The organism is Streptomyces sp. WMMC500 (assembly GCF_027497195.1).
Taxonomy (GTDB): Bacteria; Actinomycetota; Actinomycetes; order Streptomycetales; family Streptomycetaceae; genus Streptomyces.
Window position 1 is genome coordinate 2187038 of record NZ_CP114905.1, and the last position, 57671, is coordinate 2244708.

The following is a 57671-nucleotide window of genomic DNA, read 5'->3' on the forward strand; positions in this document are numbered from 1 at the left end:
TCATGGCGACCATGCGCACGGGTGCGTTGGCGGAGTGGTCGGGGATGGTGTAGCCGTCCAGCCGCAGCGCGTCGAGCAGCGGAAGCTCCTCCTCGCCCGCGCTGTTGGTGCGCTGCAGCAGGGTGACGTAGGTGTTGCCCCAGCTCCAGTTGAGGTCGCGCAGCCAGTACGTGATGACGATGCTGGCCGCGACGTACCAGGCCGCGGCCGACAGCCAGGAGAAGAACAGCAGCCATCGCACGTGCATGCCGCGGTGCGGGTCGCTGTAGAGCGACTGGCTGCGCCGGATCCGCCACATCTGGAGCTGCTGCCTCGGCGCCCCGGCGAGCGGCGTGTACAGGCGGACGAAGCGGGTGCCGGCGCTCTGCGCACGGGTCGCCTCGACGGCCGCCAGCTCCTCTTCGTAGAAGTGCAGCAACTGCGGGTAGAGCCGCTCCCCCGGCGTGGGCCGGAACAGCAGCAGCCGGTTCTCGGGGACGCGGTCGGTGAGGTCCTCGATGAAGCGGGCCAGCAGCGGCGTCTCGGCGTAGAAGGCGTCGGGTACGGTCACGGCGCGGGCGCCGGCCGCGGCCGTCTCGCGGTGCCCGCCGCCGATGGCGATGAGGAGTTGCCCGACGGAGTACAGGTCGGCCTGCCGGGGGTCGACCACCATGGTCTCGCTGCGCACCTCGGGCGCGACGAACGCCGCGTCCGGGCCGCCGGAGCCGGGGACCGCGTGGGAGTACAGGTAGTTGACGCCGAGGTCGATGAGGACGAAGCGGCGGTCTCCGGCACCCGTACCGCTGCCCGGTCCGGAACCGGAGCCGCTGAGGATGACGTTGGACGGGGAGAGGTCACCGTGCCGCAGGCCGCACCGGTCGAGCTCGTCCAGCACGCCCAGCAGCCGGGGCCCGAGGTCGCGCAGCAGATCGAGCCGGATGCGCGGGCTGTCCGGCTGGTGGCTCAGGTACTCCGCCAGCGTCTCGCCCGGCACGAAGTCCATCAGGATCCACCGCCCGCTGCTCGCCCAGGCGCGCGCCAGCGGCAGCGCCTCGGTCGCCGCCTCCTCTCCGGCACGGACGTCGCCGTAGGCGGAGCGGTAGTCGCGGGTGGCCCGGACGATGGTCGGCACCCGCAGGTACGGGAAGACGATGCACTTGAGCGCGAACGGGATGCGCCGGCCGTGCGCCTGGCGCAGCGGGAGGCCGGTCAGGATGAACGACGTCGTGCCGTGGCGGTGGAAGCGCAGCGTGTCGAAGTCGACCTCGCTCCAGGCGTCGAGGGTCGCGGCGTCCTCGTCCGCGCTGCCCTCCACGTCGGGTAGGGGGGTCCCGGGCGCGTACAGCGTGCGTATCGCCTCCCGTACGGCCGGGTCCGCCACCGCCGGCGCGCACAGGGCCTCGCAGTCGTGCGGCGTCCGCTCACCCTGGTCGTAGCGGCGCTGGTAGGAGTGGGACAGCGACACCAGCGTGAGGAGGAGCAGGCCGAGATATCCGCCGACCGAACGGAACTCGCTGCGAAACTGCTCCGGTCGGGAGGCGAATTCCGTACGCCAGCGCGTCACCTGTTCGATGACGGTTTCCCACGACAGCTCGAACTCACCGCTAAAGCTGTGCGCCTCGAACGGCAGGCCGAAAAGGACCCTGGCCCAGTCCTCCCGGCCCCACGCACTTAACTCGTTCTCTTCCCGGGTCGCCGCCCCGGCGCCGCCCTGTGCGGGCGAAGGCGGGGATAAGGCGCGGATGATCGCGCGGAGATTACGCGCGCTGCCGGTTGTTGGCATCGTCCTTCGTCACGATGGTCAGTTGGGGTACGGCACGAATACGGCCGTTCTTTATCAGCTCGGGGTCTTTGCCCTCGACGGCGCAGAACATCACCTCGTACCCGCCGCGGGCGCCGCTGAGGATCCGGCCGGGATCCAGCTCGTGCCGCTTGACCTGCGGCATCCACGACATGGGCGCGAGGTCGAGCACGTACGGGGCGTCGCCCGGCTCCGTCATCCGCCGCTGCAGCGTGACGCGCTCGTCCCGGTAGCGGACGATCGCCTCGCCGTAGCCCCGGCCGAGGCCGTCGCGGATGCGGTCGAGATGGCGGATCGCCCAGCGCTGCGAGACCGAGAGCTTCTGCGAGGGCGGCTGGATGGGGCGGGTGCTCAGGGAGAGCACGTGCGTGCAGCCGTCCTCCAGCGCCAGCTTGTACGGGTGCGGGGTGAGGACGCCGCCGTCGACCGCCCGGTCACCGCGGAAGTCGGCCGTGCCGCGCAGCGCGACCGGGAGCCAGGCGCTGGCGACCAGGGCGGCGCGCAGGTCCGCGCGCGAGGTGAAGTCGTTGACGGCGGCGGTGCGGATCTCGTCGACGAGGGTGACGGCGACGTGGAGCCTGGTCGGGGAGGCGATGACCTTCTCGTACCCCAGGGGCTTGACGTTGTCGACGACCTCGAACGCGTAGTCCAGGTCCATGATGCGGCCGCGCAGCACGCGCCGGAAGTCGACGAACGTCCGGGTGGCGAGGTCGTCGTAGTAGATCGAAAGCGGATACCAGGTCTCGCCGTTGAGGAAGTACGCGCTGTTGATGGCACCGGAAGATGCGGAGTATATGGTGTCGAACGCCTGATTGAGCCCGCAGTCCTCCAGGGCGCAGAGCATCGCGGCCGAGACCACGCCCCGGATGCCGCCCCCCTCGACGGCCAGCCCGATCTTGAGGTCGTCCACGGGCTTGTCGTGCGTGTGTCCCTTTTCCCGGCGATGCCGTAAGGCGGTCAGCACAGGATGGTCCGCGTGCCACGGCATGGCACTACTCATGAGTCATGTCCTCCCTGGGGATCCGAGATTGTCATGCCCGGCAAGTGGCGTCAATTCCCGGAGAGTTCACGGAGACGTACCGTCTTATGCCGTCTCTCCGGGGCGGCCGGGGGCGGCGCGCGGCGCCGAAGAAAACGCCCCCGACCCGCGGCATGGCAGGTCGGGGGCGTCGAAGTCCGCCCGGCTCAGTCGAGGTAGTCGCGCAGCACCTGCGAGCGCGACGGGTGCCGCAGCTTCGACATGGTCTTCGACTCGATCTGGCGGATGCGCTCGCGTGTGACGCCGTACACCTTGCCGATCTCGTCCAGGGTCTTGGGCTGCCCGTCGGTGAGCCCGAAGCGCATGGAGACCACGCCCGCCTCGCGCTCGGAGAGCGTGTCGAGGACGGAGTGCAACTGCTCCTGCAGCAGGGTGAAGCTGACCGCGTCGGCCGGGACGACCGCCTCGGAGTCCTCGATGAGGTCGCCGAACTCGCTGTCGCCGTCCTCGCCCAGCGGGGTGTGCAGGGAGATGGGCTCGCGGCCGTACTTCTGGACCTCGATGACCTTCTCCGGGGTCATGTCCAGCTCCTTGGCCAGCTCCTCCGGGGTGGGCTCGCGGCCCAGGTCCTGGAGCATCTGGCGCTGCACCCGGGCCAGCTTGTTGATGACCTCGACCATGTGCACCGGGATGCGGATGGTGCGGGCCTGGTCGGCCATCGCGCGGGTGATCGCCTGCCGGATCCACCAGGTGGCGTACGTGGAGAACTTGTAGCCCTTGGTGTAGTCGAACTTCTCGACGGCGCGGATCAGACCGAGGTTGCCCTCCTGGATGAGGTCCAGGAAGAGCATGCCGCGGCCCGTGTAGCGCTTGGCGAGGGAGACCACGAGGCGGAGGTTGGCCTCCAGCAGGTGGTTCTTGGCGCGGCGGCCGTCCTCGGCGATGATCTCCAGCTCGCGGCGGAGCTTGGGTGCCAGCTTGTCGGCGGCGGCGAGCTTGTCCTCGGCGAAGAGACCGGCCTCGATGCGCTTGGCGAGCTCCACCTCCTGCTCGGCGTTGAGCAGGGGGACCTTGCCGATCTGCTTCAGGTAGTCCTTGACCGGGTCGGCGGTGGCGCCGGCCGCGGCGACCTGCTGGGCGGGGGCGTCGTCCTCGTCCTCGTCGGAGAGCACGAAGCCCTCCGCCTCGGCCTCGGCGGGCGGCTGCTCGTCCTTCTCCGGCGGGCCGTCGTCCGGGCCGGCGGGGCCGGACTCGCCGTCCTTCGCCGCGGTCTTCTTGGCGGCCGCCTTCTTGGCGGGGGCCTTCTTGGCCGCGGTCTTCTTGGCGGCCGTCTTCTTGGCGGTGGTCTTCTTGGCGGCGGCCTTCTTCTCCGGCTCGTCCGCCGGGTCGCCCAGGCCCGCGGGCACCGGATCGTCCATGGGGGCCTCCTGGACCGCGTGCGCCGTGGCCGTGGCCGTCGGCTTCTTCGTCGCGGTCTTGGCGGGGACGGCTTGCTTGGCGACCGCCTTGGTGGCGGTCCGTTTCGCCGGGGTCTTCGCCGGCACGCTCTTGCGGGTGCGCTTGGGCGCCTCTGCGGCACTGACCATCAGTGTCACACCCTCCTCTTCGAGGATCTGATTGAGGCTGCGCAGGACGCTCTTCCACTGGGTGGGCGGAATCTGGTCAACCTCGAAGGCACGACGCACGTCATCACCGGCGATCTGCCCTTCGGCCTTCCCCCGCTCGATGAGTGCCATCACGGACTCAGCTTCGGCGATCTCCGGCGGGAGCGTACGGGATGTGCTGGCCGACACGAACAACCTCTCGAAACGATGGGAACGACCGGTGGCGGGGATGGACCACCGGCGTAGAGGCGGTACCGCGACACGTGCGCCACCACCTCTTAGGTCATCGCGCCTTCCCGCACAGCGTTACGCCCAATCCACGTGGCCCAGGTCACAATCTACCGCCACCTGCCCGGCGGCACGAAGGCCGCCCGGCAGGTACCCGCCCCTCCGGACGCCCGGAGGGCGCATGGGCGCCAGGGCGGAGCACGCCGTACGCCTGCTGTCCGGCGGTCGTGCGCCGGGGTGCGCGGGGCGCACGGGGCCGGTGGGGCAGGGTGCCGCCGGCGGGGCGCCCAGGCGGGTGAATCGAGGGGGCCGGGGTCTCCGGGAGGGCGTCCGGGTGGTGTCCGGGGGATTTCCGAGGGACCTCCGAGGACCTTCGACGGGTGGTCCGTCCGTGCAGGGCCGGAGCGTCACGGTACGTGCCGGGGCGGCTGCCCGGCGCGTACGCCCGGGTCGTCCCGGCCCGTCCCGGGCCCGCCCGGCGGTCGGCCGGGCCGGCCCGGGGCCGGCGGAGCACGGCGCCGCCGTCCCCGGGCGGGGCCGGCGGCGGTGTCGGTGCCGTACCGGCGGGACGCGCGGGGCCGGGCCTCGTGCCCGTGCCCCGCGTCAGTGCTCGCGGGGCGCCGGCACGACGCGGTCGCTCGCGCCGATCTCGGTGTGCACGCCGAGCAACTGCCGCATGGCCGCCTCGGCGGCCGCGCCGTCGCCGCTGCCCAGCGCCTCCACGATGTGCACGTGGTGGGTGACGGAGGTCTCGCTCGGGCGGTCGCAGCCGCCGGCGGGGCCGCCGGAGACCTGCAGCGCGGCCGTGACCACGCCGGCCAGGTGCTCCAGCATCCGGTTTCCCGCGACCTGCAGCACCAGCGCGTGGAACTCGGCGTCGGCGCGGGCGAACGTGACCGTGTCGCCCTGCACCAGCGCGTGGCTCATGATCTCGGCCATGTCGGTCAGCCGCTGCTGGACGGCGCCGCGGCCGTGTCCGGCCGCGAGCCTGGCGGCCAGCGGCTCGATCGTCCAGCGCAGCTCGCACAGCTCCCGGCGCTGGTCCTCGCGCTGCGGGCCGAAGGCCCGCCACTCGATGATGTCCGGGTCGAGGAGGTTCCAGTCGCTGACCGGGCGGACCCGGGTGCCGACGTTGGGGCGGGCGCTGACGAGGCCCTTGGCCTCCAGCACGCGCAGGGACTCGCGCACCACGGTGCGGGAGACCTCGAAGCGCTGCCCGATCTCCTCGGGCACGAGCGGACGGTCGGCGCCCAGATCGCCGGAGACGATCATCTGGCCGAGCTGTTGGACGAGTTGGCCGTGGAGGCCACGGCCCCGGCTGGTGGCCGCGCGGCGGCCGACGCGGCCGATCTCCGGCTCCCCGGCCTCCCACGCGGGCGGCGCCGGGGCGGGCGGCGGGGTGGCGGGGCCGGGGGCGGCCGGGGGGACGGGAGCGGCGGGGGCGGCGGCCGCGGGGCCGTCCGCGTACGGGTAGCGGTCCAGATCCCCGTGGCCGGCGAAGCCGGAGTCGGAGGAACGGGCCGTCATCATGGTCTGCGCAAGGGTACTCACGAAACCTTTGTCGGCGGACGTCCCGGCCGCCTTGAGGGCTTTGGTGAAAAGCACACGAAAGGGTGATCGCCCAGCGTCCCTTCATTGACGCCCGGCCGCCATCAAAACGGTGGGAAACCGGCTAATCACCAGGCAAGTTGAAAACCCTCCGTACGAAACTCGGACACCCGCTCCGCTCCAGCACGCGCCCCCGGGAACGGGCACGGCCCGCGGTCAGGACGTACGCGCCGAGGAGGGCGCCGAGCGACAACACGAGTGCGTGCCCGAAGGGTTGGGCGGGCACGGCGAACACGCCGCCGAGGTCCGGTCCGCCGCCCGGCCGCGGGATGTGCAGCACGCGCATGAGCTGCAGCGGGAGTTCTCCGAGGCGGCGCACGGCGCCGGTGCCGGCGAGCGCGTGGATGCCCGGGGCGACGGCGACGGGCACGGTGAGGACGGCGGCCAGCCCCAGCGACGCCGACGTGAACAGCCCGGCGGCCAGCACCCCGGTCCACGCGCAGCCCACCGTCACGCCGGCCCAGCTCAGCAGTTGCGGGCCGCCGTCCGCGGGCATGTCCACGACGTCGCCGAAGAGCACGAGCAGCGCGGTGGCGTCGGCGAGCAGCACCGCGACGAAGAGCAGCAGCGCCACGCCCGTACTCACGGCGAGCTTGGCGAAGAGCAGGCCGAGGCGGCGCGGCGCGGCGCCGACGGCCGGGGTGAGCGAGGGGAAGCTGAACTCCTGGCCGAAGGCGTGCGCGCCGAGCAGCCCGGCGCCGATCGCGGCGGGCGGCAGCGGGAGGACCGGCGCCCAGCCGGTGAGCATGCGGACGGCGGAGGCGTCGGAGACGGCGGAGCCGCCCGCGGAGTGCGCGAGGAGGGCGGCGCCGGCGACGGAGGCGGCGAGGGTACCGGCGGCGGCGACGCGGGGCAGGCGGGAGCCGGAGGCGGCGCGGCGCAGCTCGTAGCGCAGGGGGTGGGCGGGGCCGGACAGCCAGCGGTGGCGGAGCGGGCCGGCGAGGGGAGCGTCGTCGGGTGCGCTGTCGGGTGCGTCGTCCGGGCCGGCGAGGGGGGCGGGGATGAGGGTCCCGGCGGGCGGGGTGTCGCCGGCGTTCGCGGGCTCGGCGCCGGGGCCGGCTCCGGAGCCGGTGCCGGTGCCGGGTTCCAGGGTTGCCGTGGCGGTACGGGCGTTCGCGGGGGCGGTGCGGACGGCGGCACCGGTGGTGGCGGCGGCTGGGGCGGCGGTGGCGGGGGTGGCCGTGAGGACGGACTCGTTTGAGGAGTCGGTGAGTTGGTGGAGCAGGATGCCGTTGCGGTAGGCGAGCTCGCCGACGGCCGCGCTGTCGGTCCCGTAGACGGCCAGGGCGCCGCCGTCGCGGCGTACCACCTCGATGCGCCGTTCCGGCGTGCTCGCCTGCCGTGTCAGATAGCTGGCGAACCGCTCGGACTGCGGCGTCCTGATGATGACGCAGGGGCGCAGCCGCAGCCGGGCGAACTCGTCGGCCTCCTCGTCGGCGACGAGCCGGCCGGCGCGCAGCGTCAGCACCCGGTCGGCGAAGCGGGCGGCGACGCGCGGCTGGGCGGTGGCGAGCACGACGCAGACGCCGGCGGCGGCCAGTTCGCGCAGCAGCGCGTAGTAGAACGCGGCCTCGCGGCGCGGCAGATCGCGGACGGGGTCGTCGAGCAGGAGGGAGTGCGGCTGGCCGAGGAGCGCGGTGGCGAGTCCGAGCCGGCGGTCCATGCTGAGGGACAGGGCGTCGAGCCGGTCGTCGGCGAGCGCGTCGAGGCCGACGTGCGTGAGCAGGGCGTCGGCGCGGGCCGCGGGAACGCCCACGGCCGCGGCGAGCATGCGCAGGTGGGCGAGCACGGTGCGGGCGGGGTGGCCGGAGACATCGCCGAGCACGGCGCCGACCTCGCGGGCGGGGGCGGGCAGCCGGCTCAGCGGGCGGCCGTCGTAGAGCGCGATGCCGCGCCCGCCGTCCAACTGGAGCATGAGGCGCAGCGCGGCGGTCTTGCCCGCACCGGGCTCGCCGAGCAGCGCGGTGACGGTGCCCGCGTCGGCCTCGAACGTGAGGTCGCGCACGGCCGGCGGACGGCCGCCGCGGGGCCTGCTCGTGAGTCCGATGGCCTGGATCACCGCGCCTCCCAAAATCGGTTGATATCCGACATATAGGGATGATTGCGCAGAGGGCGCGCCGGGAGGGGGATTTCACGCCGGGGCGCGGTGCGGCGTCACGGATGTGTGCTCGTACGACTCGTATGCCCGGAAGGCACAACCCGGAGGCGGGAAGGCCCGGAGGTCAGACCTCGGGGCGCAGCATCGGCGGATTGAGGATCGTGGCGCCGCCGGCCTGGAAGAGCTGCGCGGGACGGCCGCCCTGGCGGGTGGTGGTGCCGCCGGTGGGCAGCAGGAAGCCGGGGGTGCCGGTGACCTTGCGGTGGAAGTTGCGCGGGTCCAGGGCGACGCCCCACACCGCCTCGTACACCCGGCGCAGCTCCCCGACCGTGAACTCCTGCGGACAGAACGCCGTGGCCAGCGACGAGTACTCGATCTTCGACCGGGCCCGCTCCACGCCGTCGGCCAGGATCCGGCGGTGGTCGAAGGCCAGCGGCGGGTGCTCCTCGTCGTCGGACGGACCGACGAGGCTCCCGACCGGAGCCCAGCGCGCGCCGCCGACGTCACCGCCGGGGCGCGGCGCGGGCAGGTCCGGGGCCAGCACGAGGTGGGCGACGCTCACCACGCGCATCCGCGGGTCGCGCTTGGGATCGCCGTAGGTGGCGAGCTGTTCGAGGTGGGCGGCGTGCGCGGGAGTGTCCTCCTCCACCGGGCCGTGGGCGTGCAGGCCGGTCTCCTCCGCGAGTTCGCGGGCCGCCGCCTCGGCCAGGTCCTCTTCCTCGCGTACGAAGCCGCCGGGCAGCGCCCACCGGCCCTGAAAGGGGGCCTCGCCGCGGCGGACGATCAGGGCGCTCAGGGCGTGCCGGCGCACGGTGAGCACGACCAGGTCGACGGTGACGGCGAACGGCGGGTACGCCGACGGCTCGTAGGGGGGCATGGCGGGGATCTTAGTCGTCTGCCTGACGATAATCAGGACTTCGTGCGGAGAGGGGCCGGAGGGCCCGGGGACGGGGTTTCAGGAGCCGAGTCGAGGGCCGGGGTGGCCTCTTCGACGACGGCGAGACCGGGCCGGCCGACCCCTGCGGCGAGGGACTCGCCGGCCGGCCGCCGCCGTCGGAACGCCCACCGGCCCCTCCGGCTCGCGCCGCCGGCGGGCCGGCCGACCCACACCGCCCCTCTCACGCCGTTCTCATGCCGTTGCCGTCATCGCTCCTCCTTGCTCCGCACGTCGCGGCGCCGGGCGGTGCGACGCGACGTGCGGCGGCCGGGCGGGCGGCGGGAGCCGCGGGTCGACGGCCGGGCGGGCGGCAGGCACAGCGGTCGCGCCCGTGCCCCGGACTCCGCCGCCGGGGACGGCAGGGACCGCGGCTCCGCCGACGCCGGCGAGGCGGCATCCTGGGCGCGGCGCTGACGGCGCAGGGACCGCCGCAGCGGCTCCGGGTCCAGCCCCTCGTTGACCGCCTGGTGGAGGAGCCGCGCGAACAGGTACTCCGGGTCGGACTCCAGGGCGCGGCCGAACGCGACCCGGGCCGCCGCCTCGTCGCCGCTCGACCAGGCCACCCAGCCGGCGAGCGTCAGCGGCGCCGCGGCGTGCTCCACATACGCTCCGACGCAGCGGCGGGCCAGCGCCCGCCACAGCCGCAGCGCGCCCGTCGCCTCCGTGTCCTCCATCCGCTCGGCGGCGCGGTCGCGGGTGAGCCGGTCCTGCAGCCCGACGATGAGGGCCGCGCACTCGTCGTCGGTGAGCAGCGCGTCGTCTCGCGCGTCGGTGTCCGCCGCCGCCTCCCCCGCGGGCGGCGGAGCCCCGGTGAGCCGGGCGATGAGCCGGTCGGTCAGCGCCAGGGTCGCCTCGCGCACGGTGTCGCGGCCGGCGTGCTCCAGGATGCGCGGCACGAGCGAGCCGCCGGCCGCGTCGAGCGCCCGCGTCTGCCGGTCCACGTCCGGGTGCCGGGGCGCGAGCCTGCTCTCCAGCGCACGCAGGGACCCGGGCCGCTGCACCCCCGCGTATGCCGCCGCGGCGGCCATGGCGGAGCTGCCGGGTGCGACCAGCTCCGTGCCCTCCGGGGGGCAGCAGCGCTCGTCCGGGCAGAGGTAGGACCAGAAGCGCCCGGCGGAGATGCACAACGCCTCCACGACCGGCACCTCGAGCCGTCCGCAGGCCACGCGGAGTCCCTGGGCGAGCGACCGCAGCCGCTCCATCACCTCCCGCGGCTGCTCACCCGCGCCGGGGTCCTGGCAGAGGAAGACGACGATGCCGTCCGGCTTGTCGCCCCGCTTCGCGCTGCCCTCCACGAGGCACTCCGCGAGCTGCGCGGCCACGTCCGGCCAGCCGTCGCGGTCCGGCGGGATGCCGAGCCGAAGGCGCCCGCCGAAGCGCCCCCGCTCGCCGTGCAGCGCGGCGAGGACGACGCTGTCGTCCGGGTGGAAGCCCATCAGGTACGGCAGCGCGTCCGCCAGCTCCGCCGGGCTGCGCAGCACGACCTGCGTTTCGTTGTGCGATGTCATGGCAGGAGGGTTTCGTGTCTCCGCGGGATCCGCGACCCCTGTGGATAACCCCTGACCGGGCCATGCCATAAACCCCGAACCCGGGAAATCCAGCCAATCCGGGAGTTGACCGGATCGGTCCGGGCGTGTCGCCGCGGCCGGCTTCTACGGTGACGCGAGGCAGGCGACGTCCGCCGACACGAAGGGGCAACGCGCATGGCACCGGACGCGCACGACAGCGACAGCGGTCTCACTCCCCCGTCACCCGAAGAGGTCGGTTCGGCCTACGACCGGTTCGGCCCGTTGTACGACCTGACTCAGGGCACCTCCGCGATCCACGTGGGCCGCTGGTCGGCCGACGGCACGGGCCTTCCCGCGACGACGCTCGGCGAGCTGGCCGACCGGGCCATGGACCGGCAGACGGACTACTACATCGCCGCCCTGGCGCCGGGCTCGACCGACCACGTGCTCGACGTCGGCAGCGGCACCGGCGGTCCCGCCGTGCGGCTGGCCGAGCGCACCGGCGCGCGGGTCACGGGCATCACCGTCAGCGAGACGCAGGTCGCCCGCTCCCGGGAGCGGGCCGCCGCGGCGTCGCTCACCGACCGCGTGTCGTTCACGCTCGCCGACGCGCTGGAACTCCCCTACGAGGACGAGTCGTTCGACGCGGCCTGGGCCATCGACTCCTTCGCCCACATCGCCGACCGGCTGCGCGGACTGCGTCAGGTGTGGCGCGTGCTGCCGCGCGGCGGGCGGTTTCTGATGACGGAGTTCACCCGCCGCGGCGACCCGCCGCGCGCGCAGTTGGAGACGTTCCGGGAGGTGTGGACGTCGCCGCCGCCGCTGCCGCTGGCGGAGGGGCTGCGGCTCGCGTACGAGGCGGGCTTCGAGCTCGTACGGCTGGAGAACCAGACGCACGATGTCATCATGAACGGCGAGGTCATGACCGTTCTCTACCGGGACCATCACGACGAGATCCTGGAGCGCTACGGGCCCGAGACGACCGCGGCGATGGACGCGTCGATCCCGCTGTTCCGCGCGTTCGTCCGCGACCACCTCGGCTACTTCGTCTACCTGCTGCGCAAGCCGTAGGGCGCCGCGCGGCCCGGACGGCCGCTCGCACCCCCTCAGCCGCCGGCCGCGAGGACCAGCGGCAGCACTCCCTCGGCGCCCGCCCGGCGCAGCAGGCGGGCGGCGACGGCGAGGGTCCAGCCCGAGTCGGTGTAGTCGTCGACCAGCAGCACCGGGCCCGGGGTGCCCGCCAGGGCGGCGGCGAGGTCGTCGGAGACGACGAGGGCGCCGGTCAGCGTGGCGAGCCGCTGCGCGGAGTTGCTGCGGCGCACCGGAGGGCCGCCGTCCGGGCCCGCGTACGACAACGCGCCGAGGTACGGCAGGCGGCCGACGGTCGCGATGCCCCGGGCGAGCGAGCCGACCAGCAGCGGCCGGGCCGCGGACGGCACGGCGACGACGCCCGCCGGCCGCGCCGTGGCCTCCGCCCCGCCCGACGCCCAGCCGCCCGGGGAGCGCGCCCAGTCGGCGAGGACGCCGACCGCGGCCCCCAGCACGTCGTCCGGCACGGGCGCGTCGGGCGTGTGCAGCGCGAGCAGCGGCCGCAGCCTGTTGCCCCACCCGATGTCGGAGAGGCGTCCCAGGGCGCGGCCGGTGGCGCACTGCTCGCCGGCCGGGATACGGCCCTTGAGGTCGATGCCCAGCGCGGCCATGCCGGTCGGCCACATGCGGCGCGGCTCGACCTCGGTCCCGGGCCGGTCCAGCTCCTTCTCCGCCCCCGTCAGCGCTTCCGCCGAGACGCCCGCGTCGATCCACGCGCCGGCGCAGTTGTCGCAGCGCCCGCACGGGGCCGCCCCCTCGTCGTCCAACTGCCCGCGCAGGAACTCCATGCGGCAGCCCGCCGTGCTCACGTAGTCGCGCATGGCCTGCTGTTCCGCGGCACGCTGGCGCGCCACCCACGCGTACCGCTCGGTGTCGTACTCCCAGTCGCGGCCGGTGGCCGTCCAGCCGCCCTTGACCCGCCGGACCGCCCCGTCGACGTCGAGCACCTTCAGCATCGTCTCCAGCCGCGTGCGCCTGAGGTCGACGGCCGCCTCCAGGGCCGGGACGGACAGCGGGCGCCCGGCGTCCGCGAGCGCGGCGAGGGTCTGGCGGACCTGCGCTTCCGGCGGGAAGGCGGTGTCGGCGAAGTAGCGCCAGATGGCCTCGTCCTCCCGGCCCGGGAGCAGCAGTACGTCGGCGTGGTCGACGCCGCGGCCGGCGCGGCCCACCTGCTGGTAGTACGCGATCGGCGAGGACGGCGAGCCGAGGTGGACGACGAAACCCAGGTCCGGCTTGTCGAAGCCCATGCCCAGCGCGGACGTCGCGACCAGCGCCTTGACCCGGTTCGCCAGCAGGTCCTCCTCCGCCTGCAGCCGGTCGGCGTTCTCCGTACGGCCCGTGTACGAGGCCACGGGGAAGCCGCGCTGCCGCAGGAAGGCGGCGGCCTCCTCGGCGGCGGCGACGGTCAGGGCGTAGACGATCCCGGAGCCCGGCAGCTCGCCCAGGTGCTCGGCGAGCCAGGCCAGGCGGTGCGCCGCGTCGGGCAGCCGGACCACGCCGAGCCGCAGGCTCTCGCGGTCCAGCGGGCCGCGCAGCACCAGGGCCTCGCCGCCGCCGGTGCCGAGCTGCTCGGCGACGTCGGCGGTCACGCGCGCGTTCGCGGTCGCGGTGGTCGCCAGCACCGGCACGCCTTCGGGCAGGTCGGCGAGCATGGCGCGCAGCCGCCGGTAGTCGGGGCGGAAGTCGTGGCCCCAGTCGGAGATGCAGTGCGCCTCGTCGACGACGAGCAGGCCGGTCGTGGCGGCCAGCTCGGGCAGCAGCCGGTCGCGGAAGTCCACGGAGTTCAGCCGCTCGGGGCTGACGAGGAGCACGTCGGTCTCCCCGCGCTCGACCTCCTCGTGGATGGCGCCCCACTCCTCGGGGTTGGCCGAGTTGATCGTACGGGCCCGGATGCCGGCCCGCGCCGCGGCCTCGACCTGGTTGCGCATGAGCGCCAGCAGCGGCGACACGATCACCGTCGGTCCCGCGCCGCGGCGCCGCAGCAGCGCCGTGGCCACGAAGTACACCGCCGACTTGCCCCAGCCGGTGCGCTGCACCACCAGCGCGCGGCGGCGCTCGCGCACCAGGGCCGCCACGGCCTGCCACTGGTCCTCCCGCAGCCGGGCCGGGCCGCCGGGGTCGCCGACGAGCCCGGCGAGAACGGCGTCGGCTTCGGCGCGCAGCTCCTGATCGTCCATGCCCCCATGCAACCCGATGGCACTGACAGTCAGCCACCTCACGCACGGTGACCGCTGCCGGCGCATGGCCGGACGCGGCGGACAGCGGCGGGACACGGGCCCCGCGGCGGCCGGAACGCGGCCCGAAGGCCCCGTACCGCGGCGGCCTGCGGCCGAGAACAGCGATCTGTCGACAATGCCGCATTGCCGCAGGCCAGTTCGGCGGGGAGAATTGAGCTTCGCTCCCAGCGCCGGCCCGGTCCCCCGGGCTGCTCGACGCTGCGCGCTCACGCCCGTTCGCCCCCGCCGTACGTTCCGTAAGCCCCCAGCCCCGGGAGGGCCCTTGGTCTTCGGCCCCGCCACCGGCGACACCGGCCCGTCCGGCCGCATCCTCGAACCCGCCGAGTGGGCGGCGGCCGGCATCCCCCTCCTGCGCAACCCCCGCGAGATCGTCACCGGCCTGCACGCCCGCCACCGGCCGCCCCCGCAGACGGCGGTGGTCGCCGTGGTGGGTCCCGACGAGCGGCTGCTGGCGAGCGCGTCGCTGGCGCGCCGCGAGGCGGGCCGCCCGGAGGCCGCCGCGGACGGCTGGGACCTGCGCAACGCGCTGCTGGCCCGGCTCCGCCGGGTCATCCCGCACGACCTGCGCCGCCGCTTTCCGGTCCGTACGGCCGTGCTGCTCTACTGCCGCGCCGGGGACGCGGGCTGGACGGAGGAGGACGGGGCGTGGATGTGGGGGCTGCGGGACGCCTGCACCCTGCACGGACTGCGCTGCGGCGCGTACATCACGCTCACCGGCGGCGGCTGGCAGGTGCTCGGCGAGGGCCGCGGCGGCCGGCGGCCGTACGCGGACGGGCCGGCGGCGGACGCGGAGATCGCCGCGGACGTGCCCGCGGCGCAGATCGGTACGGACCCGGGACCGCGGGCGCTGCAACCGCCTGAGGCGGCACCGCGGCAGGCGGACGGGGAGCCGGGCGTTTCGTGGGCCGTCTGAGCCGCCCGCGCCGCACCCGCGGGCGCGGCGCGGTCCTCAGGCCGAGACGCCCAGGACGCCGTTGATGTAGTCCGCGTCCCCGCAGAGGATCAGCAGCGCCGCCGCGCGCGTCATCGCCGCCGGCAGCGCCTCGGCCGTCGCCCGGTCGCCACCGCCGTTGACGGCGACGACGACCACCGGCCGCCGGGCCAGCCGCTCCGCGGCAGCGGCGGCGGCGTAGAAGACGTCGTCGCCGGCGGCTTCCTGCGCCCAGTAGCCGTCCTCGCCGAACGACAACTCGTGCGCCGCCCACGGGTGCGGCTCGCCGGTGGTGAGGACCAGGATCTCGGCCGGCGCGCGGCCGGACTCCAGCAGCAGGTCGACGGCTTCGTCGGCGGCGTCGACGGCGCCGTCGGGCGTCGCGGGGATCAGTTGGAGCTGCGGCCCGGCGGCGGGCCTGCCCTGCCCGCCGGCGGGTGCGGGACGGGCGCCGGGAGCGGTGGCGCCGGGACCGCGGCCGCCGGGGCCGGAACGGGAGCCGCCGCGCGGCCGGACTGGTCGGGGGCCTGGGATGGGACGAGGGGACGCACTGCGGCCCGGGACGCTCTCCTGAGTGGGAGAGTCCTCGGCAGGGAGAGGCATGGGCGCATGTCTATCAAACTGCCGTGACAAGCACATCAGCGGGTGGGCCACTGAAGGAGGCGCCGCGCTCGGCACGCCCCGCCCGCGGCGGGCGGCCGGCCCAACCCCCGGGCCGCGCAGGTCAGATGTCCAGCCCCAGTTGCCCGGCCGCCTCCAGCTCCGCCGCCTCGGGGGCGAGCCGGGGCCGCTTCAGGTGCTGCCACTTGGCCAGCGCGTCCATGTACGCCCACGAGACCCGGTGGTGGCCGGTGGGCCCGTACTCCCGGAGAGCATCGCGGTGCACGGGCGACGGATAGCCGGCGTTGTCGCCGAACGCGTACGGCTCGTACTCGGCCCGCTCGGCGCCCAGTTCGGCCATCCGGGCATCCCGGTGGACCTTGGCGAGCACGGACGCGGCGGCGACCGCGACGCACGACTGATCGCCCTTGATCACGGTACGGACCCGCCAGGGCGACCCGAGGTAGTCGTGCTTGCCGTCGAGGATGACCGCGTCCGGCCGTACCGGCAGCGCCTCCAGCGCCCGGCCCGCGGCCAGCCGCAGGCACGCCGTCATGCCCAGCTCGTCGATCTCCTGCGACGAGGCGTGGCCCAGCGCGTGCGCGGTGACCCACCCCGTCAGCTCGCCGGCCAGCTCCTCGCGCCGCTTGACGGTCAACAGCTTGGAGTCGGTGAGCCCTTCGGGCGCGCGGCGCAGTCCGGTGACGGCCGCGCACACGGTGAGGGGCCCGGCCCACGCACCACGGCCGACCTCGTCGACGCCCGCGACGACCTTCGCGCCCGTGGTGGCGCGGAGCGAGCGCTCGACGCGGTGGGTGGGCGGCTCGTAGGGACTCACAATTCCACCTTACGACCCGGCCACCCGGCGCCTCACGCCCACCCGCCGTGCGCCCGCGCGCCCCCCGTTCGCGCACACCCGCGAACCCGGGCTCGCGGAGCGTCAGTCGGCCTGCAGCAGCGGCACCATCACCTGATCGACCATCTCGTCCATGTCCTTCTCGCTGAGGTCCCGCCCGGTGGTCTTGTGCCGGTACATCATCATCGCCGGCAGCACGTCGAGCACCAGGTCCCCGTTGACCTCCGGCCGCACGTCCCCCCGCTCGACGCCCCGGCGCAGCAGCTCCGCGATGAGCTCCTTGCCCGGTTCGATGATCTGCCCCATGACCACCTCGTGGAACTGCTCCGCCTGCTCGCGGTCGCACTCGTCGAGCACGGCGCGCAGGGCCTGACCGCCGCTGGAGTACATCCGGTCGCGCATCGCCCGGCAGAACTCGGTGAGGTCGGCCCGCAGGCTGCCGCGGTCGGGCTGCGTCTCCATCGGCGGCACCCCGGCGCGCAGCGCGTCCTCGACCAGCGCCGACTTCGACGACCACCGCCGGTACACGGCCGCCTTCCCCGTCTGTGCGCGGGCGGCGACGCCCTCGATGGTCAGCCCCTTCCAGCCGGCGACGCCGAGCTGTTCGAGGGCGGCGTCCAGGATGGCGCGTTCGAGTACGTCACCGCGGCGGCGCACGCCGCCGCCCTGGCCCTGGCTGGTTTCGGTGCACGCTCCGGGAGCGGTCCGGCGCGAACTACCCATATCGGTCTCTCCGTCGGCGGTCATAGAGAACGCTTGCGTTCCCTCTCGGGGACGCCTACGCTCACTCCATCAGTGAACGCTACCGTTCACTATTTCACATGTATGGGGAACATGGTGACAACCTCTCAACTGGCTAACAAGCGGGAGGCGGGCAAGGCTCCCCGTGGTGACCAGCGCAACATGGCGCTCGTCATCATCGCGGCCTGTCAACTGATGGTCGTGCTCGACGCGACGATCGTGAACATCGCCCTCCCGCACATCCAGAACGACCTGGACTTCTCCACCACCGGACTGACCTGGGTGGTCAGCGCCTACACCCTGACCTTCGGCGGTCTGCTGCTCCTCGGCGGCCGGGCCGGGGACATCCTCGGCCGGCGCCGCGTCTTCACCTTCGGCATCGCGCTCTTCATCGTCGCCTCGCTGCTCGGCGGTTTCGCGCAGGAGCCCTGGCAGTTGCTCCTGGCCCGCGCGCTGCAGGGCGTCGGCGGTGCGATCGCCTCGCCCACCTCGCTCGCGCTCGTCACCACCACGTTCCCCGAGGGCCCGGAGCGCAACAGGGCGTTCGGGGTGTTCGCGGCGGTCTCCGCGGGCGGCGGCGCCATCGGCCTGCTGGCCGGCGGCATGCTGACCGAGTGGCTCGACTGGCGCTGGGTGCTCTTCGTCAACGTGCCCATCGGCGTGCTGATCATCGCCGCCGTCCCGTTGTACATCAACGAGTCGGAGCGGCACCCCGGACGCTTCGACATATCCGGCGCGCTGACGTCGACCGTCGGCATGGCGGCCCTCGTCTACGGATTCATCCGTGCCGCCGAGGACGGCTGGCGGGACAGCCTGACCATCGGCTCGTTCCTGGCGGCCGCGGTCCTGCTCGTGGCGTTCGTCTTCGTCGAGCGCGGCGCGAGGGACCCGATCACGCCGCTGAAGATGTTCGCCGACCGCAACCGCTCGGGCACGTACATCATCATGCTGAGCCTGTCCGCCGCCATGTTCGGTATCTTCTTCTACCTCGTGCTGTTCGTGCAGAACGTCCTCGACTACAGCCCGATCAAGGCGGGCGTGGCGTTCCTGCCGATCACCGTGGCGATCGTCGTCAGCGCGGGCCTCGCGCAGACGCTCCTGCCGAGGTTCGGGCCCAAGCCGTTCATGGTCGGCGGCTCGATCATCACCGCGGTCGGCATGGGGTGGCTGGTGTTCCTGGACACCGACAGCACGTTCCTGGGCGGGGTGCTGGGGCCCGAGGTCGTCTTCGGCTTCGGCATGGGCATGAACTTCGTGACGCTCACCATCACCGCCGTCTCCGGCGTCTCGCAGCACGAGGCGGGCGCCGCCTCCGGTCTGCTCAACGCCACCCAGCAGGTGGGCGGTTCGCTCGGCCTGTCCATCCTGACCACGGTGTTCGGGACCGCCAGCAGGGACGAGGCGGAGAAGCAGATTCCGGCGTTCATGGCGGAGGCCACGCCGGATCAGCAGGCGATCTTCGAGAAGACCGGCGAGCTGCCCCCGCCGTGGGGGCAGAAGGTGCTCGCGGAGGGCATGTCGATGGGGTTCGTCGCGGCCACGGTCATGGTGGTCCTCTCCGTGGTCGTCGCCGTGGTGGCGATCAAGGTGCGCAAGAGCGATCTCGAAGCGCTGTCCGGCACGGCGGGACCGGGCGTCGCCTGACGCGGCGCCCTCACGAGCCGGTGGCCCCGCCGGTAGCGGGGCGGGGCCACCGGGTATTCCACCTGTACGCGGCGGCAGCCGCCGCAGTGCCGCAGGCTGCGGGTGCCGAGGGTTTCGCGGCCCGGCTTCGTCAGAAGTCCGCGACCGCGGGAACCCACTCCGGCAGCGGCTCCACGTTCCGTACCCACGCCGCGGGCGGCGCCCCGGCCGCCGCGCCCGCGAGCACGCCGCCGACGATCGCGCACGTCGTGTCCACGTCCCCGCCCGCCTGCGCCGTGTCCCAGAAGGCGCCCGTGAAGTCGCCGAGGTGCCGGGCCGCCGACCAGAGGGCGAACGGCACGGTGTCGTGCGCGCTGGTGCGACGGCCGTTGCCCAGCACGGCGGCCACGGTGGCGACGTCGTCGTAGTCGAGCATGTCCCGCGCCCGTCGCAGCCCCTGGGCGACGGCGCTGCGCGGCACGAGCGCGATCACCTGGTCGAGCAGCGCGGCGCCGGCGGCCGCCCCGGGAGCGCCGCCCGCCGGGCCCGGCGTGCCGTCCGGCCGGTCGGCGGCCAGTGCAGCCGCCGCGGCGACCGCCATGCAGCCGGTGACCGCTTCGCGGTGCTGGTGGGTGACGTACGAGGAGACCTCCGCCTGCCGCACCGCCTCCTGGACGTCCTCCGCGTACCAGGCACCCAGCGGCGCCACCCGCATCGCCGCGCCGTTGCCCCACGAGCCCTGCCCGTCGAAGAGGGCGGCGGCCAGGCGGCGCCAGTCCTCGCCGTCGCGCACCTGGCGCAGGATCCGGTTCACCGCGCGCCCGTAGCCGCGGGACCCGCCGGCGTTCTGCCGGCCGGCGAACGACGCCGCCAGCGCGTCCTGTTCGACGCGGCCGTACTCGGCGAGCACCGCCACCACCGACGACGCCATCTCGGTGTCGTCGGTCCACCGCCACGGCGCGGGCGGCAGCTCGCGCCGGGCCAGGAGCGGAAAGCTGCCGGGCGCGGAGTACGCGGCGCCGAGCGCGTCGCCGACGGCCAGCCCGCGCAGGCTCGCGAGGGCGCGCGCAAGGCGCGCGTCGGGCCCGCGCGCGCCCGGGCCGTCGGGCACGATCGGACCCCGGCCCGGGCCGGCCGCCGCGGCCGTGTCCGGTGCCGGTTCCTGGGCCGTGTCCGGAGAGGGGAACGGGTCCGGCGGCGGGGCGGAAGCGGGGTCCGGTGTCATCTCGGGCACAGCGTAGCGGCCGGGCGCCCGGTCAGACGGTCCAGGACGCCTCCAGATCCACCACGTCCCCCGCCAGCGCCGCCACGTCCGCCGCGGTCTGCGCGCGCAGCGCCAGCCGCTCCACCCGCTCCACGCGGTACTTGCCGTGCTCCGCCGTCGACGACCACAGCGACAGCACCAGGAACTCCCCCTCCCCCGACTGCCCCAGCACCCCCCGCAGCATCCCCGGCGACCCCGCCATCGCCGGATTCCACACCTTCTCCTGCATCAGCGTGAAGTGCTCCACCCGCTCCTCGCGCACCCGGCAGTGCGCGAGCCGCAACACGTCGGCGCCGTCGAACTGCGGCTCGAAGCCCACCTTCACGTCCATCCGGCGCTCGAAGAGCCGCACCCGCATGTCCCGGAACGTGCCGAGCTGGGCCGCCGCGAGCCGGTCGTGGGAGCGCGCCATGAACGAGTCGTACAGTGCCCTGCTCTCCCAGAAGGCGACGAGGTGCACCACGCCTTCGCGAGCCCGGCTCCAGCCCCCGCCCTGCCCGAGAAAGCCCGGTTCACCGGGCAGCCCCGCCCACCTTCGCTGCCCCCGCTCGAAACCCCGGCGGTCCACCACGGTGCAGCGAATCCACTTGACCAGCACCGCGCCATCGTACGGCCTGGGTCAGCGGCGATCACCGGCGTGCGAGCGGCAGTTCACGCCCCCTGACCGCCGCTCACCGCCGCGACGACCTCGACCTCCAGCACCGCCCCGTCCCGGGCGAGCCGGGAGACCTCGACGGTGGTGCTGGAGGGCGGCGGGCCGGGGAAGTAACCCCGGCGTACCTCCGCATAGGCGTCGAGCCGGCTCATGTCGGTGACGAACGAGCGGATGTTCACCACGTCCGCGAAGGTGGCGCCGTGCGCGGCGAGGATCGCCTGCAGGCTCTCCATGACGTGCCGGGCCTGCGCGCGCATGTCCCCGGGGCCGACGACCCGGCCGTCGGCGTCCAGCGCGAGCTGCCCGGACAGGAACAGCAGCGCGTCGTCGCCGCCGAGGCCGAGGCGTACGACGTGGGAGAAGTGGCCGGCGGGCGGGGGGACGGCGGCGGGGTTGTCGAACATCTTCTGCAGTGTCATGAGCCCAAACGCTACGGGCCCGCCCCTTGTCCGGCCAACTCTCGTCCCGCGTGCCCGTGATGCGGAGACCGCACGCCTCGTTCCGCCACCGAAGTCCGGAGGGGACCGGCCGGTGGCCGGTCCCCTCCGGGACACGCGGTCAGTCGGGTGCGGGGCTCACGTCGTCCGTCGCCGGGACGCGGGCCCTGGGCGCCCTAGCTGCAGCCGCTGGTCGAGCCGCAGCCCTCGCAGATGTAGCAGCTTCCGGCCCGCTGCATCTTCGTGCCGCACGAGAAGCACAGCGGCGCGTCCGCCTGGATGCCGAGCTGCATCTCCACCAGCTCCGCGGAGGTGTGCGCCTCCTGCGGGGCGGGCTTGGCCTGCTCGATCGTCACCGGCGGGGCCGCCGGGAGGGGCGCCGGCTGGCGGGGCGCGGACTGGGCCAGGCCCTCGACGTCCAGTTCCTCGTCCGTCGGCTCGTACGAACCGGTCTCCAGGTGCCGCTCGCGCTCCTCCGCGGAGTGGATGCCCAGCGCCGAACGGGTCTCGAACGGCAGGAAGTCCAGCGCCAGGCGGCGGAAGATGTAGTCGACGATCGACTGCGCCATCCGCACGTCCGGGTCGTCCGTCATGCCCGCCGGCTCGAAGCGCATGTTCGTGAACTTCGAGACGTACGTCTCCAGCGGCACCCCGTACTGCAGGCCCACGGAGACCGCGATCGAGAAGGCGTCCATCATGCCCGCGAGGGTCGAGCCCTGCTTGGACATCTTCAGGAAGACCTCGCCCAGCCCGTCGTCCGGGTAGGAGTTGGCGGTCATGTAGCCCTCGGCGCCGCCGACCGTGAAGGAGGTGGTGATGCCCGGACGGCCCTTGGGGAGGCGGCGGCGCACCGGGCGGTACTCGACGACCTTCTCGACGGCGTCGCGGATCGTCCCCTCCGCCTTCTCGGCGGCCTTGTCGGCCTCCTTCTTCTTCGCCGACAGCGGCTGGCCGACCTTGCAGTTGTCGCGGTAGATGGCGAGTGCCTTGAGCCCCAGCTTCCAGCCCTCGTAGTAGACCTCCTCGATCTCCTCGACCGTGGCCTTCTCCGGCATGTTCACGGTCTTGGAGATCGCGCCCGAGAGGAAGGGCTGCGTGGCGGCCATCATCCGGACGTGCCCCATCGGGGAGATGGCCCTGTCGCCCATGGCGCAGTCGAAGATCTCGTAGTGCTCCTGCCGCAGCCCGGGGGCGTCGATGACGCTGCCGTGCTCGGCGATGTGCGCGACGACGGCCTCGATCTGCTCCTCCTGGTACCCCAGCCGCTTCAGCGCCATCGGCACCGTCTGGTTGACGATCTGCATCGAGCCGCCGCCGACCAGCTTCTTGAACTTCACCAGCGCCAGGTCCGGCTCGATGCCCGTCGTGTCGCACGACATCGCCAGGCCGATGGTCCCCGTCGGGGCGAGCACCGACGCCTGGGCGTTGCGGTAGCCGTGCTTGTCGCCGAGGCGGACCACGTCCTGCCAGGCCTCAGTGGCGGCGGCCCACACGGGCGTGTCCAGGTCGTCCATGCGCTTGGCCGCGCCGTTGGCCTCCGCGTGCTGCTGCATGACGCGCTTGTGCGCGGTGGCGTTGCGGGCGTAGCCGTCGTACGCGCCGACGGCGGCGGCCAGGTGCGCGGAGCGCTTGTAGGCGGTGCCGGTCATCAGGGAGGTGATGGCTCCGGCGAGGGCGCGGCCGCCGTCGGAGTCGTAGGCGTGGCCCGTGGCCATGAGCAGGGCGCCGAGGTTGGCGTAGCCGATGCCGAGCTGGCGGAAGGCGCGGGTGTTCTCGGCGATCTTCTGGGTGGGGAAGTCGGCGAAGGAGATGGAGATGTCCATCGCCGTGATGACCAGCTCGACGACCTTGGCGAAGCGCTCGACCTCGAAGCTCTGCCGGCCGTCGGCGTCCTGCCTGAGGAACTTCATCAGGTTCAGCGAGGCGAGGTTGCACGAGGTGTTGTCCAGGTGCATGTACTCGCTGCACGGGTTGGAGGCGGAGATACGGCCCGACTCCGGCGCGGTGTGCCAGTGGTTGATGGTGTCGTCGTACTGGATGCCGGGGTCGGCGCAGGCCCAGGCGGCCTCGGCCATCTGCCGGAACAGCTTCTTCGCGCCGATCTCCTCGATGACCTCGCCGGTCATACGGGCGCGCAGGCCGAACTGCGCGTCGTTCTCGACGGCCTTCATGAAGTCGTCGGTGACGCGCACGGAGTTGTTGGCGTTCTGGTACTGCACGGAGGTGATGTCGTCGCCGCCGAGGTCCATGTCGAAGCCCGCGTCGCGCAGGGCGCGGATCTTCTCCTCTTCCTTGACCTTCGTCTCGATGAACGCCTCGATGTCGGGGTGGTCGACGTCGAGCACGACCATCTTCGCCGCACGCCGGGTGGCGCCGCCGGACTTGATGGTGCCGGCGGAGGCGTCGGCACCGCGCATGAACGAGACGGGTCCCGAGGCGTTGCCGCCGGAGGAGAGCAGCTCCTTGCTGGAGCGGATACGGGAGAGGTTGAGCCCGGCGCCGGAGCCGCCCTTGAAGATCATCCCCTCTTCCTTGTACCAGTCGAGGATCGACTCCATGGAGTCGTCGACGGAGAGGATGAAGCAGGCGCTGACCTGCTGCGGCTGCGGGGTGCCGACGTTGAACCACACCGGCGAGTTGAAGCTGAAGATCTGGTGCAGCAGGGCGTACGTCAGCTCGTGCTCGAAGATCTCGGCGTCCGCCGGCGACGCGAAGTACCCGTGGTCCTCGCCTGCCTTGCGGTACGTCTTCACGATCCGGTCGACGACCTGCTTGAGGCTCGTCTCCCGCTTCGGGGTGCCCACCGCACCGCGGAAGTACTTGCTCGTGACGATGTTGACGGCGTTGGCCTCCCAGAACTCGGGAAACTCCACGCCGCGCTGCTCGAAGTTGACCGAACCGTCGCGCCAGTTGGTCATGACGACGTCACGGCGTGCCCACTCCACCTCGTCGTACGGGTGCGTGCCGGGGGTGGTGTGGATTCGCTCGATGCGCAGGCCCTTGTTCCCCTTGGCGCCGCCCTTGCGGGATCCGCGCGCCGGGCCGCTCGTCGTCTCTGTCATGCCGCCTCCCTATACGGGCGTGAACGCCCTGATGTGCCCGCATCTTCCCGGGCACGATTCCTGTTCTTGATCTGCTTGTTCCGCAGGCGGACGGCGCGCTGCGCCGCGCACCGGCCGGGTGTGGATGACGGGGCCCGCGAGGGGCGTCAGCCGGCCGCTCTGCCGGGTGACGGGACTCCGGGGTCCCCGCCGCGGCCGGGACTGCGGCCGGGGCCGGGCGCGCCGGGGTCGCCCGGCGCGGGAGGTGGGGCCTGGCCGTGCTGTCCTTCCGGGCCGCCGGTGTCGGCGGGGGGCCTGTCCGCGGTCCGCAACTGTGTGATCGCGTCCTCGAAGTCCTCGAGGGAGTCGAAGGCGCGGTAGACGGAGGCGAAGCGCAGGTAGGCGACGAGATCGAGGTCCTGCAGCGGGCCCAGTATGGCGAGCCCGACGTCGTGGCTGGAGACCTCGGCGCTGCCGGTGGCCCGGATCGCCTCCTCGACCCGCTGGCCGAGCTGGGCCAGCGCGTCCTCGGTGACGGGGCGGCCCTGGCAGGCCTTGCGGACGCCCGTGATCACCTTGGCGCGGCTGAAGGGCTCGGTGACCCCGCTGCGCTTGATGACCATCAGGGACGCGGTCTCCACCGTGGTGAAGCGGCGCGAGCAGTCGGGGCACTGCCGGCGGCGGCGGATTGCGGCGCCGTCGTCGGTGGTGCGGCTGTCGACGACCCGGCTGTCGGGGTGCCTGCAGAAGGGGCAGTGCATCGTTCTCCACCCTCCCCTTCTCGCGCACGGCACGTCGGTCCGGCGACCCCCCGCGGCCCGCCGGAGCAGACCCCGAGCATATGGGATGCCCTTCCGCTGAGAGGAAGGGGGACCACAACTTGTGGGCTGCTGACACCCATCTAACCACTAGATCTGGGGTTTGGCTGCCATTGAGGGCAGAGAGCGTGTTGCCGCCGGGCCGGACACGGGCAGCCTACGTGAGCGCACGGACGGCGACACGAGAGGGGCGAGAGTGACAAACTGGACGCCGACACCCATGGGGCACGGCGGCAGCGGCGCCAGGGGTGACCGGCGGTCGACGCACGGTCATCAGGTCAGCGCCTTACACCTAGTTGATGGATCACGGAAGTAAAACCGAAGTTTTTCACTCGAACGTGTGTTTGGCGCAACCTTTCGAAAGCAACTACCGTTGGTCCTACGAGAGAACGACCCGTCTCGAGAGGGGCCCGCCGACGTGACCACCACCGCAGACACCGCACCCATCGCCGCCCACGAACGGCCCCAGCAGGCGGCGGAGCCGCAGCTCACGCCGCCTTCCGGGGAGGGCCGTGAGGGCGAGGCGCAGCCACCCAAGCGCTCGATGCCGGGGCGCCCTCCGGGCATCAGGGCCGACAGCTCGGGCCTGACCGAACGGCAGCGCCGGGTCATCGAGGTCATTCGCGACTCGGTGCAGCGCCGTGGCTACCCGCCGTCGATGCGTGAGATCGGCCAGGCCGTCGGCCTCTCGTCCACCTCGTCCGTCGCGCACCAGTTGATGGCGCTGGAGCGCAAGGGCTTCCTGCGCCGGGACCCGCACCGACCCCGGGCGTACGAGGTGCGCGGCGCGGAGACGCCCGCCACCCAGGCCGCCGCGGACACCACGGGCAAGCCCGCCGCGTCGTACGTGCCGCTGGTCGGCCGGATCGCCGCCGGTGGCCCGATCCTCGCCGAGGAGTCGGTCGAGGACGTGTTCCCGCTGCCGCGACAGCTCGTCGGCGACGGCGAACTTTTCGTGCTGAAGGTCGTCGGTGACTCGATGATCGACGCGGCGATCTGCGACGGCGACTGGGTCGCGGTGCGCCGCCAGCCGGTCGCCGAGAACGGCGACATCGTCGCCGCGATGCTGGACGGCGAGGCCACCGTCAAGCGGTTCAAGCGCGAGGACGGCCACGTGTGGCTGCTCCCGCACAACGCCGCGTACCAGCCGATTCCCGGCGACGAGGCGACGATCCTCGGCAAGGTCGTCGCGGTGCTCCGCCGGGTCTGAGACCCGGCACGGCATATCCGGCCCGGGACCCCGCCCGGGCCGCCGCCTTGCGCGGCGCGGAGTGTCGCGAACCGGCCGCGGCGGCGGCCGGCCCCCCGTGCCCGCTCAGTCGTCCAGCAGTCCCTCCGTGTCCTCGCCCTCGGACTCCAGTGCCTCGCGGACGACGCGGATCGCCAGCCCCTCCCCGTAGCCCCGGCGGGCCAGCATGCCCGCCAGGCGCCGGATGCGCTTCTCCCGGTCCAGGCCGCGGGTGGCGCGGAGCTTGCGGGCGACCAGCTCGCGAGCCGTCTCCTCCTCGGTGTCCGCGTCGAGGCGGCTCACCGCCTCGTCGACCACCGTGCCCGCCACGCCCCGGGTGCGCAGCTCCCGCGCGAGCGCGCGGCGGGCGAGGCCACGGCCATGGTGCCGGGACTCCACCCAGGCACCGGCGAACGCCGCGTCGTCGACCAGCCCGGCCGCTTCGAGGCGGTCGAGCACGGCCTCCGCGACCTCGGCGTCGACGTCCCGCTTGGCCAGCGCGTCCCCGAGCTGCTTACGGGTCCGCGGCGCCCCGGTGAGCAGGCGCAGGCAGATCGCCCGTGCCCGTTCCTCCGGGCTGAGCGACGTCTCCCGCACCCGGTCACCCGACGGCTCGCGCCGGCCCCGTGACCGCCCGCGCCGGGAGGAACCGCCGCGCTCGGCCGGCCGGCCGGTGCCGTCCTCCGGGCCGCCCCCGAACGGCGGAGGGCCGTCGTCCGGGGGCGGGAGCGGCCAGTCGGTGCGCCGGACCACGGATCAGCTCTTGGCGACGGCCTTGGCCGCCTTCGCGGTCTTGGCCGGCGCCGGCACCGTCTTCTTCCCCGCCGGGGCGGCACCGTCGACGGCCGCCCCGCCGGGGCCCACCGCCGCGGCGTCAGCCTGCACGCCCTCGGTGCCTTCCGCGCCCTCCGCGTTCTGCGGCTTCGGGCCGATGCCCAGCTTCTCCTTGATCCGCCTCTCGACCTCGTCGGCCAGGTCGGGGTTGTCCTTCAGGAACGTCCGCGCGTTCTCCTTGCCCTGGCCGAGCTGGTCGCCCTCGTACGTGTACCAGGCGCCGGACTTGCGGATGAAGCCGTGCTCCACGCCCATGTCGATCAGGCCGCCCTCGCGGCTGATGCCCTGCCCGTAGAGGATGTCGAACTCGGCCTGCTTGAAGGGCGGCGCGACCTTGTTCTTCACGACCTTCACGCGCGTGCGGTTGCCGACGGGCTCCGTGCCGTCCTTGAGGGTCTCGATGCGCCGGATGTCCAGGCGCACCGAGGCGTAGAACTTCAGCGCCTTGCCGCCGGTGGTGGTCTCGGGCGAGCCGAACATCACGCCGATCTTCTCGCGCAACTGGTTGATGAAGATCGCGGTGGTCTTCGACTGGTTCAGCGCACTGGTGATCTTCCGCAGGGCCTGGCTCATCAGGCGGGCCTGCAGGCCGACGTGCGAGTCGCCCATCTCGCCCTCGATCTCCGCGCGCGGGACGAGGGCCGCGACCGAGTCGATGACGATCAGGTCGAGCGCGCCGGAGCGGACGAGCATGTCCGCGATCTCCAGCGCCTGTTCGCCGTTGTCGGGCTGGGAGAGGATGAGAGAGTCGATGTCGACGCCGAGCTTCTTCGCGTACTCCGGGTCGAGGGCGTGCTCCGCGTCGACGAACGCGACCGTGCCGCCGGCCCGCTGCGCGTTGGCCACCGCGTGCAGCGTCAGGGTCGTCTTGCCGGAGGACTCCGGGCCGTACACCTCCACCACGCGGCCGCGCGGCAGGCCGCCCACGCCGAGCGCCACGTCGAGCGCGGTCGACCCGGTGGGGATGACTTCCACGGGCTCGTTCGGCCGCTCGCCGAGGCGCATCACGGCGCCCTTGCCGAATTGCCGTTCAATCTGGGCGAGTGCGGCGTCGAGCGCCTTCTCGCGGTCAGTCGCTGCCATGGGTTCCACCCGGGATGTCTGAGTCGATCGCTTCACGTGAACGACGCTAGCGCCTGCCACTGACAACACGCCCCGCGTCGGGCCGGCCCGGGGGAATCCCGGCCGAACCCCCATGGGAACCGATGTTCGATTTACGTGTCAACCCGCACCGCCGGTCCCTCCCGCCCCGCGCGTTCCCGGGGGGCAGGCCGGCCGGTCTCGAACTCGGTGGCCGTTCCGGCCCGGCTCCGCATACGTTCGACCGCATGGCTGACGACTGCTTCGCGCATCCACGGCTCGCCGCGATCTACGATCCGCTCCACCCCGACCGCAGCGACCTCGACGCATACCTGCGGATCACGGAAGAGTTCGGCGCACGCCGGGTGCTGGACATCGGCTGCGGCACCGGGGTGTTCGCACTCCTCCTGGCCGGCCGCGGGGCCGAGGTCGTCGGCGTCGATCCCGCCCCGGCGTCCGTCGACGTCGCCCGGGCCAAACCGGACAGTGAGCGGGTCCGCTGGATCTGCGGTGACGCGACGGACCTCCCGCCGCTGCAGGTCGACCTCGCGACGATGACGGCGAACGTCGCGCAGGCCATCGCCGACCCGCAGACCTGGGAGAAGACGCTGCGGGGGACCCGCGAAGCGCTGCGGCCCGGCGGGCGTCTGGTCTTCGAGACCCGCGATCCGGCCGGACGCGGCTGGGAGGAGTGGACGCGCGAGAGGTCCTACCGCGTGACGGAGATCCCGGGCACCGGCTCCGTCGAGAGCTGGGTCGAGCTGACCGAGGTGGACCTGCCCCTGGTGACCTTCCGCTGGACCTACGTGTTCGCGGCGGACGGCCAGGTGCTGACGTCCGATTCGACGCTGCGTTTCCGCGGGCGGGAGGAAGTCGAGCAGGACCTGGTCGCACACGGCTACGCGGTGGACGAAGTCCGCGACGCGCCCAACCGGCCGGGAAGAGAGTTCGTGTTCCTGGCACGGCGTCCGTGACCTCCGGTGATCCGTGGCACCCGGGCTCCGGGCGCACAGGACTTCCCGCCGCTACGGCTTCTCCTGCCGGTAGTAGCGCGCCGCCCCCTCGTGCAGCTCCAGCGGGTCCGTGAAGACCGCCGTGCGCAGGTCGACCCGCTGGGCCGCGTGGACCACGCGGCCGATCCGGTCCCGGTCCCGTATCACCGTGCCGGTCACGCTCTCCGTCAGCCGCGGATCCTCCCGGTCGGTGGTGACCAGCAGGTTCGCCACCGCGAGCGTCGGTACGGCGGTGTCGCGCTGGACCGTGGGGTAGGCGTCGGGCGGCATCACCGCGGCGCGGTAGTAGCGGGCCAGCTCGCCCTGGGCGTGGAGGGCGCCGAGGAGGTCGCCGAGCGGTACGAGCTCGATCTCGGTCTGCTGCGCCAGGCGTTCGACGGCGTCCGTGGGCAGGCCGCCGGACCAGAAGAAGGCGTCGATCTTCCGGGCGCGCAGGAGTTCCGGCATCGAGTCGAGGCCCTCGCGGACCGCCGTCACGTCCTCGTCGAAGTCGAGGCCGGCCGCCGACAGCAGCCGGCGGGTGATCAGTTGGACACCGGAGCCGTCCTCGCCGACGCCGACCTTGAGGCCGCGCAGGTCGGCGGCGCCCCGTACGGGTGAGTCGCGCAGGACGACGAGCTGGACGTAGTCGTCGTAGAGCCGGGCCACCGCGCGCAGCCCGTGCCAGCCGGGCATCCGGTCGCGCCGGTAGGTGGCCACGGAGTCGGCGGTGGCGACGGCGAAGTCGGCCCGGCCCGTGGTGACCTTCCGCAGGTTGTCGAGGGAGCCCTGGCTGGTGTCCAGCCGGACGTCGAGGCCCGGCTCGTCCCGGGCGAGCCCTTCGCGCAGCAGCCGGCCGTACTCGGCGTAGACGCCGGAGCGCACCCCCGTGGCGAAGACCACCTTCCCCTCCGGAGGGGAGTCGCCGCCCAGCGGCATCAGCCACCACAGGAGGAGCCCGAGCACGGCCGCCGTCGCCACGGCGGCCTGCAGCGCTCGGCGCCTGCCGGGGCGGCGCGGGACGAAGGGGACCACGCGGCGATCCTGCCAAACCGGGGCCTCACACGGCCAGCGCGCCGGGCTCCCGGTGGGAGCCCGGCGCGCCGTCGGGCCGGGTACGGCGGACGCCGTCGCGTCCGGCCGTGCGGTACGGGCGGCTAGCCGCCGCTCACCTCGTCGAAGACCCCCTGGGCCTCCTTGTCCAGGCGCGGCCCGGCCAGCCAGGTGGACTGGAGCGGGCCGATGGACGTGACGGACACGAGCTGTTCCTCGCCGTCGTTCGACGCGGTCCAGCCGCCGCCGGAGGCGCCCGCGGTCATGGTGCAGCCGATGCGGTACATCGTGGGCTGCGACGCCTGGATCGACAGCCGGCCCGGCGCGTCGGTGCAGGAGTACAGGCGCCCGCCGTCGTACGGCGCGGCGGCCGGGTAGCCGGTGGCGGTCAGGTCACCGACGTCCTGCACGGCCGGGGCGTCGAACCAGACGGGCACCGCGGCGCCGACCGTCTCCTCCAGCGACTGCCCGCCGCCGTCCTTCGGCTGCACCTTCATCACGGCGAAGTCGTACGGGGCGCCCACGCCGCCCGCCGTCTTCCCCTCGGAGATCCACTCGTCGGTGGTGCGGGCCTCCTCGGCCCAGAACGTGCCCAGGGGCGCGATGTCGGCCTCGGTGGCCTGCTCGGCCTCCAGCTCGGCCACGGTCTTGCCCTCGGGGTTGAAGGAGGGCACGAAGATGATGTTGCGCCACCAGCCGCCGTCGGAGCCCTTGTGGACGCAGTGGCCGGCGGTGGCGACCAGGTTGGACTTGCCCGGGTTGGCCGGGTCGGCGACGACGGTGCCGGAGCAGACCATGGGGCCCTCGGGGGTGTCGAAGAAGATCTTCCCCGCGGCCGGCTGCGACTCGTTGTACGGCGTGGCCGCCTCCTCGGCCTCGACGGGCTGCGGCTCCGGGTCGGTGACGCCCTGGTCCTCCGACACGTCGGCCTCGTCGACCCGGTTGGGCGGCTGCTCGGCCTCCCACATCCGGTCGGGCTTCCACAGGTCCTCGATGATCGGGTTGATGAACTCGCGCGCGTCGCGCAGCCAGTCCTCCTGGGCCCAGTCCTCCCAGCCGCCGTCCTTCCACTTGTCGAGGTCGATGTCCTTCAGCGAGTCCGGGATCCCTTCGGGGAGCGTCAGCTCCTTCTCGGGCGCCTGCTCCTGCTGCTGCTTGTCGTCGGCGGCGCTGTCGCCGTCCTCGCAGGCACCGGCGGTCAGCGCCAGCGTGACGGCGAGAGCCGCCGCGGCCAGCGCCTTCCTCGGTATACGACGTTTCCCGTTGGCGGGCATGGATCGACTCCCCCAGTTCCTCGACGCAGGTGTCCCGGCGGGACACGAGCCCCCACTATGCCGGTGCCGTTGTGGACGGCCGCACCGGGCCCCGCGGTTCCACCGCGCCCAAGGATCTTGGCTGCGGGCCGTGTTCCGGCGGCGGCGGCGTCGTTGGTAGGGCGGGGGATGCGGACCCGTATCCGGTGCGAGGGGGTGGGGCTGTGCCCGCGGTTCGCGAAGCGGTCGTGTACGCGCGCGTCTGCCGTACGCGCCGTTCCGCCCGGCGCGCCCCCGGCATCCGGACCGTCGTCCCCCGCTCCCGGCCGCGCCGCGCGGCCCGGGGGCGCTCGTCCCGTACGCGACCCATCCCGAGGTGCACGTCTGTGAACGCGAAGCCCGCCGGCGACGAACTCCCCGCCGGCAGCGGCCGGCCCCCGGTGCGCCGGCGGCTGGCCCGGCTCATCGAGCCCGCCGTCCCCCGCCAGTACCGGCGGGGCGCCGAGGGCGGCGGGGCGCGGCCCGAGCCCGACCCGCTGGAGCACCCGGACGCCGGGGCCGCCGCCGACGCGGCCGCCGCCGAGAACCTGCTGCGCTGCTGGGCGCGGGAACAGGGCCTTACGGAGCCGGAGAGCGGGACGCTGCGGCTGCTGCTGCCCGCCAGCGGGGCGTGCCTGCGCGTCCCGGTGCGGTACTGGTCGGCGGCGGGCTGGCACCGCTTCGGGCGGCCCGTGCTGCACGGCGCCCCCAAGGACGCGCCGCCGGTGGACGCCGTGACGCTGGCGGCGCTGCTGGGCCGGGAGGCGGCGTACGCGGCCGAACGGGCCGCCGGCGCCGGCGTCGCGCGCGCACGTACCGCGCCCGGGCCTTCCGACGGCTCCGCCGACCTCGTCGGCCGGGTCGCCGACTCCGTACGCCACACCGCGGTGTTCCTCGCCGCCCGCCGCGCCGGCTCGCCGCCCGCGACCGCGGACCCGTTCCTGACCGGCGAGCAGTCCCTGCTCCTCGGCCACCCCCTGCACCCGACGCCCAAGAGCCGCGAGGGGCTCTCGGAGGCCGAGGTCCGGCGCTACTCGCCCGAGTTGCGCGGCAGTTTCCCGCTGCACTGGCTGGCCGTCCACGACAGCGTCCTCGCCGGCGACTCGGCGTGGACCGAGCGCGGCAAGGGCGTGCCCGCGCGCAAGCTGGCCGCCCGGCTGGCGGGTCCCGGGCTGCAGGTGCCGCCGGGCTGCACACCGCTGCCGGTGCATCCCTGGCAGGCCCGCGAGGTCCGCGAACGCCCCGACGCCGCCGCGCTGTTCGACGCCGGTCTGCTGCGGGACCTCGGCCCGCACGGCGATCCCTGGCACCCGACCGCGTCGGTGCGGACGCTGTACCGCCCCGGCGCGCCCGCGATGCTGAAGCTCTCCCTCGGCGTACGGATCACCAACTCCCGCCGCGAGAACCTCCGCAAGGAGCTGCACCGCGGCACCGAGGTGCACCGCCTGCTGCGCTCCGGCCTCGGCAAGGAGTGGCAGGCCTCGTTCCCCGGCGGCTTCCCGGGCGCGCCGGGCTTCGACGTCGTACGGGATCCGGCGTGGCTGGCCGTCGACACCCCGGCCGGCGAGCCCGTCGCGGGCCTGGACGCGGTCGTACGGCACCAGCCGTTCGCGGCGCAGGACGACGCGGTGTGCATCGCGGCGCTGACGTCCCCGGTGCCGCGGTCCCCGAAGGGCACGATGCGCTCGCGTCTCCAGGAGGTCGTCGAGCAGTTGGCCGACCGCACGGGGCAGGGGACGGCGGCGGTGGCCGCGGAGTGGTTCCTGCGCTACCTGGAGGTGGTCGTGCGGCCCGTGACGTGGCTGGACGCCGAGGCGGGCGTGGCCCTCGAGGCGCACCAGCAGAACACCGTGCTGCTCCTCGACACCGACGGCTGGCCGGCCGGCGGCCGGTACCGGGACAACCAGGGGTACTACTTCCGCGAGTCCCGCCGCGCCGACCTGGAGCGCCGGCTGCCGGGCCTGGGTGGCGCCAGCGACACGTTCGTCCCGGACGACGTGGCCGACGAGCGCTTCGCGTACTACGTGGGCGTCAACAACGTCCTCGGCCTCGTCGGCGCCTTCGGCGCCGCGGGGCTGGTCGACGAGCGCGTGCTGCTCGCGGCGTTCCGCCGCTTCCTGGAGCAGTCCGCGGCGGGCGGCGGCCCCGGCCGGGGCCGCTGCGCGCTGGCGGAGCAACTGCTGAGCGGCACGACGCTGCGCTGCAAGGCGAACCTGCTGACCCGGGTGCACGGCCTGGACGAGCTGGTCGGTCCGGTGGACACGCAGTCCGTGTACGTCAGCGTCCCCAATCCGCTGATCTCCTGACCTTCCGGCCTCGTGACCTCCTGACCGCACCCTCGACTCCCTTCCGTCCGACGAGAACGAGAAGAGGCGCCCCGTGCCACCCGATCCCCCGCCCCCTACCAGGCCCCCGGAGCTGCTCCCCGACGACACCATCGACTTCGGCGTCGACCTCGCCCGGATCCTCGGGGACCCTGCCCGGTCCCCCGTGCCGTACGACATCTGCTGCTGGACGCCCGCGGGCACGCCGGCCGGTCCGTTCCGGCTGGAGCCCGTCGACCCGGCCGGGCCCGAGCGTGACCTGCGACTGCTGCACCGCTGGATGAACGACCCGTCCGTGGCCGCCTTCTGGAAGCTCGCCGGGCCCGTGGAGGTCACCGCGCGGCACGTGCGCGCGCAGCTCGAAGCGGGACACAGCGTGCCCTGCTTCGGTGTGCTGGGCGGCGAGCGGATGAGCTACTGGGAGGTCTACCGCGCCGACCGCGACCCCCTCGCGCGGCACTACCGCGCGCGCCCCCACGACACGGGTGTCCACCTGCTCCTGGGCGGCGGCGCCGACCGCGGCCGGGGGCTCGGCTCCCTGCTGATCCGCGCGGTCAGCGACCTCGTGTTCGACAACGAAGCGTCGTGCGCGCGGGTGCTAGCGGAGCCGGACGTGCACAACGTGCCGTCGGTCGCCGCCTTTCTGAACGCCGGTTTCCACTTCCAGGAGGAGCTGGCCCTTCCCGACAAGCGGGCGGCCCTGATGGTCCGTGAGCGCGCGTCGCGCGACGGCGGCGCCGGTCCCGTGCCGCCGCCGGACCCGCCCGCGAGCCCACCGGGGCCGCCGCGGCCCCATCTGCCGTAGGACGGAGAGGAGCCAACGCCCTTGTCCGACGCCGCGCACACCACCCACCAGACCGACTGGGACCTGGCCGCCAGCAGACTGCTGGCCAAGATGCTGGGCGAGTTCGCCTACGAGGGCATAGTCACCCCGGAGGCCGACCCGGAGCCCGGATCCGGCCCCGGCCCCGCGACCCACGGCGGACGCCCCTACCGCCTCCCCGTCGCCGACGGCGTGACGTACCGCTTCACCGCTCGCCGCGGTCCGTACGGCCACTGGCGCGTCGACCCCGGCTCCCTGGCCCCGGACGGCGACCCGCTGCGCTTCCTGGCCCGCGCCCACGACGGCCTCCTGCGGCTGGCCGGCGACACCACCGGCCACCTCATCCGCGAGCTGACCGCCACCCTCGCCGCCGACGTCCGCCTCGCCCGCGGCGCACCGTCCGCCGCCCGCCTCGCCGACCTCGGCTACGCCGAACTGGAGGGCCACCAGACCGGCCACCCGTGGCTGGTCGCCAACAAGGGACGCATCGGCTTCTCCGCCGCCGACGCCGCCGCGTACGCCCCGGAGGCCCGCGTCCCGCGGCGGCTGCCGTGGCTGGCCGTGCATAGCTCGCTCGCCGAGTACCGCGGGGTGCCCGCCCTCGCCCGCCCGGAGGAGCTGTACGCGCAGGAGCTGTGCGCCCCCACGCGCGCGGTGTTCGCCGGCGCGGTCACCGCGGCCGGCCGCGACCCGGACGACTACCTGTGGCTGCCGGTGCACCCGTGGCAGTGGGACGAGACCGTCGCCACGCTCTACGCGCCGCAGGTCGCCGCCGGGCTCGTGATCCCGCTGCCGGCGGACGAAGGACCGGCCGACATGTGGCTGCCCCAGCAGTCGGTGCGTACGTTCCTCAATCTCAGCCGTCCGCGGGCGCGTTCCGTGAAGCTGCCGCTGTCCGTGCTCAACACCCTGGTCTGGCGCGGCCTGCCCACGGAGCGCACCCTCGCGGCCCCCGCCGTCACCCGCTGGGTGCACGGCCTGCGCGACGGCGACCCGTTCCTCGCCGGGGAGACGCGCGTCGTGCTGCTCGGCGAGACGGCGAGCGTGACCGTGCGGCATCCGCTCTACGACTCCCTGCCGGCCGTCCCGTACCAGTACCGGGAACTGCTGGGCTGCATCTGGCGGGAGCCCATCGGCCCGCTGCTCGACCCCGGGGAGCGGGCCAGGACGCTGGCGGCCCTGCTGTGGACCGACGCCGGCGGGCGTTCGCTGACCGCCGAGCTGGTACGCCGCTCCGGGCTCGCGCCCAGGCTGTGGCTGGCGCGGCTCTTCGCCGCCCTGCTGCCGCCGCTGCTGCACTTCCTGTACCGCTACGGGACCGTCTTCTCGCCGCACGGCGAGAACGCCGTCGTGGTCTTCGACGGCGCGGACGTGCCGGTGCGGCTGGCGGTGAAGGACTTCGTCGACGACGTCAACGTCAGCGCCAAGCCGCTGCCGGAGCACGCCGGGATGCCGGGAGACGTACGCCGCACGCTGCTGACCGAACCGCCCGAGTTCCTGCCGCAGTTCATCCATTCCGGCCTGTTCGTCGGCGTGTTCCGCTACCTGGCACCGCTGTGCGCGGACGAACTCGGCGTGCCGGAGGCGGAGTTCTTCGGCCTCGTACGGGCCGAGATCCTGCGCTACCAGCGGCGGTTCCCGGAGCTTGCGGAGCGCTTCGCGCTCTTCGACCTGCTGGCGCCGCGCATCGACCGGCTCTGCCTGAACCGCAACCGGCTCTACCTCGACGGCTACCGCGACCGGGCCGAGCGCCCGCACGCCGCCGTCGACGGCACCGTACCCAACCCCCTTCACTCGACGTGACGGCCGTCACTGTCAGTGCCGCCCCTTAGGGTGGCGTGCCATGGCAGACCAGAACCTCCTCGCGCCCGACGACGGCGCCGGCACGCCCGCGCACGACGCCCCGGGCGGCCCCGAGGGCCCGGAGGGCCCGGACGACAGCGGTGACCGCGGCGAGCTGCGCGAGCTGCTCCATGCGGCCGTGGCCGCCGTCGGCGGCCACGAGCGGGAGGGTCAGGTGGCGATGGCCGAGGCGGTCGCGGCGGCGATCGCGGACGGCTCGCACCTGCTGGCGCAGGCCGGGACGGGGACGGGCAAGTCGCTGGGCTATCTGGTGCCGGCGCTCGCGCACGGCGAGCGCGTCGTGATCGCGACGGCGACGCTGGCGCTGCAGCGGCAGCTCGTCGAGCGCGATCTGCCGCGCACGGTGGAGGCGCTGCACCCGCGGCTGCGCCGGCGCCCCGAGTTCGCGACGCTGAAGGGCCGGTCGAACTACCTGTGCCTGCACCGGGTGCACGAGGGCGTGCCGCAGGACGACCCGGACCTGGGCGCCGGGCTCTTCGACCCGTTCGAGAGCGCGTCGTCGCAGCCGTCGAGCAAGCTCGGCCAGGATCTGCTGCGGCTGCGCGACTGGGCGGACGAGACGGAGAGCGGCGACCGGGACTCGCTGACGCCGGGGGTCTCCGACCGCGCCTGGTCGCAGGTGTCGGTGTCGGCCCGGGAGTGCCTGAGCGCGGCGCGCTGCGCGTACGGTCCCGAGTGCTTCGCGGAGGCGGCGCGGGAGCGGGCGAAGCTGGCGGACGTGGTGGTCACGAACCACGCACTGCTGGCCATCGACGCCCTGGAGGGCGCCCCGGTGCTGCCGTCGCACGAGGTGCTGATCGTCGACGAGGCGCACGAGCTGGTCTCCCGCGTCACCGGCGTGGCCACCGGGGAGCTGACGCCGGGGCGGGTCAACCGCGCGGTGCGGCTGTCCGCGAAGCTGGTCAACGAGAAGGCGGCGGACGCGCTGCAGACGGCGGCGGAGAGCTTCGAGCGGCTGATGGAGCTGGCGCTGCCGGGCCGGCTGGAGCCCGTTCCGGAGGACCTGGGGTACGCGCTGCTGGCGCTGCGGGACGCCTCGCGCACGGTCATCTCCGCGCTGGGCACGACGCGCGACTCCTCGGTGCAGGACGAGGACGTGGTGCGCCGCCTCGCGCTGGCCTCGGTGGAGAACGTGCAGGAGGTCGCCGAGCGGATCACGCAGGGCTCGGAGTTCGACGTGGTGTGGTTCGAGCGGCACGACCGGTTCGGGGCGTCGCTGCGGGTGGCGCCGCTGTCGGTGTCGGGGCTGGTGCGCGAGAAGGTGTTCAGCGACCGTTCGGTGACACTCACCTCGGCGACGCTCAAGCTGGGCGGCGACTTCGCGGGGATCGGCGCCTCGCTGGGGCTGCCGCCGGAGGGCGGCGGCGAGGAGGGCGCCCCGGTCTGGAAGGGCCTCGACGTCGGCTCCCCCTTCGAGTACCGCAAGCAGGGCATCCTGTACGTCGCCCGGCATCTGGAGCGGCCCGGCCGGGACGGCACGCGCAAGGACATGCTCGACGAGCTTGCGGAGCTGGTGGAGGCGGCCGGCGGGCGCACGCTGGGGCTGTTCTCCTCGAAGCGGGCGGCCGAGGCGGCGGCCACGGAGCTGCGCGGCCGGCTCGACGTCCCGGTGCTGCTGCAGGGCGAGGAGACGCTCGGCGAGCTGATCAAGCGCTTCGCGGCGGACGAGCCGACGTGCCTGTTCGGCAGTCTGTCGCTGTGGCAGGGCGTCGATGTGCCGGGTGCCGGCTGCCAGTTGGTGGTGATGGACCGCATCCCCTTCCCACGGCCCGACGACCCGCTGGCCACCGCGCGCCAGGAGGCGGTGGAGAAGGCCGGCGGCAACGGCTTCATGGCGGTCGCGGCGACGCACGCGGCGCTGCTCATGGCGCAGGGCGCCGGCCGGCTCGTCCGCGCCACGGGTGACCGCGGTGTCGTCGCCGTGCTCGATCCGCGGCTGGCGACGGCCCGTTACGGCAGCTATCTGCGCGCGTCCATGCCCGACTTCTGGTATACGACCGACCGCAACCAGGTACGTCGTTCGCTGGCCGCGATCGACGCGGCGGCACGGTCGGATCGCTCGAATGGGTGATCTGGACCACGCTGAGCGAGAGGCGCCCGGCGCTGCGTGATGGGCTCGGTAGCATCAAGTACCGGCACGGGAGCCGGTGAGCTGCCGGAGGTGCCGATTGAGCGCAGGGGTCCACAGTCCGGGCAATCCGGCGGGCGGCGCCCGCCGACGCGGCAGGGCCCGCCTCGATCTCCGTCGGCTGGGCCGCGTGGCTCTGCTGGGCGGCGCCTCGTCGCGCGACGGCCTGCCGCACGCCCTGGAGCATGTGGCCAAGGCGCACCGCGGGTTCTATCCCGACGCCGACATTCCCACGCTGCGTACGGCGTACCTGCTCGCCGAGGACGCGCACCGGGGCCAGACGCGCAAGAGCGGTGACCCGTACATCACCCATCCGCTGGCCGTCACCCTGATCCTCGCCGAACTCGGCGCGGAGACCACGACGTTGACGGCGTCGCTGCTGCACGACACCGTCGAGGACACCGAGGTGACGCTCGACCAGGTGCGGGCGGGCTTCGGCGAGGAGGTGGCGTACCTCGTCGACGGAGTCACCAAGCTGGAGAAGGTCGACTACGGCGCCGCCGCCGAGCCCGAGACGTTCCGCAAGATGCTGGTGGCCACCGGCAGCGACGTCCGGGTGATGTCGATCAAGCTCGCGGACCGGCTGCACAACATGCGCACGCTGGGCGTGATGCGCCGGGAGAAGCAGGTGCGCATCGCGCGGGTGACGCACGACGTGCTGATCCCGCTGGCCGAGCGGCTCGGCGTGCAGGCGATCAAGACCGAGCTGGAGGACCTGGTCTTCGCCGTCCTGCACCCCGAGGACTACGCGCGCAGCCGGGAGTTGCTGCTCGCGAACGCCGGGCGGCCGGACCCGCTGGAGGAGACCGCGGCCGAGATGCGCGAGGTCCTGCACGCCGCGGGCATCACCGCGGAGGTGGCCATCCGGCCGCGGCACGTCGTCTCGGTGCACCGGGTGCTGAAGAAGCGCGGCGAGCTGCGCGGGACGGACTTCGGCCGGCTGCTGGTGCTGGTGCCGGAGGCGGCCGACTGCTACGCGGTGCTGGGCGAGTTGCACACGTGTTTCAAGCCCGTGCCCGCGGAGTTCAAGGACTTCATCGCCGTACCGAAGTTCAACCTCTACCAGTCGCTGCACACGGCCGTCGCCGACCAGCGCGGGTACGTCGTCGAGACGCTGGTACGCAGCCGGCAGATGCACCGCGTCGCCGAGGCCGGCGTGGTGGCCCTGGCCAGCCCGCTGGCACGGCCCGCGGCCGGTCAGGTGGGCGACTGGCTGAAGCGGCTGCTGGAGTGGCAGCGCGCCACGCCCGACCCCGACGCCTTCTGGTCCGCCTTACGCGAGGACCTCGCCCCCGATCAGGAGATCACGGTCTTCTGCGACCCGGGCGGGCCGCTGGTGCTGCCCGCGGGGGCCAGTTGTGTGGACGCGGCGTACGCGCGCCACGGGGAGACGGCGCACACGCTGGTGGGCGCGCGCGTCAACGGACGGCTCGCCGGCCTCGGGACGCGGCTGCGTGACGGTGACACGCTGACGCTGCTGCTGGCGCCGGAGGCGTCGGGGCCCGCGCCGGAGTGGCTGGACCACGCGCAGACGCCGGCGGCGCGGATCGCCATCACGCGCTGGCTGGCGGACCACCCGGCGGCCCGGATCGCGGACGCGGCGCTCCCCCTCCCGGCCGACTACGCCCCGGCAGCCGCGGTCGCGACGGCGCTGCCCGGTTCCCCCGCGGACGACGTCACGGCGGACGTCACGGCGGGCGCCCCCGCCGTCCTACCGGCTGAGGGCGTGCCGCGCGCCGCCGAGCCCGCCGTCGCCGAGCTGCCGGACGCCGCGCTCCGCCTCGCCCGTTGCTGTACGCCCGTGCCCCCCGACGCCGTCACCGGCTTCGTCGTCCGCGGCGGCGCCGTCGCCGTGCACCGGGCGCAGTGCGCCTCCGTGGCCCGCATGGCCGCCGCCGGCCGCCGCGAACTGCGCGTCCACTGGCGTACGGGCGAGGGCGCACCCCCCGCCGACCTGCGGGTGACGCTCAAGGCGGAGGCGTTCGTACGGGCCCACCTGCTCGCCGACCTCACCGAGGCCATCGCCGCCGAGGGCGTCGCCATCGTCGCCGCCGACGTCGAGCCGCCGCGCCAGCAGCGGGTACGGCACACGTACACGCTCCTGCTCCCCGACCCGGCGGGGCTGCCGGGCCTGATGCGGGCGATGCGCCGGGTGCCCGGGGTGTACGACGTCTCCCGCGCCCAGCACCCCCCGGGCGCGGACCGGCAGGCGCCCGGCGTGCGGGCCCGCACTCGTTAGAGTGCACCGCTGCCGCGTCGGCGGGGCGCGGCGTCCGCCCGCTGATAGCGGTAGCGCATGCTCCGCTCCGTCCGCCGGCGCCGTGCGCCGCGCCACGCCCTGCTCGCCGTCACCGTGCTCGCCACCCTGGCCGCCGCACCGGGCGCCCCGCCCGCGCCGGCCCCGCCCGGCGGGGCTGCCGGGCCCGCCGTCCAGCCGCCGCCCCGCCCCGCCGGCATCGGCGACCCGCTCTTCCCGCACCTCGGCAACCCCGGCTACGACGTCCGCGCCTACGACATCGCCCTCACCTACCGCGGCCGCAACGACGTTCCCCTGAGCGCCCGCACCGAGATCACGGCCCGGGTCACGGCCCGGCTGCCCCGCCTCAACCTCGACTTCACCCACGGCACGGTCCGCGACGTCACCGTGAACGGCCGGCCCGCCGCGCACGCCCGCGCCGGCGAGGACCTCGTCGTCACCCCGGCCCGCACCCTGTACCCCGGCGACACGCTGCGCGTCGCCGTACGGCACACCAGCGACCCCCGCGGCGGGGGCGGCGGCTGGATCCGCACCGGGGACGGCCTGGCGATGGCCAACCAGGCCGACGCCGCGCACCGCGTCTTCCCCGGCAACGACCACCCCGCGGACAAGGCCCGCTTCACCTTCCGCGTCACCGCGCCCGGGGACCTCACCGTCGTCGCCAACGGCCTGGGCCTGGACCGCGAGCGGGCCGGCGCCCGCACCACGTGGACGTACCGCACCGCGCACCCCATGGCCACCGAGCTGGCCCAGGTCTCCATCGGCCGCTCCGCCGTGCTGCGTGGCACGGGCCCGCACGGGCTGCCGCTGCGCCACGTCGTGCCCGAGCGCGACCGGCGCGCGGCCCGGCCGGTCGTCGACCGCACGTCCGCGCAGATCGCCTGGATGGAGCGGCAGGTGGGCCGCTACCCGCTGGAGTCGTACGGGGTGCTGTCCGTGGACGCGCCGCTGAACTTCGCGCTGGAGACGCAGACCCTGTCGGTCTTCGGCCGCGACTTCCTGCGGTCGGCGGCCGGGCATCCGGAGCGCGCCGAGCGCGTGTTCGTGCACGAGCTGGCCCACCAGTGGTTCGGCAACAGCGTGACGCCGCGCAGGTGGTCGGATCTGTGGCTGAACGAGGGCCATGCGACCTGGTACGAGGCGCTGTTCACCGACGAGCGGCACGACCGCGGCAGCCTGGTGCACCGGATGCGCGCGGCGTACGAGCTGTCCGACGCCTGGCGGAGGGAGGGCGGCCCGCCGGCCGCGCCCCGGCCGCCCGCGGGTGGCGGCCGGCTGGAGCTGTTCCGTCCGGTGGTCTACGACGGCGGCGCACTGGTGCTGTACGCGCTGCGCCGGGAGATCGGTACCCGGGCGTTCGGCGAGCTGGAACGCGCCTGGGTGACGCGCCACCGGGACGGCACCGCCGGCACCGCGGACTTCGTCGCGCTCGCGTCCGAGGTCGCCGGCCGCGACCTGGAGGGCTTCCTGCACGCCTGGCTGTACGACGAGCGCACCCCGCCGATGCCGGGCCACCCCGGCTGGAGGACGGCCGAGCCGGCGCAGACGGCCAAGACAGCCAAAAGGGCCAAGACGGCGGAGACAGCCGAGACAGCCGAGACAGCCAAGACGGCGCCGACCGCGCGCTGAGCCGTCGGGTCCGCGGGGCCGGCCGGGCGCGCCCGGGCGGGCCCCGCGGGTGGTAAAGCGGGTGACGCCCGTGCGGCAGCGTGCGACCATCGTGGATGCCACGACGCCCGCCGTGCGAGGAATCCTCCCGGTCTGCTGGGCGTTGTCGTAGAAGCAGGCAACCGCTCTCACAGACAAGGATCCGATGACTTCTCCCACCCACCTTCCCCAGGACGATCAGCGTCTCCCGGAAGGCCTGCGTGCCGACGCCCTCATGGAAGCCGAAGCCGCGTGGAGTCCCGGATCCGACGCCGGTCGTGACGGCGATCAGTTCGACCGCGAGGACCGTGCGGCCCTGCGCCGCGTGGCGGGTCTGTCGACGGAGCTGGAGGACGTCACCGAGGTCGAGTACCGGCAGCTCCGGCTGGAGCGGGTCGTGCTCGTCGGCGTGTGGACCTCCGGTACGGCCCAGGACGCCGAGAACTCGCTCGCGGAGCTGGCCGCGCTCGCCGAGACGGCCGGCGCGGTCGTGCTCGACGGCGTGGTGCAGCGCCGCGAGAGGCCCGACCCCGCGACGTACATCGGTTCCGGCAAGGCGCTGGAGCTGCGCGACATCGTGGTCGAGACCGCGGCCGACACGGTCGTCTGCGACGGTGAGCTGAGCCCCGGCCAGCTCATCCACCTCGAAGACGTCGTCAAGGTCAAGGTCGTGGACCGTACCGCCCTGATCCTCGACATCTTCGCCCAGCACGCCAAGTCCCGCGAGGGCAAGGCGCAGGTCGCGCTGGCGCAGATGCAGTACATGCTGCCGCGACTGCGCGGCTGGGGTCAGTCGCTGTCCCGGCAGATGGGCGGCGGCGGCTCGGGCTCCGCGGGCGGCGGCATGGCCACCCGCGGCCCCGGCGAGACGAAGATCGAGACGGACCGGCGGCGCATCCGCGAGAAGATGGCGAAGCTCCGCCGCGAGATCGCGGACATGAAGACCGGCCGCGACGTCAAGCGGCAGGAGCGCAAGCGGCACAAGGTGCCGTCGGCCGCCATCGCCGGTTACACGAACGCGGGCAAGTCCTCGCTGCTCAACCGGCTCACGGGCGCGGGCGTGCTGGTGGAGAACGCGCTGTTCGCCACCCTCGACCCGACCGTGCGCCGCGCGGAGACGCCCAGCGGACGGCTGTACACGCTGGCGGACACCGTCGGTTTCGTACGGCACCTGCCGCACCACCTCGTCGAGGCGTTCCGCTCCACGATGGAGGAGGTCGGCGACGCCGACCTGATCCTGCACGTGGTCGACGGCTCGCACCCGGCGCCCGAGGAGCAGCTCGCCAGCGTGCGCGAGGTGATCCGTGACGTGGGTGCGACGTCGGTGCCCGAGATCGTGGTGATCAACAAGGCGGACATCGCCGATCCGGACGTGCTGCGCCGGCTGCTGCGCATGGAGCCGCGGGCGATCGCGGTCTCGGCCGCGACCGGCGCCGGGATCGAGGAGCTGAAGGCGCTCGTCGACGTGGAGCTGCCGCGACCTCAGGTCGAGATCGAGGCGGTCGTGCCGTACACGAAGGGGGCGCTCGTCTCCCGCGTGCACGACGAGGGCGAGGTGCTCGTGGAGGAGCACATCGCCGCGGGCACGCTGCTCAAGGCCCGGGTGCACGAGGAACTGGCCGCCGAGCTGAAGCGCTACGCCCCCGCGGGACAGGCCGACTGAGGCGTCCGCGGAAGTCGTAGACTGACGGACGGGCCGCCCCGGGCGGCCCGTCCGTGAACCACCCGTCGCCGTTTGGATGATCCCTGGCATGCCCGAGGAAGTCGCACAGCCGCGCACGTACGAGGTCAGGACGTTCGGTTGCCAGATGAACGTCCACGACAGCGAACGGATGTCGGGGCTGCTTGAGGAGGCGGGCTACGTCCGCGCGGAGCCGGGCTCCGGCACCACCGACACCACCGCCGACGTCGTCGTGTTCAACACCTGCGCGGTGCGCGAGAACGCCGACAACCGGCTGTACGGCAACCTCGGCCAGCTCGCGCCGAAGAAGGCCGCGAAGCCGGGCATGCAGATCGCGGTCGGCGGCTGTCTGGCACAGAAGGACCGCGACACGATCGTCAGTCGCGCCCCGTACGTCGACGTCGTCTTCGGCACGCACAACGTCGGCAAGCTGCCGGTGCTGCTGGAGCGGGCGCGGGTGGCGCGCGAGGCACAGGTCGAGATCGCCGAGTCGCTGGAGGCGTTCCCCTCGACGCTGCCGACCCGGCGCGAGAGCCCGTACGCCGCGTGGGTCTCGGTCTCCGTGGGGTGCAACAACACATGTACGTTCTGCATCGTCCCGGCGCTGCGCGGCAAGGAGAAGGACCGCCGCAGCGGCGACATCCTCGCCGAGGTCGAGGCGCTGGTCGCGGAGGGCGTCAGCGAGATCACGCTGCTGGGACAGAACGTCAACGCGTACGGGTCCGACATCGGCGACCGGCAGGCGTTCGGCAAACTGCTGCGGGCCTGCGGCCGCGTCGAGGGTCTTGAGCGGGTGCGCTTCACCTCGCCGCACCCGAGGGACTTCACCGACGACGTGATCGAGGCGATGGCCGAGACGCCGAACGTGATGCCTCAGTTGCACATGCCGCTGCAGTCCGGCTCGGACACGGTGCTGCGCGCGATGCGGCGCTCGTACCGGCAGGAGCGGTACCTGGGCATCATCGAGAAGGTGCGGGCCGCGATCCCGGACGCGGCGATCACCACCGACATCATCGTCGGCTTCCCCGGCGAGACCGAGGCGGACTTCGAGCAGACGCTGCACGTGGTGCGCGAGGCGCGCTTCGCGCAGGCGTTCACGTTCCAGTACTCGAAGCGGCCGGGGACGCCGGCGGCGGAGATGGCCGGGCAGGTGCCGAAGGCGGTCGTTCAGGAGCGGTACGAGCGGCTGGTGGCCCTCCAGGAGGACGTCTCCTGGGCGGAGAACAAGAAGCAGGTGGGCCGGGTGCTGGAGGTCATGGTCGCGGAGGGCGAGGGCCGCAAGGACGGTGCCACGCGCCGGTTGTCCGGCCGGGCGCCGGACAACCGGCTGGTGCACTTCGCGCGGCCGGAGGAGCCGGTGCGGCCGGGCGACATGGCGACGGTCGAGATCACGTACGCGGCGCCGCACCACCTGCTCGCCGAGGCCCCGCCGCGGACGGTGCGGCGCACCCGCTCCGGCGACGCCTGGGCGGCGCGGCAGGCCGCGCCGGACGCGGGCGGCACCGGCGGCAAGGGCGTGCTGCTGGGGCTGCCGAAGGTGGGCGTCCCGGACCCGCTGCCGGCGGCGGAGGGCTGCGCGGCGCACTGAACGGCTCCGCCGGGCGGATGGCGGGCTGCTCCCGGGGCAGCGCGGACGCGGGGCAGACCGCCGCGGCGTCCGGGCGTACACGTGACGGGCGTGCACGCGCCGCCCGCGGACTTTCCGACCGCCGCGGCCCGGCGGCTAGGCTGCCGCTCATGCTCGTCGCCGCCGCCTGCTGCCCGTGTCCGCCCCTGCTGGTGCCCGAGGTGGCCTCCGGCGCCGCAGGCGAGCTGGAGGCGCTCAGAGCGGCGTGTATGGACGCCGTGGGGGTGCTGGCGGCGGCGCGGCCGGACGTGCTGGTCGTCGTCGGGCCCGCGGACCAGGCCGGGCGGGGGCCGTATCCGCAGGGGGCCGGCGGCTCGTTCCGCGGCTTCGGCGTGGATCTGGCGGTACGGCTCGGGCAGGCCGACGATACGGAGCCGGAGCCCGCCGAACGGGAGCTGCCCCCGTCACTGGCGGTGGGCGCATGGCTGCTGGAGCGGGCGGAGTGGAACGGCACGCCCGTGCGGGGGCTGGGCGTCGGCGAGCCGCTGGCGCCCGAGCGCTGCGCCGAGACGGGCAGGGAGATCGCCGCGGGGGCGCGGCGGGTGGCGCTGCTGGTCCTGGGCGACGGCAGTGCGCGCCGCTCGCAGAAGGCTCCCGGCTACTACGACGAGCGGGCCGCCGGCTTCGACGCGGAGGCGGCCCGCGCCCTCGGGGACGCGGACACGGCGGCCCTGGCGGCGCTGGACGCGGAGCCGGCCGCCGCCCTGCAGGCCACGGGCCGCGCCTGCTGGCAGGTCGCCGCGGGCGCCGCGGAGAACGCCGAACTGAGCGGAGCGCTGCTGTACAACGAGGCGCCGTACGGCGTGGGTTACTTCGTCGCCACCTGGTCCTGACCCCGGCCGGCACGCCGCACCGGACGGCACACCGCACCGGACGGCACGGCGGCGACCCGGAGGCCGCGGGCCCCGGGCGGGGCCGCGGCCTTTCCGGGTGTTACTTGCGGGCTTCGTCGCCCGCGTCGCTGTCCGCGGCCCCCTCGGCCGACTGCTGCTTGGGGATCCCCGCGGTGCCGGCATCCGTGCTCGCCGGCTCCTCTGCGGCCTCCGGCCGCGCCCCGGTCGTCCCGGTCGCCGCCGTCTCCCCGGCCGCCTCGGTCGCCGCGGTCGCCTCGGCCTCCCCGGACTGCGGTTCGGCCGCGGGAGCCGGCTCCTTCGCGGCCTGCCCCTCACCGCTCGACCCGCCGCGACGAAGAAGCTTGGCAAAAACGCCCATCTTCACTCCATAACTGACTTGTGTGGGCGAAATTCCGCGCCGCCCGGAGCGTCCCATTGCGCCGCCCGGGGGCCCGGTCCGTAAACCGGCGTCCGGAACCTCGGAACGGCAAACGACGCCGCGGCCACCGCGTTACGTCACTCGTTCGAGGGGCGTCCCGTCGTTTGCGAGACTTGCCCCGTGACAGAGACCACCCCCCGTCCCCAGGTCGTCGCGGTCGTCGGGGCCACGGCCACCGGCAAGTCCGAGCTGGGTGTCGCGCTCGCCCGGCGCCTCGGCGGCGAGATCGTCAACGCCGACTCGATGCAGCTCTACCGGGGGATGAACATCGGCACGGCCAAACTGACGCCCGCCGAGCGGCAGGGCGTGCCGCACCACCTGCTCGACGTGTGGGACGTCACGGAGACCGCCAGCGTCGCCGCGTACCAGGGGCTGGCCCGCGCCGAGATCGACCGGCTCGGCACGCTCGGCCGCACCGCGGTGCTCGTCGGCGGCTCCGGGCTGTACGTGCGCGGCGCCGTCGACGCCATGGACTTCCCCGGCACCGACCCCGCCGTCCGCGCCCGGCTGGAGGCGGAGCTGGCGGCCGGCGGGCCCGGACCGCTGCACGCCCGGCTCGCCGCCGCCGACCCCGACGCCGCCCGCGCGATCCTGCCGGGCAACGGCCGCCGGATCGTCCGAGCGCTGGAGGTGATCGAGCTGACCGGCCGCCCCTTCACGGCCAACCTCCCGGCGCACGAGTCCGTCTACGACACCGTCCAGATCGGCATCGCCGTGCCGCGCCCGGAACTGGCGGACCGGATCGAGCGGCGCGTGCACCGGATGTGGCGGGCGGGTCTGGTGGACGAGGTGCGGCGGCTCGAAGCGGAAGGGCTGCGTGAGGGCCGTACCGCCGCCAGGGCCCTGGGGTACCAGCAGGTGCTGTCGTTCCTCGCCGGCGAGTGCACGGAAGCGGAGGCCCGGGACGAGACCGTGCGGGCCACCCGGAGGTTTGCGCGGCGGCAGGACACGTGGTTTCGGCGCGACCCGCGCGTGCACTGGATCAGCGGCTCGGAGACCGATCGTGACCGCCTTCCGGACACCGCGTGTGACCTACTCGAACGGTCGGTCACAGGCTGATCACGTCATGGCATCGGGACGCCTCGGTGGCACTGCGGATGTTCCCGCCCGTGCCATCATCGAGGCGAGCTGGGAAGCCTGAAAGTCGCCGGAGGTTGGGAGGGCACGTGGCTATGGAGGCCGGCCCTCGTGACAGTCGACGGGAGCCGCAGGACGACCGGATCGCCGGGCCCGTGGCAGAGCCCGCGGACGACCTCGCGGGGGACCTCACGGAGGCGCCGGAGCCTGTGGGCCAGGAGTCGTTCCGTGAGCTGCGCCCGCCGCGGCTCCTCCGCTTCTGGCAGCTCGCCCCCATCGTCGCGCTCGCCGCGCTGGGCTCGCTGATGTTCGCCTTCCCGCTGGCCTTCGAGTTCGGCGGCGGCGGCCCCGTCGTGGCGATGCTCGGGCTGCTCATCAGTTGCTGCGCAGCCGGGTGGGCCATGATGGCCGCGCGCCGGGTCGGGCTGGCGCTGCCCGGGCTGCCGCGGCGCGGCTCGGGGCGGCGGGCGGACTGGCGGATCGTGCTGCTGTACGCGGCGGCGGTGGCGGGCGTCGTGGCGCTCGCCGTGTGGCGGGTGGCCCGGCTGGGCTGACCGGCGCCCGGCGCCCGGTCGCTTCCCGTCGCCGGGGCGATGTCGGCGCGAGCGGTTACGATCGCAGAGTGAGCACCGCGCACCTGCACTTCCTCAAGGGACACGGCACCGAGAACGACTTCGTGATCGTCCCGGACCCGGCCGGTCTCATCAACCTGTCCCCCGCCGCGGTGGCGCGGCTCTGCGACCGCCGGGCGGGCATCGGCGCCGACGGCCTGCTGCGGGTCGTACGGTCGGAGGCACACCCGGAGGGGCGGCGGATGGCCGCCGACGCGGAGTGGTTCATGGACTACCGCAACGCGGACGGCAGCATCGCCGAGATGTGCGGGAACGGGGTGCGGGTCTTCGCCCGCTACCTGCAGCACGCCGGGCTCGCGGAGACCGGCGACCTGGCGGTCGGCACGCGCGCGGGGGTGCGGCGCGTGCACCTGGCGAAGGACGGCGACGTGACGGTCGGCATGGGCCGGGCCGTGCTCCCGGCCGGCCCGGACGCCGAGGTGACGGTCACGGTGGGCGAGCGGAGCTGGCCCGCGCGCAACGTGGGGATGGGCAACCCGCACGCGGTGGCGTTCGTCGCCGACCTCGCGGACGCGGGGCGGCTGTACGAGGCGCCCGGGGTCGCGCCGGCGGCGGTGTACCCCCAGGGGGTGAACGTGGAGTTCGTCGTGGACCGCGGCCCGCGGCAGGTGGCGATGCGGGTCCACGAGCGCGGCTCGGGCGAGACCCGCTCGTGCGGTACGGGCGCGTGCGCGGTGGCCGTCGCGACGGCCCGCCGCGACGGCGTGGACCCGGCGGTGACGGGCCGCCCGGAGACGTACACGGTGGACGTGCCGGGGGGCCGCCTCGTGGTGACCGAACACCCCGACGGCGAGGTGGAGATGACGGGCCCGGCCCTCATCGTCGCCGAAGGCGACACGACGGCCGACTGGCTGTAGCGCCACCGGCTCACGGCCCGGGCCCGTGCGCGTCCGCGCTACTCGTCCGCGTCGTCCGCCCGCCCCAGCATCCGGTTGGCGCACAGCCGCATCGACTCCTCGCGCACCCCCGCCAGCGCCGCCATCAGGTGGCCGTCCGGGCGGATGTACAGCACCGTGTGCGCCGCCGCGCCCGGATACGCCTCCGCGACCAGCAGCCTGGCGCGGACGGGGAGTTCGCCCACCAGCCGCGTGAGCTTCGGCATCAGGCCCGCCTGCAGCCAGCGGCTGCGGTCCCAGACGCCGGTGCCCGGGGCGATCAGCACCACCAGCGGGTCGCCCCCCAGCCGCTCGGAGAGCCGGCCCGTCCAGCCGTCCGGCGCGATCACCTGGACGTCGTCGACCCGGGCGCCGGGGGCCGTGCCCACCTCCACCGCCCCGGCCAGCCCCGTCGGCGCCGTGTCGTACACCGGCGGGCCGCCTATCCGGCCGCGGCCCAGGTGCCCGTCCGTGAGCAGCTCCGCCGCCGACCTGCCGCGCACCGCCGCCCGCAGGCCCCCCGCCCGCCGCAGCAGCGGGCGGACCTGGTCGGCGGCGCGCAGCCGCGCGCTGATCGCGCCGCGGCGCTCGGTGACGTAGGTGTCGACGAGGTCGTCGCCGGAGTCGTCGCGGCCGGCCTGGTGCCAGACGCGGCCGAGCTTCCAGGCGAGGTTCTCGGCGTCGGCGAGGCCCTCGTCGAGCTGCTGGGTGCCGAGGGAGCCCACGAGGTGGGCGGCGTCGCCGGCGAGCAGCACGCGGCCGCGGCGCCAGCGGCGGGCGAGCCGGTGGTGCACGGTGTGCACGCCGGTGTCGAGGAGTTCGTACGACGGGTGACGGGTGCCCGTCCAGGCCCGCAGGGTGGCCTCCAGCCGCGCGACGAGGGCCTCGGGGGTGACGACGCCGCCGCCCGGCGGGAGCAGCCAGTCCAGCCGCCACCGGTCGTCGCCGAGCGGGCGGGCGACGCACTCGGCGCCGGGCCCGCTGCGCGCGGTGCCGCGGTACAGGACGCCCTCACCGGGCCACGGCAGGTCGGCGCGTACGGCGGCGACCGCGTGCCGCTCGACGGCCGTACGGCCGGCGTAGGGCACCTCCAGCAGCTTGCGCACGGTCGACCGGGCGCCGTCGCAGCCGACGAGCCAACTGCCGCGCCACCAGGTCCCGGCCCGGGTGCGGACGTTGACGCCGTACGGCTCCTGCGTCAGCTCCGTCAGCCGGCTGCCGCGGAAGACCTCCACGTGGTGGGAGTTGTCGGCCAGCCCCGCAAGCGTGCTGGTCAGAGCGGACTGCGCGACGTGCAGCGGGGCGGGGCCCGGGGCCTCGCCGAACTCGACCCGCACCTGCGTCCGGCCGCCGCGCAGCACGCGCCAGCCGGTGAGCCGGGCGCCGTGCTCGCGGGCGCCGGCGGCGCCGAGGCGGTCGAGGAACGCGGCGGCGGGCGGGCGCAGCACGGCGGTACGGGCCGGGCGCGGACCCGCGGGCCTGCCGTCCTGGTCGGCGTCGCCCGCGGGCCGGTCGTCGAGGAGGACCGTGGGGACCGCGTGCCGGGCCAGAGCCAACGACAGGGCGAGCCCCACAGGGCCCGCCCCGACGATGATCACCGGGTCCACGGCGAAGCGCCTCCGGCGCGATGGTGCCTACGTACGAGGGGGGTTGGAGCCCGGTGCGCGATCACACGAGGTATGCAACCCACTGCCGGACACCCCAGTCAAGCTGAGGGCCGACGGCCGCCCCTTCGGGCTACGTCCCGCCGCCGTCTCCCCCGCCACCGCCGCCGTCCGCCCCGTCCACGAGGGTGCCGCCACCGCCCGCGACGCCGGGCGCTCCGCCCGCCGCGCCGGTGCTCAGGTCGTCCACGGCCGCGACCCCGACCACCGCGCCGGTGGTCCGCTTGCCGCGCCGGACCACGCGCTCCAGCCAGCTCGCGAGGGACGTGAGGATGAAGTTCACGATGACGTAGATCACCGCGACGACGACGAAGCTGGCGAACACGTTGGAGTAGTTCGACGCCAGCGTGCGCCGCTCGATGAGCAGTTCGCTGAAGCCGATCATCACGCCGCCGAGCGCGGTGTCCTTCACGATGACGACGAGCTGGCTGACGATCGCCGGCAGCATCGCGGTGACGGCCTGGGGCAGCAGCACGGAACCCATCATCTGGCCCTTGCGCAGGCCGATGGCCTTGGCCGCCTCGCTCTGCCCGCGGGGCAGGGAGAGGATGCCGGCGCGGACGATCTCGGCGAGCACGGCGGCGTTGTAGAGCACGAGCCCGGTGACGACGGCGTACAGCGGGCGCTGCTCGCTGCCTATGTCGGTGTACTCCGCGTAGAACTGGTTCGCGAACAGCATCAGGAGCAGCACGGGGATGGCGCGGAAGAACTCCACGACCGCGCCCGCCGGGATCCGCACCCACGCGTGGTCCGACAGCCGCGCGATGCCGAACAGCGCCCCCAGCGGCAGCGCGATGAGCAGCGCGAGGCCGGCCGCCTTCAGCGTCTCGCCCAGGCCCGGCAGCAGGTACGTGGTCCACGCCTGGGAGTCGGTGAAGAACGGCTTCCACAGCCGCCACTCGAGCTGGTCCTTCGCGTTCAGCTTGTCGAGGACCCACCACACGCCGAGGGCCAGCACGACGAGGAAGACCGCGCTGTAGACGACGTTGCGCGCCTTGGCCCGCGGGCCGGGGGCGTCGTAGAGAACGGAGCTCATCGCTTGACCGCCACCTTCTTGCCGACCCAGCCGAGAACGAGCCCGGTCGGCAGGGTCAGCACGACGAAGCCGAGGGCGAAGATCGCCGAGATGAGGAGGAGCTGCGCCTCGTTCTCGATCATCTCCTTCATGAGCAGGGACGCCTCGGCGACCCCGATGGCGGCCGCCACCGTGGTGTTCTTGGTGAGGGCGATGAGGACGTTGGTGAGCGGGCCGACGACCGAGCGGAACGCCTGGGGCAGCACGATGAGGGAGAGGACCTGGGTGAAGCTCAGCCCGATGGCGCGGGCGGCCTCCGCCTGGCCGACCGGCACGGTGTTGATGCCCGAGCGCAGCGCCTCGCAGACGAACGCGGCGGTGTACGCGGACAGTCCGAGCACCGCCAGCCGGAAGTACTTGGAGTCGAAGTCGACGCCGGCGCCCAGGGTGACGCCGAAGATGTCGGAGAGTCCGAGGGCGCAGAAGACGATGATGACCGTCAGGGGGATGTTCCGGATGACGTTCACGTAGACCGCGCCGAAGCCCCGCATGAGCGGAACGGGGCTGACCCGCATGCCCGCCAGGATCGTCCCCAGGATGAGGGAGAACAGGCCCGACAGCAGGGTGAGTTTCACCGTGACCCAGAACGAGTCCAGGATCTGTGAGTCGTATTCCGAAATGATGTCCAACGTCAGTCCAGCGCTCTCGCCTTAAGTGGACGCGGTGGTGCGCCACCCGGACCGGGGGCGCACCACCGCTCTGCCAGTGCGGCCGCACCGCCGCGGTGGCGGCGGTGCGTTCGGCTCACTTCTTGATGTCGCCGATCTTCGGCGCGGGCTCGAAGTCGTAGTTCGCGGGGCCGAGGTTGGCGTCCATGAACTTCTCCCACGAGCCGTCGGAGACCATCTTCTCCAGGGCGGCGTCGATGTCGGTCTTCATCTTCTCGTCGCCCTTCTGGACGCCGATGCCGTAGTTCTCGTTGCTGAGGTTCAGCCCGGCGAGCTTGAACTTGCCCTTGTTCTCCTCCTTCGCGGCGTAGCCGGCGAGGATGGAGTCGTCGGTGGTCAGGGCGTCGATCGAGCCGCCGGCGACGGCGTCGAGGCACTCGGAGTAGCCGGGGCGCTCGGCGAGCTCGGCCTCGGGCGCGATGGTGTCCGTGACGTTCTGCGCCGAGGTGGAGCCGGTGACCGAGCAGAGGGTCTTGCCGTTGAGGTCCTCGCCCTTGGTGATGTTGTCGTCGGCGCGGATCAGCAGGTCCTGGTGGGCCAGCAGGTACGGGCCCGCGAAGTCAACCTTCGCCTCGCGCTCGTCGGTGATCGAGTAGGTGGCGGCGATGAAGTCGACGTCGCCGCGCTCCAGCATGGTCTCGCGGTCGGCGCTGATCGCCTCCTTCCACTCGATCTGGTCCGCGGAGTAGCCGAGTTCCTTGGCCACGTACGTGGCGACGTCCACGTCGAAGCCCGAGTACGAGCCGTCGGGCTCCTTCAGGCCGAGGCCGGGCTGGTCGAACTTGATGCCGATGGTGATCGAGTCCTTGCCGCCGCCGTCACCGCTGTCACCGCCGTCGTCGTCGGAGCCGCACGCGGCCGCGGTGACGGAGAGGGCGAGTGCGCAGGCAGCGGCCGCGCTGACCTTGCGGAGATTCATGGTGAGCATCCTTCTGTCTGGTGTGTTGCCGGCAGCTCAGTGGTGCAGGATCTTCGACAGGAAGTCCTTCGCCCGGTCGCTGCGAGGGTTGGTGAAGAACTGGTCGGGCGTCGTCTCTTCCACGATCTGGCCGTCGGACATGAAGACCACCCGGTTCGCCGCCGAGCGGGCGAAGCCCATCTCGTGCGTGACGACGACCATAGTCATACCGTCCCGGGCGAGTTGCTGCATGACTTCCAGCACCTCGTTGATCATCTCGGGGTCGAGGGCCGAGGTGGGCTCGTCGAAGAGCATCACCTTGGGCTCCATCGCCAGCGCGCGGGCGATGGCCACCCGCTGCTGCTGGCCGCCGGAGAGCTGCGCGGGGTACTTGTCCGCCTGGTTGCCGACGCCCACCCGGTCGAGCAGGGCCCTGGCGGAGGTCTCCGCGGCCGCCTTGTCCTTCTTGCGGACCTTGACCTGCCCGAGGGTCACGTTCTGCAGCACGGTCTTGTGGGCGAAGAGGTTGAAGGACTGGAAGACCATGCCCACGTCGGCGCGGAGCTTGGCCAGCTCACGGCCCTCGGCGGGCAGCGGCTTGCCGTCCAGGGTGATGCGGCCGGAGTCGATGGGCTCCAGCCGGTTGATCGCACGGCAGAGCGTGGACTTCCCGGACCCGGAAGGTCCGATGACGACGACGACCTCACCGCGCGCGATCGTCAGGTCGATGTCCTGGAGCACGTGCAGCGCACCGAAATGCTTGTTGACGTTGTCCAGCACGACCAGCGGTTCGCCCGCCGCCGGAACGGCGTCCTTGGCCATCGAAACCTCGGTCATCCGCGTCTTGCTCCGTCCTCTTCGGTTGCCTGGACCTTAGTGAGCAGCCTCGACCAGCGTCATCACATCTGAGGGGAAATTGAGCATAACGATCCGGCCGCAATCGGACACAATAGAAGAAATCGGGACGCCGCTCTTCCCTCCTGTCACATAACGGAAACCGCTGGGTGACCTGGCCGGACTTGACGGGAGAGGGCCGTATCCGCATGTATTCGAGTGCGGGCTGATATTCGAGTGCGGGCTGAGACGATACGCGAGTCAGGGAACAGGAGGGCCGATGAGGCTGCTGCTCGTCGAGGACGACGACCACGTGGCCACCGCGCTCTCCGCGGTGCTGGCCCGGCACGGCTTCGAGGTGGGCATGGCCCACAGCGGCCAGGAGGCGCTGCAGGAGCTGCTGCACAGCGAGCTGGCCCCGTTCGACGTGGTGCTGCTGGACCTGGGGCTGCCCGACCAGGACGGCTTCGAGGTGTGCGGACGGATCCGCAAGCTGACCGGCACGCCCGTGATCATGGTGACCGCGCGCTCCGACGTCCGGTCCCGCATCCATGGGCTCAACCTGGGCGCCGACGACTATGTCGTCAAGCCGTACGACATGGGCGAGCTGCTCGCGCGCGTACACGCCGTCGCCCGGCGCACCGCGGCGGCGGAGCCGGAGCCCCCCGCCGGCACGGGCGGCGCGGGCGGCGCGGGCGCGGCCGGGGAGCGGGCCGACGATCCCGCGGCGCCGCTGGTCGTGGGCCCCGTGACGCTGGAGCCCCACGCCCGCCGGGTCAGCGTCGGCGGCGCGGAGGTGCAGCTCACCCGCAAGGAGTTCGACCTGCTCGCGCTGCTCGCGGCGCGCCCCGGCGTGGTGTTCCGGCGGGAGCAGATCATCAGCGAGGTGTGGCGCAGCAGTTGGGAGGGTACGGGCCGGACCCTGGAGGTCCACATCGCCTCCCTGCGCAGCAAGCTCGGTCTGCCCGCGCTCATCGAGACGGTGCGGGGCGTCGGCTATCGCCTCGTGCCCCCGCCGGCCGGCTGAGGCCCTGTCCGTATGCGTACCCGGCTGCTCCCCCTGCTCATCGTGCTCATGGCAGGCATGCTGCTCGCGCTCGGCTTTCCGCTCGCCGACCGCATCGCCGGGCAGGAGCAGCAGCACGTGATCGTGGACCGTATCGACGACACCGCCCGTTTCGCGTCCCTCGCGCAGTACGTCTCCTCCCGCAACGAGGCCCGCCCGCCGTCGGAGGACGAGCGGCTGCGCGCGCTGCAGGAGGAGCTGCGCCGGTATCACGACCTCTACGGCATCCGCGCCGGCGTCTACTACCGCGATCGCACCGCGATGGCCGCCGCCCCCGCGGGCTGGCGGGCCATGGCCGGCGCCGAGGGCGAGCGGGCCTACTCCGAGTCCCTGGCGGGCCGCCGCAGCCACGACCCCCCGCAGGTGTGGCCCTGGCAGCAGCACAGGCTGACGGTCGCCTCCCCGGTCGTACGGGACGGGGACGTGGTCGCCGTCGTGGTCACCGAATCGCCCACCGGGGCCATGCGCTCGCGCACCCTCACCGGCTGGCTCTGGCTCGGCGCCGGCATCGCCGCGGCGATGACGGCCGCGGTGGCGGTGGCGTACCGGCTGACCGGCTGGGTGCTCAAGCCGGTGCGCGTGCTCGACAAGGCCACGCACGACATCGCCACCGGCCGGCTGAAGTCCCGCGTCGCCGCCGCCGGCGGGCCGCCGGAGCTGCGCCGCCTCGCCGGTTCCTTCAACGAGATGGCCGACAACGTCGAGGACGTGCTGGAGCGGCAGCGCACCTTCGTCGCCGACGCCTCCCACCAGCTCCGCAACCCACTGTCCGCGCTGCTGCTGCGCATCGAGCTGCTGCGCCTGGAGGCGCCGCACGCCGCCGCGGAGATCGAGTCGGTGCAGGCGGAGGGCACCCGGCTGGCCCGGGTCCTGGACGACCTGCTGGACCTGGCGCTGGCCGAGCACTCGCCCGCCGACCTGCGGGTGACCGACGTGGCCCGGCTGGCGGCCGAGCGGGTCGCGAGCTGGCGTCCGCTGGCCGGGGGACACGACGTACGGCTGTTCCTGTCCGGCGTCCCGGCCGTGACCGGCTGGGCGGACCCGGTGGCGCTGTCCAGCGCGCTGGACGCGGTGGTGGACAACGCCGTGAAGTTCTCGCCGCGGGGCGGCGAGGTGGAGGTGCGGGTGGACGCGGACGGCGACGAGGTGACGGTCGTGGTCGCCGACGGCGGGCCGGGGCTCACCGACGAGGAGCTGGGCCGCATCGGCGACCGCTTCTGGCGCAGCGGACGGCATCAGAACGTCTCCGGCTCGGGTCTGGGGCTGTCCATCGTCCGGGCGCTGCTCGCGGCGGGCGGGGGACGTATCTCGTATGAACGTAACGAGCCGAGGGGGCTCCGGGTGACGATCGCGGTGCCGCGGAACGCGCCGGAGGGCGGCGGGCGGGATCTGCCGGACGGGGGCTAGGTGTCGCGGGGGGCGTCGCCGGACGGCCCGCCGGGGTCCTGGCCGGAGTTCTTGCGGGAGTCCCCGCCGGAGTCCCCACCGGACGCTCTGCGGGGGTGGCGCCGCAGCGTGGTGCGCATCCTGGCGAGCCGGACGGGGCCGCCGCGGCGGCGCCTGGGCCGGTCGTCGTGGACGCGTTCGTCGACCTCGTAGCGGCGTACGTACGCGGAGAGGAACGCCTGCAGCGTCGCCGTCGCCGGGATCGCGATCAGCGCGCCGACCGCGCCCAGCAGCGCCGCGCCGGCGACGACCGAGCCGAAGGCCACGGCGGGGTGGACGTCCACGGTCCGCGCGGTGATCC

Annotated in this window: 46 protein-coding genes (2 of these 46 running past the window's edge); 19 read left to right on the top strand and 27 right to left on the bottom strand. The window is 73.7% G+C overall.

Annotated elements, in window-relative coordinates; translation table 11 throughout:
* The 7 genes from O7599_RS08910 to O7599_RS08940 all read right to left on the bottom strand — a co-directional run.
* Nucleotides 1-1762, bottom strand: the 5' portion of a protein-coding gene (locus O7599_RS08910) for a hypothetical protein (RefSeq protein WP_281621586.1). 626 nt of this gene lie to the left of the window's left edge; the window shows 1762 of its 2388 coding nt (coding positions 1-1762); its start codon is at nt 1760-1762; its stop codon lies beyond the left edge, outside the window.
* Nucleotides 1737-2780, bottom strand: a complete 1044-nt coding sequence (locus O7599_RS08915) for a patatin-like phospholipase family protein (RefSeq protein ID WP_281621587.1) — start codon at nt 2778-2780, stop codon at nt 1737-1739. Before O7599_RS08915 ends, O7599_RS08910 begins: the two co-directional genes overlap by 26 nt.
* Before the next feature lie 185 nt (nt 2781-2965).
* Nucleotides 2966-4558, bottom strand: coding sequence for an RNA polymerase sigma factor (locus O7599_RS08920; protein WP_281621588.1), 1593 nt, complete (start codon nt 4556-4558; stop codon nt 2966-2968).
* Between the two features lie 636 nt (nt 4559-5194).
* Nucleotides 5195-6196, bottom strand: a complete 1002-nt coding sequence (locus O7599_RS08925; RefSeq protein ID WP_281621589.1) for a FadR/GntR family transcriptional regulator — start codon at nt 6194-6196, stop codon at nt 5195-5197.
* Between the two features lie 67 nt (nt 6197-6263).
* The gene (locus tag O7599_RS08930; RefSeq protein WP_281621590.1) at nt 6264-8258 is read right to left on the bottom strand and encodes an ABC transporter ATP-binding protein; all 1995 of its coding nucleotides are present in this window, start codon (nt 8256-8258) and stop codon (nt 6264-6266) included.
* A 163-nt stretch (nt 8259-8421) separates the two neighbouring features.
* Nucleotides 8422-9174: an NUDIX domain-containing protein gene (locus tag O7599_RS08935; protein ID WP_281621591.1), complete on the bottom strand. Its 753-nt coding sequence runs from the start codon at nt 9172-9174 to the stop codon at nt 8422-8424.
* A 266-nt stretch (nt 9175-9440) separates the two neighbouring features.
* Nucleotides 9441-10742 carry a DUF4192 domain-containing protein gene (locus O7599_RS08940; RefSeq protein ID WP_281621592.1) on the bottom strand — a complete coding sequence of 434 codons (1302 nt, stop codon included), beginning with the start codon at nt 10740-10742 and terminating at the stop codon, nt 9441-9443.
* A 195-nt stretch (nt 10743-10937) separates the two neighbouring features.
* Between O7599_RS08940 and O7599_RS08945 the strand changes: the two genes are divergently transcribed.
* A complete protein-coding gene (locus O7599_RS08945) occupies nt 10938-11813 on the top strand; it encodes a methyltransferase domain-containing protein (RefSeq protein WP_281621593.1) in 876 nt (291 codons plus the stop codon).
* 35 nt (nt 11814-11848) lie between these two features.
* On the opposite strand, the gene O7599_RS08950 is transcribed toward O7599_RS08945, so the two are convergent.
* Nucleotides 11849-14008, bottom strand: a complete 2160-nt coding sequence (locus O7599_RS08950) for a DEAD/DEAH box helicase (RefSeq protein ID WP_281621594.1) — start codon at nt 14006-14008, stop codon at nt 11849-11851.
* Nucleotides 14009-14330: 322 nt separating this feature from the next.
* On the opposite strand from O7599_RS08950, the gene O7599_RS08955 reads away from it, so the two are divergent.
* Nucleotides 14331-14981 (top strand): hypothetical protein, encoded by a 651-nt coding sequence (locus tag O7599_RS08955; RefSeq protein ID WP_281621595.1) that lies wholly within the window; start codon nt 14331-14333, stop codon nt 14979-14981.
* A 36-nt stretch (nt 14982-15017) separates the two neighbouring features.
* Here O7599_RS08955 and O7599_RS08960 read toward each other — a convergent pair whose 3' ends face one another.
* The 3 genes from O7599_RS08960 to O7599_RS08970 form a co-directional block, all read right to left on the bottom strand.
* Nucleotides 15018-15602 carry a hypothetical protein gene (locus O7599_RS08960; RefSeq protein WP_281621596.1) on the bottom strand — a complete coding sequence of 195 codons (585 nt, stop codon included), beginning with the start codon at nt 15600-15602 and terminating at the stop codon, nt 15018-15020.
* A gap of 121 nt (nt 15603-15723) precedes the next feature.
* Nucleotides 15724-16437: a ribonuclease HII gene (locus O7599_RS08965; protein ID WP_281621597.1), complete on the bottom strand. Its 714-nt coding sequence runs from the start codon at nt 16435-16437 to the stop codon at nt 15724-15726.
* Nucleotides 16438-16539: 102 nt separating this feature from the next.
* Complete coding sequence (locus O7599_RS08970; protein ID WP_281621598.1) at nt 16540-17178, bottom strand: TetR/AcrR family transcriptional regulator; 639 nt, start codon at nt 17176-17178, stop codon at nt 16540-16542.
* 114 nt (nt 17179-17292) lie between these two features.
* Here O7599_RS08970 and O7599_RS08975 point away from each other — a divergent pair, with 114 nt between their 5' ends.
* Nucleotides 17293-18840, top strand: coding sequence for an MFS transporter (locus tag O7599_RS08975; RefSeq protein ID WP_281623320.1), 1548 nt, complete (start codon nt 17293-17295; stop codon nt 18838-18840).
* 130 nt (nt 18841-18970) lie between these two features.
* On the opposite strand, the gene O7599_RS08980 is transcribed toward O7599_RS08975, so the two are convergent.
* From O7599_RS08980 to nrdR, 5 genes are all read right to left on the bottom strand, one after another.
* Nucleotides 18971-20053 (bottom strand): ADP-ribosylglycohydrolase family protein, encoded by a 1083-nt coding sequence (locus O7599_RS08980; RefSeq protein ID WP_281621599.1) that lies wholly within the window; start codon nt 20051-20053, stop codon nt 18971-18973.
* Between the two features lie 22 nt (nt 20054-20075).
* Nucleotides 20076-20681: a YdbC family protein gene (locus tag O7599_RS08985; protein ID WP_281621600.1), complete on the bottom strand. Its 606-nt coding sequence runs from the start codon at nt 20679-20681 to the stop codon at nt 20076-20078.
* A 53-nt stretch (nt 20682-20734) separates the two neighbouring features.
* Entirely contained in the window at nt 20735-21157 is a 423-nt protein-coding gene (locus tag O7599_RS08990; RefSeq protein WP_281621601.1) for a RidA family protein, read from the bottom strand.
* Between the two features lie 194 nt (nt 21158-21351).
* The gene (locus O7599_RS08995) at nt 21352-24237 is read right to left on the bottom strand and encodes a vitamin B12-dependent ribonucleotide reductase (protein ID WP_281621602.1); all 2886 of its coding nucleotides are present in this window, start codon (nt 24235-24237) and stop codon (nt 21352-21354) included.
* A 146-nt stretch (nt 24238-24383) separates the two neighbouring features.
* A complete protein-coding gene (gene nrdR, locus O7599_RS09000; RefSeq protein ID WP_281621603.1) occupies nt 24384-24977 on the bottom strand; it encodes a transcriptional regulator NrdR in 594 nt (197 codons plus the stop codon).
* Nucleotides 24978-25452: 475 nt separating this feature from the next.
* On the opposite strand from nrdR, the gene lexA reads away from it, so the two are divergent.
* Nucleotides 25453-26244, top strand: coding sequence for a transcriptional repressor LexA (lexA, locus tag O7599_RS09005; RefSeq protein ID WP_281621604.1), 792 nt, complete (start codon nt 25453-25455; stop codon nt 26242-26244).
* Between the two features lie 105 nt (nt 26245-26349).
* On the opposite strand, the gene recX is transcribed toward lexA, so the two are convergent.
* Both recX and recA read right to left on the bottom strand, forming a co-directional pair.
* Nucleotides 26350-27015 (bottom strand): recombination regulator RecX, encoded by a 666-nt coding sequence (gene recX, locus O7599_RS09010; RefSeq protein WP_281621605.1) that lies wholly within the window; start codon nt 27013-27015, stop codon nt 26350-26352.
* A gap of 3 nt (nt 27016-27018) precedes the next feature.
* Nucleotides 27019-28179: a recombinase RecA gene (recA, locus tag O7599_RS09015; protein ID WP_281621606.1), complete on the bottom strand. Its 1161-nt coding sequence runs from the start codon at nt 28177-28179 to the stop codon at nt 27019-27021.
* 245 nt (nt 28180-28424) lie between these two features.
* Here recA and O7599_RS09020 point away from each other — a divergent pair, with 245 nt between their 5' ends.
* Entirely contained in the window at nt 28425-29150 is a 726-nt protein-coding gene (locus tag O7599_RS09020; protein WP_281621607.1) for a class I SAM-dependent methyltransferase, read from the top strand.
* Nucleotides 29151-29201: 51 nt separating this feature from the next.
* On the opposite strand, the gene O7599_RS09025 is transcribed toward O7599_RS09020, so the two are convergent.
* Nucleotides 29202-30203 carry a TAXI family TRAP transporter solute-binding subunit gene (locus O7599_RS09025; protein ID WP_281621608.1) on the bottom strand — a complete coding sequence of 334 codons (1002 nt, stop codon included), beginning with the start codon at nt 30201-30203 and terminating at the stop codon, nt 29202-29204.
* 122 nt (nt 30204-30325) lie between these two features.
* Nucleotides 30326-31495 carry a hypothetical protein gene (locus O7599_RS09030; protein WP_281621609.1) on the bottom strand — a complete coding sequence of 390 codons (1170 nt, stop codon included), beginning with the start codon at nt 31493-31495 and terminating at the stop codon, nt 30326-30328.
* Nucleotides 31496-31860: 365 nt separating this feature from the next.
* Between O7599_RS09030 and O7599_RS09035 the strand changes: the two genes are divergently transcribed.
* From O7599_RS09035 to O7599_RS09075, 9 genes are all read left to right on the top strand, one after another.
* Entirely contained in the window at nt 31861-33819 is a 1959-nt protein-coding gene (locus tag O7599_RS09035) for an IucA/IucC family protein (protein WP_281621610.1), read from the top strand.
* Between the two features lie 73 nt (nt 33820-33892).
* Nucleotides 33893-34642 carry a GNAT family N-acetyltransferase gene (locus tag O7599_RS09040; RefSeq protein ID WP_281621611.1) on the top strand — a complete coding sequence of 250 codons (750 nt, stop codon included), beginning with the start codon at nt 33893-33895 and terminating at the stop codon, nt 34640-34642.
* Nucleotides 34643-34663: 21 nt separating this feature from the next.
* The gene (locus tag O7599_RS09045; protein ID WP_281621612.1) at nt 34664-36463 is read left to right on the top strand and encodes an IucA/IucC family protein; all 1800 of its coding nucleotides are present in this window, start codon (nt 34664-34666) and stop codon (nt 36461-36463) included.
* A gap of 40 nt (nt 36464-36503) precedes the next feature.
* Complete coding sequence (locus O7599_RS09050; protein ID WP_281621613.1) at nt 36504-38594, top strand: ATP-dependent DNA helicase; 2091 nt, start codon at nt 36504-36506, stop codon at nt 38592-38594.
* A gap of 97 nt (nt 38595-38691) precedes the next feature.
* Nucleotides 38692-40890, top strand: coding sequence for an HD domain-containing protein (locus tag O7599_RS09055; protein ID WP_281621614.1), 2199 nt, complete (start codon nt 38692-38694; stop codon nt 40888-40890).
* A 57-nt stretch (nt 40891-40947) separates the two neighbouring features.
* Complete coding sequence (locus tag O7599_RS09060) at nt 40948-42537, top strand: M1 family metallopeptidase (RefSeq protein ID WP_281621615.1); 1590 nt, start codon at nt 40948-40950, stop codon at nt 42535-42537.
* A 184-nt stretch (nt 42538-42721) separates the two neighbouring features.
* Nucleotides 42722-44218, top strand: coding sequence for a GTPase HflX (gene hflX / locus O7599_RS09065; protein ID WP_281621616.1), 1497 nt, complete (start codon nt 42722-42724; stop codon nt 44216-44218).
* An 88-nt stretch (nt 44219-44306) separates the two neighbouring features.
* On the top strand, nt 44307-45824 hold the full coding sequence (gene miaB / locus O7599_RS09070) for a tRNA (N6-isopentenyl adenosine(37)-C2)-methylthiotransferase MiaB (RefSeq protein WP_281621617.1): 1518 nt from the start codon (nt 44307-44309) through the stop codon (nt 45822-45824).
* Between the two features lie 149 nt (nt 45825-45973).
* On the top strand, nt 45974-46696 hold the full coding sequence (locus tag O7599_RS09075) for a class III extradiol dioxygenase subunit B-like domain-containing protein (protein WP_281621618.1): 723 nt from the start codon (nt 45974-45976) through the stop codon (nt 46694-46696).
* 100 nt (nt 46697-46796) lie between these two features.
* Here O7599_RS09075 and O7599_RS09080 read toward each other — a convergent pair whose 3' ends face one another.
* Complete coding sequence (locus O7599_RS09080) at nt 46797-47075, bottom strand: hypothetical protein (RefSeq protein WP_281621619.1); 279 nt, start codon at nt 47073-47075, stop codon at nt 46797-46799.
* Nucleotides 47076-47255: 180 nt separating this feature from the next.
* Between O7599_RS09080 and miaA the strand changes: the two genes are divergently transcribed.
* The 3 genes from miaA to dapF all read left to right on the top strand — a co-directional run bounded on the left by miaA (nt 47256) and on the right by dapF (nt 49701).
* Nucleotides 47256-48194, top strand: coding sequence for a tRNA (adenosine(37)-N6)-dimethylallyltransferase MiaA (gene miaA / locus O7599_RS09085; protein WP_281621620.1), 939 nt, complete (start codon nt 47256-47258; stop codon nt 48192-48194).
* A 113-nt stretch (nt 48195-48307) separates the two neighbouring features.
* Entirely contained in the window at nt 48308-48766 is a 459-nt protein-coding gene (locus O7599_RS09090; protein WP_281623321.1) for a hypothetical protein, read from the top strand.
* A 68-nt stretch (nt 48767-48834) separates the two neighbouring features.
* A complete protein-coding gene (gene dapF, locus O7599_RS09095; protein WP_281621621.1) occupies nt 48835-49701 on the top strand; it encodes a diaminopimelate epimerase in 867 nt (288 codons plus the stop codon).
* 38 nt (nt 49702-49739) lie between these two features.
* Here dapF and O7599_RS09100 read toward each other — a convergent pair whose 3' ends face one another.
* The 5 genes from O7599_RS09100 to O7599_RS09120 all read right to left on the bottom strand — a co-directional run bounded on the left by O7599_RS09100 (nt 49740) and on the right by O7599_RS09120 (nt 54861).
* Nucleotides 49740-51326, bottom strand: coding sequence for an FAD-dependent monooxygenase (locus O7599_RS09100; RefSeq protein ID WP_281621622.1), 1587 nt, complete (start codon nt 51324-51326; stop codon nt 49740-49742).
* A 130-nt stretch (nt 51327-51456) separates the two neighbouring features.
* The gene (locus tag O7599_RS09105) at nt 51457-52419 is read right to left on the bottom strand and encodes an ABC transporter permease subunit (protein ID WP_281621623.1); all 963 of its coding nucleotides are present in this window, start codon (nt 52417-52419) and stop codon (nt 51457-51459) included.
* On the bottom strand, nt 52416-53087 hold the full coding sequence (locus O7599_RS09110) for an amino acid ABC transporter permease (protein WP_281621624.1): 672 nt from the start codon (nt 53085-53087) through the stop codon (nt 52416-52418). Before O7599_RS09110 ends, O7599_RS09105 begins: the two co-directional genes overlap by 4 nt.
* A 115-nt stretch (nt 53088-53202) precedes the next feature.
* Complete coding sequence (locus O7599_RS09115) at nt 53203-54045, bottom strand: glutamate ABC transporter substrate-binding protein (RefSeq protein ID WP_281621625.1); 843 nt, start codon at nt 54043-54045, stop codon at nt 53203-53205.
* A gap of 36 nt (nt 54046-54081) precedes the next feature.
* On the bottom strand, nt 54082-54861 hold the full coding sequence (locus O7599_RS09120; protein WP_281621626.1) for an amino acid ABC transporter ATP-binding protein: 780 nt from the start codon (nt 54859-54861) through the stop codon (nt 54082-54084).
* A 277-nt stretch (nt 54862-55138) separates the two neighbouring features.
* Here O7599_RS09120 and O7599_RS09125 point away from each other — a divergent pair, with 277 nt between their 5' ends.
* Both O7599_RS09125 and O7599_RS09130 read left to right on the top strand, forming a co-directional pair.
* Entirely contained in the window at nt 55139-55885 is a 747-nt protein-coding gene (locus O7599_RS09125; RefSeq protein ID WP_281621627.1) for a response regulator transcription factor, read from the top strand.
* A 12-nt stretch (nt 55886-55897) separates the two neighbouring features.
* Nucleotides 55898-57331, top strand: coding sequence for a HAMP domain-containing sensor histidine kinase (locus tag O7599_RS09130; RefSeq protein WP_281621628.1), 1434 nt, complete (start codon nt 55898-55900; stop codon nt 57329-57331).
* Here O7599_RS09130 and O7599_RS09135 read toward each other — a convergent pair.
* A protein-coding gene (locus O7599_RS09135; protein ID WP_348652596.1) for an AI-2E family transporter crosses the window boundary here: on the bottom strand, nt 57328-57671 show its final stretch. 865 nt of this gene lie beyond the right edge of the window; only the last 344 of its 1209 coding nucleotides appear in the window; its start codon lies off the right edge, out of view; it ends in the stop codon at nt 57328-57330. The two genes, O7599_RS09130 and O7599_RS09135, sit on opposite strands and share 4 nt — an antisense overlap.

Bases quoted from the DNA above. Each gene is read 5' to 3' on its own strand.
- O7599_RS08915 (WP_281621587.1), bottom strand. From the start codon at position 2,780: ATGAGTAGTGCCATGCCGTGGCACGCGGACCATCCTGTGCTGACCGCC.
- O7599_RS08935 (WP_281621591.1), bottom strand. From the start codon at position 9,174: ATGCCCCCCTACGAGCCGTCGGCGTACCCGCCGTTCGCCGTCACCGTC.
- O7599_RS08940 (WP_281621592.1), bottom strand. From the start codon at position 10,742: ATGACATCGCACAACGAAACGCAGGTCGTGCTGCGCAGCCCGGCGGAG.
- O7599_RS08945 (WP_281621593.1), top strand. From the start codon at position 10,938: ATGGCACCGGACGCGCACGACAGCGACAGCGGTCTCACTCCCCCGTCA.
- O7599_RS08950 (WP_281621594.1), bottom strand. From the start codon at position 14,008: ATGGACGATCAGGAGCTGCGCGCCGAAGCCGACGCCGTTCTCGCCGGG.
- O7599_RS08960 (WP_281621596.1), bottom strand. From the start codon at position 15,602: ATGCCTCTCCCTGCCGAGGACTCTCCCACTCAGGAGAGCGTCCCGGGC.
- O7599_RS08970 (WP_281621598.1), bottom strand. From the start codon at position 17,178: ATGGGTAGTTCGCGCCGGACCGCTCCCGGAGCGTGCACCGAAACCAGC.
- O7599_RS08990 (WP_281621601.1), bottom strand. From the start codon at position 21,157: ATGACACTGCAGAAGATGTTCGACAACCCCGCCGCCGTCCCCCCGCCC.
- O7599_RS08995 (WP_281621602.1), bottom strand. From the start codon at position 24,237: ATGACAGAGACGACGAGCGGCCCGGCGCGCGGATCCCGCAAGGGCGGC.
- nrdR (WP_281621603.1), bottom strand. From the start codon at position 24,977: ATGCACTGCCCCTTCTGCAGGCACCCCGACAGCCGGGTCGTCGACAGC.
- recA (WP_281621606.1), bottom strand. From the start codon at position 28,179: ATGGCAGCGACTGACCGCGAGAAGGCGCTCGACGCCGCACTCGCCCAG.
- O7599_RS09020 (WP_281621607.1), top strand. From the start codon at position 28,425: ATGGCTGACGACTGCTTCGCGCATCCACGGCTCGCCGCGATCTACGAT.
- O7599_RS09030 (WP_281621609.1), bottom strand. From the start codon at position 31,495: ATGCCCGCCAACGGGAAACGTCGTATACCGAGGAAGGCGCTGGCCGCG.
- O7599_RS09050 (WP_281621613.1), top strand. From the start codon at position 36,504: ATGGCAGACCAGAACCTCCTCGCGCCCGACGACGGCGCCGGCACGCCC.
- O7599_RS09060 (WP_281621615.1), top strand. From the start codon at position 40,948: ATGCTCCGCTCCGTCCGCCGGCGCCGTGCGCCGCGCCACGCCCTGCTC.
- hflX (WP_281621616.1), top strand. From the start codon at position 42,722: ATGACTTCTCCCACCCACCTTCCCCAGGACGATCAGCGTCTCCCGGAA.
- miaB (WP_281621617.1), top strand. From the start codon at position 44,307: ATGCCCGAGGAAGTCGCACAGCCGCGCACGTACGAGGTCAGGACGTTC.
- O7599_RS09075 (WP_281621618.1), top strand. From the start codon at position 45,974: ATGCTCGTCGCCGCCGCCTGCTGCCCGTGTCCGCCCCTGCTGGTGCCC.
- O7599_RS09080 (WP_281621619.1), bottom strand. From the start codon at position 47,075: ATGGGCGTTTTTGCCAAGCTTCTTCGTCGCGGCGGGTCGAGCGGTGAG.
- O7599_RS09090 (WP_281623321.1), top strand. From the start codon at position 48,308: ATGGAGGCCGGCCCTCGTGACAGTCGACGGGAGCCGCAGGACGACCGG.
- O7599_RS09105 (WP_281621623.1), bottom strand. From the start codon at position 52,419: ATGAGCTCCGTTCTCTACGACGCCCCCGGCCCGCGGGCCAAGGCGCGC.
- O7599_RS09115 (WP_281621625.1), bottom strand. From the start codon at position 54,045: ATGAATCTCCGCAAGGTCAGCGCGGCCGCTGCCTGCGCACTCGCCCTC.
- O7599_RS09120 (WP_281621626.1), bottom strand. From the start codon at position 54,861: ATGACCGAGGTTTCGATGGCCAAGGACGCCGTTCCGGCGGCGGGCGAA.
- O7599_RS09125 (WP_281621627.1), top strand. From the start codon at position 55,139: ATGAGGCTGCTGCTCGTCGAGGACGACGACCACGTGGCCACCGCGCTC.
- O7599_RS09130 (WP_281621628.1), top strand. From the start codon at position 55,898: ATGCGTACCCGGCTGCTCCCCCTGCTCATCGTGCTCATGGCAGGCATG.